46 protein-coding genes are annotated in these 50904 nt (G+C 57.2%); 43 read left to right on the forward strand and 3 right to left on the reverse strand.

Annotated elements, in window-relative coordinates:
- The first annotated feature begins 55 nt into the window (after nt 1-55).
- The 10 genes from yabN to hydG all read left to right on the forward strand — a co-directional run bounded on the left by yabN (nt 56) and on the right by hydG (nt 13059).
- Nucleotides 56-1552: a bifunctional methyltransferase/pyrophosphohydrolase YabN gene (yabN, locus tag MJ257_RS16510; protein ID WP_240270308.1), complete on the forward strand. Its 1497-nt coding sequence runs from the start codon at nt 56-58 to the stop codon at nt 1550-1552.
- Nucleotides 1553-1737: 185 nt separating this feature from the next.
- Entirely contained in the window at nt 1738-2010 is a 273-nt protein-coding gene (locus tag MJ257_RS16515) for an HU family DNA-binding protein (RefSeq protein WP_068784357.1), read from the forward strand.
- Entirely contained in the window at nt 2010-2291 is a 282-nt protein-coding gene (locus MJ257_RS16520) for an RNA-binding S4 domain-containing protein (protein ID WP_059040394.1), read from the forward strand. Before MJ257_RS16515 ends, MJ257_RS16520 begins: the two co-directional genes overlap by 1 nt.
- 517 nt (nt 2292-2808) lie before the next feature.
- Nucleotides 2809-3867 (forward strand): [FeFe] hydrogenase H-cluster radical SAM maturase HydE, encoded by a 1059-nt coding sequence (gene hydE / locus MJ257_RS16525; RefSeq protein WP_240270274.1) that lies wholly within the window; start codon nt 2809-2811, stop codon nt 3865-3867.
- 99 nt (nt 3868-3966) lie between these two features.
- Nucleotides 3967-4959: a 2-oxoacid:acceptor oxidoreductase family protein gene (locus MJ257_RS16530; protein WP_178020544.1), complete on the forward strand. Its 993-nt coding sequence runs from the start codon at nt 3967-3969 to the stop codon at nt 4957-4959.
- Between the two features lie 59 nt (nt 4960-5018).
- The gene (locus MJ257_RS16535) at nt 5019-7310 is read left to right on the forward strand and encodes a thiamine pyrophosphate-dependent enzyme (protein WP_240270275.1); all 2292 of its coding nucleotides are present in this window, start codon (nt 5019-5021) and stop codon (nt 7308-7310) included.
- Nucleotides 7311-7347: 37 nt separating this feature from the next.
- Entirely contained in the window at nt 7348-7851 is a 504-nt protein-coding gene (nuoE, locus tag MJ257_RS16540) for an NADH-quinone oxidoreductase subunit NuoE (protein ID WP_178020540.1), read from the forward strand.
- A gap of 16 nt (nt 7852-7867) precedes the next feature.
- Nucleotides 7868-9754: an NADH-quinone oxidoreductase subunit NuoF gene (gene nuoF, locus MJ257_RS16545; protein WP_240270276.1), complete on the forward strand. Its 1887-nt coding sequence runs from the start codon at nt 7868-7870 to the stop codon at nt 9752-9754.
- Nucleotides 9755-9769: 15 nt separating this feature from the next.
- On the forward strand, nt 9770-11509 hold the full coding sequence (locus MJ257_RS16550; protein ID WP_240270277.1) for an NADH-dependent [FeFe] hydrogenase, group A6: 1740 nt from the start codon (nt 9770-9772) through the stop codon (nt 11507-11509).
- A 113-nt stretch (nt 11510-11622) separates the two neighbouring features.
- The gene (gene hydG, locus MJ257_RS16555; protein ID WP_240270278.1) at nt 11623-13059 is read left to right on the forward strand and encodes a [FeFe] hydrogenase H-cluster radical SAM maturase HydG; all 1437 of its coding nucleotides are present in this window, start codon (nt 11623-11625) and stop codon (nt 13057-13059) included.
- 374 nt (nt 13060-13433) lie between these two features.
- On the opposite strand, the gene hydF is transcribed toward hydG, so the two are convergent.
- Nucleotides 13434-14690: a [FeFe] hydrogenase H-cluster maturation GTPase HydF gene (hydF, locus tag MJ257_RS16560; RefSeq protein WP_240270279.1), complete on the reverse strand. Its 1257-nt coding sequence runs from the start codon at nt 14688-14690 to the stop codon at nt 13434-13436.
- A gap of 15 nt (nt 14691-14705) precedes the next feature.
- Nucleotides 14706-16139, reverse strand: a complete 1434-nt coding sequence (locus MJ257_RS16565; RefSeq protein ID WP_240270280.1) for an aspartate ammonia-lyase — start codon at nt 16137-16139, stop codon at nt 14706-14708.
- Between the two features lie 162 nt (nt 16140-16301).
- Here MJ257_RS16565 and yabP point away from each other — a divergent pair, with 162 nt between their 5' ends.
- The 33 genes from yabP (at nt 16302) to lysS (ending at nt 50670) form a co-directional block, all read left to right on the forward strand.
- Entirely contained in the window at nt 16302-16583 is a 282-nt protein-coding gene (gene yabP, locus MJ257_RS16570; RefSeq protein ID WP_059040382.1) for a sporulation protein YabP, read from the forward strand.
- A complete protein-coding gene (yabQ, locus tag MJ257_RS16575; RefSeq protein WP_240270281.1) occupies nt 16580-17167 on the forward strand; it encodes a spore cortex biosynthesis protein YabQ in 588 nt (195 codons plus the stop codon). The genes yabP and yabQ overlap by 4 nt, the downstream gene beginning before the upstream one ends.
- Before the next feature lie 17 nt (nt 17168-17184).
- A complete protein-coding gene (locus MJ257_RS16580; RefSeq protein WP_240270282.1) occupies nt 17185-17541 on the forward strand; it encodes an FtsB family cell division protein in 357 nt (118 codons plus the stop codon).
- A gap of 124 nt (nt 17542-17665) precedes the next feature.
- On the forward strand, nt 17666-18142 hold the full coding sequence (locus MJ257_RS16585) for a S1 domain-containing RNA-binding protein (RefSeq protein ID WP_059040379.1): 477 nt from the start codon (nt 17666-17668) through the stop codon (nt 18140-18142).
- A 550-nt stretch (nt 18143-18692) separates the two neighbouring features.
- Nucleotides 18693-21200: a stage II sporulation protein E gene (gene spoIIE / locus MJ257_RS16590; RefSeq protein WP_240270283.1), complete on the forward strand. Its 2508-nt coding sequence runs from the start codon at nt 18693-18695 to the stop codon at nt 21198-21200.
- 124 nt (nt 21201-21324) lie between these two features.
- The gene (locus tag MJ257_RS16595; protein ID WP_240270284.1) at nt 21325-22221 is read left to right on the forward strand and encodes an ArsR/SmtB family transcription factor; all 897 of its coding nucleotides are present in this window, start codon (nt 21325-21327) and stop codon (nt 22219-22221) included.
- A 236-nt stretch (nt 22222-22457) separates the two neighbouring features.
- Nucleotides 22458-24218, forward strand: coding sequence for an ABC transporter substrate-binding protein (locus tag MJ257_RS16600; protein ID WP_372489834.1), 1761 nt, complete (start codon nt 22458-22460; stop codon nt 24216-24218).
- Nucleotides 24219-24313: 95 nt separating this feature from the next.
- Nucleotides 24314-25270 carry an ABC transporter permease gene (locus MJ257_RS16605; RefSeq protein ID WP_240270286.1) on the forward strand — a complete coding sequence of 319 codons (957 nt, stop codon included), beginning with the start codon at nt 24314-24316 and terminating at the stop codon, nt 25268-25270.
- A gap of 15 nt (nt 25271-25285) precedes the next feature.
- Nucleotides 25286-26221: an oligopeptide ABC transporter permease gene (gene opp4C, locus MJ257_RS16610; protein WP_240270287.1), complete on the forward strand. Its 936-nt coding sequence runs from the start codon at nt 25286-25288 to the stop codon at nt 26219-26221.
- 11 nt (nt 26222-26232) lie between these two features.
- On the forward strand, nt 26233-27216 hold the full coding sequence (locus tag MJ257_RS16615) for an ABC transporter ATP-binding protein (protein ID WP_240270288.1): 984 nt from the start codon (nt 26233-26235) through the stop codon (nt 27214-27216).
- The gene (locus MJ257_RS16620; protein WP_240270289.1) at nt 27209-28174 is read left to right on the forward strand and encodes an ABC transporter ATP-binding protein; all 966 of its coding nucleotides are present in this window, start codon (nt 27209-27211) and stop codon (nt 28172-28174) included. Before MJ257_RS16615 ends, MJ257_RS16620 begins: the two co-directional genes overlap by 8 nt.
- Before the next feature lie 30 nt (nt 28175-28204).
- Nucleotides 28205-28669, forward strand: a complete 465-nt coding sequence (locus tag MJ257_RS16625) for a hypothetical protein (RefSeq protein WP_240270290.1) — start codon at nt 28205-28207, stop codon at nt 28667-28669.
- Between the two features lie 181 nt (nt 28670-28850).
- On the forward strand, nt 28851-29594 hold the full coding sequence (locus MJ257_RS16630) for a VWA domain-containing protein (protein ID WP_240270291.1): 744 nt from the start codon (nt 28851-28853) through the stop codon (nt 29592-29594).
- Nucleotides 29566-30519, forward strand: coding sequence for a serine/threonine protein kinase (locus tag MJ257_RS16635; RefSeq protein WP_240270309.1), 954 nt, complete (start codon nt 29566-29568; stop codon nt 30517-30519). Before MJ257_RS16630 ends, MJ257_RS16635 begins: the two co-directional genes overlap by 29 nt.
- A 157-nt stretch (nt 30520-30676) precedes the next feature.
- Entirely contained in the window at nt 30677-32116 is a 1440-nt protein-coding gene (gene tilS / locus MJ257_RS16640) for a tRNA lysidine(34) synthetase TilS (protein WP_240270292.1), read from the forward strand.
- A 70-nt stretch (nt 32117-32186) separates the two neighbouring features.
- Nucleotides 32187-32726, forward strand: a complete 540-nt coding sequence (gene hpt / locus MJ257_RS16645) for a hypoxanthine phosphoribosyltransferase (protein ID WP_240270293.1) — start codon at nt 32187-32189, stop codon at nt 32724-32726.
- Between the two features lie 100 nt (nt 32727-32826).
- On the forward strand, nt 32827-34956 hold the full coding sequence (ftsH, locus tag MJ257_RS16650) for an ATP-dependent zinc metalloprotease FtsH (RefSeq protein WP_240270294.1): 2130 nt from the start codon (nt 32827-32829) through the stop codon (nt 34954-34956).
- A 641-nt stretch (nt 34957-35597) separates the two neighbouring features.
- Nucleotides 35598-36536 carry a quinolinate synthase NadA gene (gene nadA, locus MJ257_RS16655; protein WP_240270295.1) on the forward strand — a complete coding sequence of 313 codons (939 nt, stop codon included), beginning with the start codon at nt 35598-35600 and terminating at the stop codon, nt 36534-36536.
- A gap of 36 nt (nt 36537-36572) precedes the next feature.
- Nucleotides 36573-38189, forward strand: a complete 1617-nt coding sequence (nadB, locus tag MJ257_RS16660) for an L-aspartate oxidase (RefSeq protein WP_240270296.1) — start codon at nt 36573-36575, stop codon at nt 38187-38189.
- A complete protein-coding gene (nadC, locus tag MJ257_RS16665; protein ID WP_240270297.1) occupies nt 38179-39045 on the forward strand; it encodes a carboxylating nicotinate-nucleotide diphosphorylase in 867 nt (288 codons plus the stop codon). The genes nadB and nadC overlap by 11 nt, the downstream gene beginning before the upstream one ends.
- 7 nt (nt 39046-39052) lie before the next feature.
- Entirely contained in the window at nt 39053-39817 is a 765-nt protein-coding gene (locus tag MJ257_RS16670; protein WP_240270298.1) for a type III pantothenate kinase, read from the forward strand.
- 74 nt (nt 39818-39891) lie between these two features.
- Complete coding sequence (gene hslO / locus MJ257_RS16675) at nt 39892-40782, forward strand: Hsp33 family molecular chaperone HslO (protein ID WP_240270299.1); 891 nt, start codon at nt 39892-39894, stop codon at nt 40780-40782.
- 266 nt (nt 40783-41048) lie between these two features.
- The gene (cysK, locus tag MJ257_RS16680) at nt 41049-41987 is read left to right on the forward strand and encodes a cysteine synthase A (RefSeq protein ID WP_178020496.1); all 939 of its coding nucleotides are present in this window, start codon (nt 41049-41051) and stop codon (nt 41985-41987) included.
- Nucleotides 41988-42134: 147 nt separating this feature from the next.
- Nucleotides 42135-43670: an anthranilate synthase component I family protein gene (locus MJ257_RS16685; RefSeq protein ID WP_240270300.1), complete on the forward strand. Its 1536-nt coding sequence runs from the start codon at nt 42135-42137 to the stop codon at nt 43668-43670.
- 18 nt (nt 43671-43688) lie between these two features.
- Nucleotides 43689-44270 (forward strand): aminodeoxychorismate/anthranilate synthase component II, encoded by a 582-nt coding sequence (pabA, locus tag MJ257_RS16690; RefSeq protein WP_178020492.1) that lies wholly within the window; start codon nt 43689-43691, stop codon nt 44268-44270.
- Nucleotides 44267-45244, forward strand: a complete 978-nt coding sequence (locus tag MJ257_RS16695) for an aminotransferase class IV (RefSeq protein WP_240270301.1) — start codon at nt 44267-44269, stop codon at nt 45242-45244. Before pabA ends, MJ257_RS16695 begins: the two co-directional genes overlap by 4 nt.
- Complete coding sequence (gene folP, locus MJ257_RS16700) at nt 45225-46061, forward strand: dihydropteroate synthase (RefSeq protein WP_240270310.1); 837 nt, start codon at nt 45225-45227, stop codon at nt 46059-46061. The genes MJ257_RS16695 and folP overlap by 20 nt, the downstream gene beginning before the upstream one ends.
- Nucleotides 46062-46088: 27 nt before the next feature.
- Complete coding sequence (gene folB / locus MJ257_RS16705; protein ID WP_240270302.1) at nt 46089-46451, forward strand: dihydroneopterin aldolase; 363 nt, start codon at nt 46089-46091, stop codon at nt 46449-46451.
- 11 nt (nt 46452-46462) lie between these two features.
- Nucleotides 46463-47011 (forward strand): 2-amino-4-hydroxy-6-hydroxymethyldihydropteridine diphosphokinase, encoded by a 549-nt coding sequence (folK, locus tag MJ257_RS16710; protein ID WP_240270303.1) that lies wholly within the window; start codon nt 46463-46465, stop codon nt 47009-47011.
- On the forward strand, nt 46963-47169 hold the full coding sequence (locus MJ257_RS16715; protein WP_240270304.1) for a helix-turn-helix domain-containing protein: 207 nt from the start codon (nt 46963-46965) through the stop codon (nt 47167-47169). The genes folK and MJ257_RS16715 overlap by 49 nt, the downstream gene beginning before the upstream one ends.
- A gap of 45 nt (nt 47170-47214) precedes the next feature.
- On the forward strand, nt 47215-48216 hold the full coding sequence (dusB, locus tag MJ257_RS16720; protein ID WP_240270305.1) for a tRNA dihydrouridine synthase DusB: 1002 nt from the start codon (nt 47215-47217) through the stop codon (nt 48214-48216).
- Between the two features lie 367 nt (nt 48217-48583).
- Complete coding sequence (gene greA / locus MJ257_RS16725; RefSeq protein WP_009226297.1) at nt 48584-49060, forward strand: transcription elongation factor GreA; 477 nt, start codon at nt 48584-48586, stop codon at nt 49058-49060.
- 101 nt (nt 49061-49161) lie between these two features.
- On the forward strand, nt 49162-50670 hold the full coding sequence (lysS, locus tag MJ257_RS16730) for a lysine--tRNA ligase (RefSeq protein ID WP_240270306.1): 1509 nt from the start codon (nt 49162-49164) through the stop codon (nt 50668-50670).
- A gap of 17 nt (nt 50671-50687) precedes the next feature.
- Here lysS and MJ257_RS16735 read toward each other — a convergent pair.
- On the reverse strand, nt 50688-50904 hold a 217-nt coding region (locus MJ257_RS16735; RefSeq protein ID WP_240270307.1), incomplete at its 5' end, for a hypothetical protein.

Below are 50904 nucleotides of genomic sequence, written 5' to 3' on the forward strand. Positions count from 1 at the left end.
CCTACAAGGGAGCGGATCGATCGACAAGTTGGACAGACAGGGAGTGAGCATGACCATGAGCGCAACCATTACGGTGGTCGGACTGGGCTCGGGGGACCCCGACCGGCTGACCTTAGGCAGCCTGAAACGGCTGCAGGAAGCGGGAGAACGTTACGTCCGAACGAAGGACCATCCGGTCGTGGACTGGCTGGAGCAAACGGGCGTCCGTTTTGCTTCGTTCGATGAAGTGTATGAAGCGAAAGACGATTTTCCCTCCGTATACGAGGAGATTGTCACCCGACTGTTGGCACGGGCCGAGGCTGACGGAGATGGGGGGAATATCGTTTACGCCGTCCCCGGACATCCGCTGGTCGCCGAAACGACGGTCAAGCTTTTGCGGGAGCGCTGCCCAGAGAGAGGCATCGAGCTCGACATCATTGGCGGAGAGAGCTTCCTGGACGAGGCGTTTGTGCGGCTTGGCTTTGACCCGATCGAAGGTTTTCTGCTGCTGGACGCATCGGAGGTCAGTGGGGCGTCGATCGATCCGAGACGGCATACGTTGATCGGACAAGTTTATGACCAACTGACTGCCTCGGAAGTGAAGCTAGGGCTGATGGAGTTGTTGCCTGACGATTATCCGGTTGTCGTGGGACATGCCCTTGGTGTCGCAGGCCAGGAGCAAATTGAGCGGGTACCGCTGTTTGAACTGGATCGAATTGACGGCTACGGGAACCTGTCACTCGTCTATGTGCCGGCAAGTAGGGACGAAACCCTGCGGATTCGCAGCTTCCAGCGTCTCCATGAGATCGTGTCGATTCTGCGCAGTCCCGGCGGATGCCCGTGGGATCGCGAGCAGACGCATGAATCGATCCGCAAAAATCTGATCGAGGAAACCTACGAGGTCCTGGAGACGATCGATGACGACGATCCCGACCACATGCGTGAGGAGCTCGGCGATCTGCTGCTGCAAATCATGCTCCACTCCCAGATGGAGGAGGAGACCGGCGCTTTCACGGTGTATGACGTCATCCAGGAGCTGAATGAGAAGCTGATTTACCGTCATCCGCACGTTTTCGGCAATTTGAGCGCGGAGGACGCCGAGGCGGCGCTGAACAACTGGGAGGCGATGAAAGCCGAGGAGAAGAAGCGCAAAGGAATCGAGCCCGAGCGCCAATCGGCGATCAGCGGGGTACCGCGCGATTTGCCGGCTTTGATGAAGGCGTACAAGCTCCAGAAAAAGGCGGCCAAGGCCGGATTCGACTGGGAAGAGATCGGCGGGGTCTGGTCTAAGCTGGAGGAGGAGATCCGCGAGCTGAAGGAAGCCGTAGCGCATAAGCAAGATCCCGAGTCGCAGGAGCTGGAGCTGGGCGACGTGCTGTTTTCGGTGGTGAATGCCGCCCGCTTTATCGGGGCCGATCCGGAGCAAGCCCTAACGCGGACGATCCGCAAATTCACCCAGCGATTCCACTATGTCGAGGAGCGGCTTCGCGAACAAGGGAAAACTCCTGGCGACAGCACGTTAGAAGAGATGGACGTTTTGTGGAACGAAGCTAAGTCGAAAGAACGGGAATAATGGGAGAAAAGGCCTAAATTTCGGTTTTTTTGCGAAAAAAACAAAAAAAAAGTTCCTGGCAGTGCAGGATTTTTCATTTCAAGCAAGAATACTCATACAAAGATAACCCACTGGCGCTGGGGCAGGCCTAGAGCCTGTAGTGCCAAGGTATCACCTATTTCTTTTATTATTGGGAGGCATTATTAATGAACAAAACAGACCTGATCAACAACATTTCCAGCAAAAGCGGTTTGACAAAAAAAGACGTTGAATCCGTATTGAACGGTTTCCTCGGCGAAATTACCGATGCCCTTGCTGGCGGCGACAAAGTACAATTGATCGGCTTCGGTACGTTCGAAACTCGCAAGCGCTCCGGTCGTACGGGCCGCAACCCGCAAACCGGCAAAACGATCGAAATCCCGGCTTCCAATGTTCCGGCATTCAAAGCGGGCAACAAACTTAAAGAAGCTGTAAAATAATGCGTCTTGATAAATTCCTGAAGGTATCGCGGTTGATCAAGCGGCGCACGGTGGCCAAGGACGTCTCCGAACAAGGCAGAGTTCTGATCAATGGGCGCGAATCCAAACCGAGCAGTACCGTCAAGGTTGGCGACGAGATCACGGTTCAATTCGGCCAAAAGCTGGTGACCGTTCGCGTCGAGCGCCTGGTCGAAACGACTCGCAAGGATGAAGCAGCGACCATGTATACCTTAATCAAGGAAGAGCCGATCGCGAAGGATACCGGTTTGGACTGGTCCTGAATAGTGAAGCTCAGAGCATGTTCCGTTCCATCGGGACATGCTCTTTTTTTGGCCCCGGAAGGGTGTAAAAAATTTCCTAGCCAAACTGTGAAATCGTGGTAATATATTAAATACACATTTACTAACGTTTTCGATAAGCGCACCTGCTTCTTAGAAAACACCTCTGAATCAACCTCATGTCGAAATCCATCGACGCTGCACATGCGGCACACATCTACGAACCGAAATCACGCCCATCGAACAGCCAGCATTCTAACCAACGATCCAACAAACGAACGAAGCAACAAACGAAGCAACGGACGAAGCAACAAACGAAGCAATGGACAAACTCAACAACGTACCATTCTGTCGCTCGGACAGCAGCTCTATTCGGGAACCGGGGTGATCTTATTAGCGGACTTTAATTAAAACGCTTACAAAGTGAAAATATTCACAATTACTTCATTCATCATTTTCTACGACAGCCATAGGGTATACCAAGGTCATAGTCCAGTTTATCCAAAGGGATGATCGCCTGATGAAACAGCTCGTGCACAAGCTCTATGCCCGGAGAGAGCTCTCCAAAGATGAGCTCGTCTATTTGCTGGGGCATATGGATGCCGAAACCCGCGGGGAGCTCTTCCGATTTGCCCGTCTGAGACGGGAACAGGCTTACGGGGACAAAGTGTATATGCGCGGCTTGATCGAATTTTCGAGCTACTGCCGGCAGAACTGCCTTTATTGCGGGCTGCGGGCCGGTAATCGGGATGCGGAGCGGTACCGGCTCAGCCCCGAGGAAATACTCGAATGCTGCCGGGAAGGGTATGGGCTGGGCTTCCGCACATTTGTGCTCCAAAGCGGCGAGGATCCCTGGTATACGGCCGATCTGCTGGCTGCCTTGATCCGGGACATCAAAGCCGAGTTCCCGGATACGGCCATCACCTTATCCATCGGCGAACGGGAGGAGGAAACCTACCGTTTGCTGTATGAAGCGGGGGCGGATCGCTTTTTGATGCGTCATGAAACCGCTTCCCGAAGGCTATATCAATCTCTGCATCCTTCCATGTCTTTTGATCACCGGCGCAAATGTCTGGAGACGCTCCAGTCGATCGGTTATCAGGTGGGCGCAGGGTTCATGGTCGGGCTGCCCGGCCAAACGACGGAGGATTTAGCGGAGGACTTGAACTATCTCAAAACGCTAAACCCGGACATGATCGGCATCGGCCCGTTTATTCCCCACGACCGGACCCCGCTGGGTGATGCGAATGCCGGATCGCTGGAGGATACGCTGGTTATGGTGGCGCTGGCCCGTCTGTTCCTCCCGGATGCCTTAATTCCCGCAACGACCGCCCTCGGGACGCTAAACCCCGAAGGTAGGGAATTGGCGCTGAAGGTCGGAGCCAATGTGGTCATGCCTAACCTGTCACCCGTCCTTGTCCGTAAGAAATATGCCCTATACAACGACAAAATCTGTACGGGTGACGAATCCGCTCAATGCAGGCACTGCCTGGAGCTCCGGATTGGAGCTGCGGGCTTTTCCGTAGATATGGGAAGGGGGGACAGCTTGAAGGCGGCAGGAACGCGCCGTCATGCTTAATCGAAGTTATGCAGCTGCGGCTGCTTAAACGAAGAAGAGTTTTCTTTTCGCTATTATTCGTGAAATATTTCACAACTAAACGTAGAGGAGACATGGCGAATGAGCATATTGACCAAAACGAACGAGCTTGGCTTTTTTGAAATTCGGCTGGAATCCATCGGCGGGCTCGGTGCCAATCTGGCCGGGAAGATGCTGGCGGAATCCGGGGTACTCGGACTCGGGTTAAACGGTGCAAATTTCTCGTCCTATGGTTCGGAGAAGAAGGGCTCTCCGGTAAAGAGCTTCGTCCGCTTTTGCGAGCCAGGCGTGGAAATTCATGATCACAGCCCGATCGAGGAACCCGACGTCATCGGCGTATTCCATGAAGCGCTGCACAAGACGGTGAATGTCTTGAGCGGTCTGAAGCCTGACGGAATCTTGCTGGTGAACTCGACCCGCGATTTCGAGGAGATCCGGCGCGACCTGAAGTTCCCGTACGGGACGTTGGCCGTCGTCGACGCGATGGGCATCGCCATCGACGAGCACACGAAGGTGAATACCTCGATGCTGGGGGCGTTGTTCCGGATATGTGATTTCCTCGATCCGGATTCCATGCGCGAAGTCATTCGGCATACGTTCCAGAAGAAATACCCGCACCTGGTGGAGCCCAATCTGCGTACGTTCGACCGAGGTTATCAAGAGGTGCGTTTCCAGACGACCCCGCCTCCTGAAGGAGCGCAGGGAATCCGATTCGAGCGTCCGCAGCCGCTGCTCGGCTATGAGACGCAAGCGCCCGGCGGCGTGATCCGCGCGCAAGGGAACAGCCTCTTGAAGGATTTGAGCGGCTCCCGCCAGGGTTTCCTGCCGGAGCTGAACCTGGAGAGCTGCATTCATTGCGCCAACTGTGACACGGTTTGCCCCGATCTGTGCTTCGTGTGGGAATCCGGGGAGGACAAGAAGGGCCGGCCGCAGATGTTTTTGCGCGGGATCGACTACCAGTACTGCAAAGGCTGTCTGAAATGCGTGGAAATCTGTCCGACGGGTTCGCTCAGCGTGCGCCGGGAGGAAGCCGGGTACGCCGACAGCCACCGCGTCGCCCATGTATTCCAATAGAGGTAGTTCAAACCTTTATTCAAAGAACTCGCAGAAGAGCCTAAAGGAGGACTTTATCGATGTCTATAACCGAAGAGAATATCACGAAAATGACGCTGGCGGAACAAACGACGGCGTTCGAATCGGGCAATGAAGCGGCGGCGATGGCGGCAGCCCAGATCAACTACCATGTGATGGGGTACTTTCCGATTACGCCGTCCACGGAGATCGCGCAGATCCTGGACCAGAAGAAAGCGCAAGGCCTGCATGACATCAAGCTGATCGCGGCGGACGGGGAGCATGGCTCTGCGGGGATCTGCTACGGGGCGGCGCTCAGCGGAGCCCGGGTCGTCAACGCCACCAGCGCCAACGGGTTCATGTACATGATCGAACAGCTGCCGGTGCAGTCCGGGACGCGGTTTCCGATGGTGCTGAACCTGGTCACGCGCGCGATCAGCGGTCCGCTGGATATTCGCGGCGACCACTCCGATTTGTATTACGCGCTGAATACCGGGTGGCTGATCCTGACGGCGAGTACGCCGCAAGCGGCATACGACATGAACATCATGGCGCTGAAATGGTCGGAGCATTCGGAGGTGCGGCTCCCCGTCATCGTCGCTTACGACGGGTTTTTCACGTCCCATCAGAAACGGAAGCTGAGTTATTTCAAAGATGCTAAGGCCGTCCGGGCATTCGTGGGCGAAACGCCGCCGGCCGGATTCGATAACGTGGCCGACCCGTCGGAGCCGATTACGGTTGGCGCGCATATGAACGGCGACGACTTGTTGAACAACCACTACCAACTGCATCTGGCACACGAACGGGCGGCTGAAGTGTATCAGCAAATCGCCGAAGAGTTTAAAACGCTTTCGGGACGCGATTACAAGGTGTTGGAGCTGTATCGGATGGAGGATGCGGAGGTTGCATTGTTCCTGCTGAATTCCGCGGCGGAAACGGCCAAGGCGATCGTCGATAAGCTGCGGGCGCAGGGGATTAAGGCGGGGATCATCCGGCCGAACGTCATCCGGCCATTCCCGGCGGAGGAGATCCGTGCCGCGCTGCGGGGCGTAAAAGCGCTGGTGGTGGGGGAACGCGCCGATTCCTACGGCGGCAAAGGCGGCAATATGACGCATGAAATCCGCTCCGCGCTGAAGCTGGATCCGGACAATCGAACGATCGTCCTGTCTCGCGTATTTGGCCTGGGCGGCAAGGACTTCTATCCGGACGAAGCGGAAGCGTTCTTTGATTTGGCCATCGAGGCGATGAACCAGGGCAAGGCCGCGGTGCCCTTCGATTATTTCGGTCAGGTGCCCGGCGATCCGGTGCATCAGCTGAGACCGATTTTGACGCCGCAGCAAGGGGACGCCTTTAACAGCGGGTTGATTCAGGTCGCGCCGGACGAGGCGACCGGCAAGCTGAAGGTGAAGCTGCCGCCGCTGCGCAGCCTGACGGCCAAGCCGAAGCGGTTGGCGCCGGGACACGGCGCTTGTCCGGGCTGCAGCGCGATCTCTTCGCTGGAGTTGTTTTACAAGGGCATTGAAGGCGATGTCGTCACGTTGTTCCAGACCGGCTGCTCGTACGTCGTTACGGCCGGCTACCCCTACACCTCGCATAAGCAAACGTTCATCCACAATCTGTTCCAAAACGGGGCTGCGACCGTAGCCGGCGTCGTCGAGGCGTTCTGGGAACGGAAGCGCCGCGGCGAGATCGACGTCTCGGACAACGTCACCTTTATCATGGTGACCGGTGACGGCGGGATGGACATCGGGATGGGGCCGGCGATCGGATCGGCGCTGCGGAACCACAAGATGATCATTTTGGAATACGACAACGAAGGGTATATGAACACCGGCTCCCAGCTCTCCTACTCCACGCCGCTGGGCCATCAGACCAGCACGTCCGGCGTAGGGAAGGCGCAGAAAGGGAAAGCGTTCCACCACAAGGATACGCCGCAGATTATGGCGGCGACGAACATCCCGTACGTGTTCACCGGGGCGGAAGCCTTCCCGCAGGACCTGATCACGAAGGCGGCCAAGGCGCAGTGGTACGCGCAGCATGAAGGTCTGGTGTACGGGAAGGTGCTCAGCACTTGTCCACTGAACTGGCGATCCGAGGACCAGCTCGGTACGAAAATTCTCAAAACGGCCGTGGATTCCTGCTTCTTCCCGCTGTATGAAATCGAGCATGGGGTGACGAACATCACCTACAATCCGGAAGCGAAGAACAACCGGATTTCGCCGCAGGAATGGCTGAAGCTGATGGGCAAGACGAAGCACATGCTGCATGACCCGGAACTGCTGGATGCGTTTGAGGAAGAAGTCAACCGGCGCTGGGATCGGCTGAAGCTGAAGCATGAAAGTCCGCTGCTCTAGGGAATATGGCCGGACGATGAAGGGAGAGGATGCAAAGATGGAAGAGACTTGCCGTTGTGCGGGGGACCAGGAACGGCTGACCCGGGTTGGGGAAATAATCGATCAGTTTCGCTTGCTGCCGGGCGCGTTGATCCCGGTGCTGCACGAAATTCAGGATTTGTACGGCTATCTGCCGGAAGAAGCGCTGCAAATCGTTTCCCGGGAGCTGGAAATGCCGATGGCCGAAATTTACGGGGTAGCCACGTTTTATTCGTTTTTCTCGCTGGAGCCGAAGGGAGAGCACGTCATCCGCGTCTGCATGGGCACCGCTTGTTACATTAAGGGCGCCCAAGGTGTGTTGGACCGCTTGAGCCAGGAGTTGAACGTTCCGGTCCAGGGGACGACGGCCGACGGAAAATTCACGTTGGACGCCACCCGCTGCTTGGGAGCATGCGGTTTGGCGCCGGTCATGACGATCGGGGAGAAAGTGCATGGCCGGCTGACGCCAAACGAAATACCGAAAATTCTGAAGCCGATGCGCACGCCTGCGGAGACGCATTAGAAGGGAGGGTGGAACGATGAAAACGATGTTGGATCTTGAGAGCATCCGTACGGCGCAGTTAAGCCGGCTGGTTCGCCGTAAACTCGGCCAAACCGGGCCTGACGATGGCGGCGTGGCCCTTCGATCCGTCATGATCTGCGGCGGCACGGGCTGTACCTCCTCGGACTCCATGCTGATCGCGGAGGCCTTTGAGAAAGAAGTAGCCAGTCAAGGGATACAGGACAAAATCGATGTCGTGCGCACCGGCTGCTTTGGTCTATGCGAGCTGGGGCCGGTCGTGATCATTTACCCGGAGGAGGTGTTCTACAGCCGGGTGAAGGTGAAAGACGTGGCGGAGATCGTCGACGAGCACCTGCTTCAGGGTAAAATCGTCGAGCGGCTCGTCTATCAGCAGTCGCTGGAGGAGGATGGGCGGATCAAGCCGCTGCATGAAGTCGACTTCTTCCGCAAGCAGCAGCGGATCGCCCTGCGGAACTGCGGCACGATCGATCCGGAGGATATCGACGAGTATATCGCCATGAACGGGTATAAGGCGCTGCATAAAGTCCTTACGACCATGGAGCCGGCGCAGGTCGTAACCGAGGTGAAGGAAGCGGGCTTGCGCGGGCGCGGCGGCGGCGGGTTCCCGACCGGGATCAAGTGGGAGACGGCCGCGAAGCAGCGGACGGGGCAAAAGTACATGATCTGCAACGCCGACGAAGGCGACCCGGGCGCGTTCATGGACCGTTCGATCCTCGAGGGCGACCCGCACTCCGTGCTGGAAGGCATGGCGATCGCCGGCTACGCCATCGGGGCGAATCACGGCTTCATCTACGTCCGGGCGGAGTATCCGATCGCCGTGAAGCGCGTGCAGGCGGCGATTCGGCAGGCCCGCGATTACGGGCTGCTGGGCGAGGATTTGTTCGGCAGTGGTTTCTCCTTCGACATCAGCGTCCGCCTGGGAGCGGGGGCGTTCGTCTGCGGCGAAGAGACGGCGCTCATGAACTCCGTCGAAGGCAAGCGCGGCATGCCGAACCCGAAACCGCCGTTCCCGGCCGTCAGCGGGTTATGGGGTCAGCCGACGGTGATCAATAACGTGGAGACGCTGGCTAATGTGCCAATTATTTTGCTGGAAGGCGCTTCGTGGTATGCAGGCATCGGGACGGAAAAAAGCAAAGGTACCAAGGTCTTCGCCTTGGGCGGCAAGGTGGTTAACACCGGGCTGGTGGAAGTGCCGATGGGCATTACGCTGCGCGAGGTCATTTACGAGATCGGCGGCGGGATTCCCGGCGGCAAGGCGTTCAAAGCGGTGCAGACCGGCGGTCCTTCAGGGGGCTGCCTGACGAGCGAGCATCTCGATCGCCCGATTGATTACGATACGCTGCTGAGCTTGGGTTCGATGATGGGCTCGGGCGGCATGCTGGTGATGGACGAAGAGACGTGCATGGTTGACGTAGCTCGATATTACCTCGACTTTACGCGCGACGAATCGTGCGGCAAATGCGCGCCATGCCGGATCGGCACGAAACGCCTGCTGGAGATTTTGGAGAAAATCACGGAAGGCAAAGGCACGATGGAGGACTTGGATGCGCTGGAGGAGTTGTCCGAGCAAATCAAGGCGGCTTCGCTTTGCGGACTCGGCCAAACGGCGCCGAATCCGGTGTTGTCCACGCTGAAGTATTTTCGCGACGAGTATATCGCCCATGTGGTCGACAAGAAATGTCCGTCCGGCGTTTGCCGCTCGCTGATTACGTATACGATCGATGCGGAGAAATGCAAGGGCTGCAGCCTCTGCGCCCGGAAATGCCCGACGGGAGCGATCACGGGTAAGGTGAAGGAGCCGCATATGATCGATCCGCTTGTGTGCATTAAGTGTGGAATCTGCTTCGACAGCTGCAAATTCGCGGCGATCTATAAGAGCTAAAGGGGGGAGAACTCTATGTTGGATACCGTGAAACTATGGATTGATGAGATGGAAACGGAGGTGCCGAAGGGAACGACGGTGCTTCAGGCGGCCCGTGGATTAGGCATTCACATTCCTACCCTTTGCCATCTGCAGGGGATGAACCACCCGTCCAGCTGCCGCGTTTGTCTGGTGGAGTCGGGCCCCCGCCTGATCGCTTCCTGTACGCTGGTGGCCGAAGACGGCATGCGGATTCGGACGAATTCGCCGCGGGTGCGGAAAGCCCGCAAAACGACGGTCGAGCTGATCCTGTCGGACCATAACCGGGAATGCACCTCTTGCCTGCGCAGCGGGACCTGCGAGCTGCAGGAGGTGGCGAATCAGATCGGCGTGCGCGACGTGCGGTATGCGGGGAGCAAAGCGCGGTCGACGGTCGACCTCTCGTCGCCGTCTATCGTGCGCGACACCTCCAAATGCCTGCTGTGCGGCCGCTGCGTTGCCGTTTGCGGAGAGGTGCAAACCGTGGGGGCGATCGGGTTCATGAACCGGGGATTCGACACGGTCATCGGCCCGGCTTTGGGTCGCCCGATCGGCGAATCGGTCTGCGTCAACTGCGGGCAATGCATCATGGCATGTCCGGTCGGCGCGCTTCAAGAGCGGGAGAATATCAACGACGTGTGGCAGGCGATCGCCGATCCGCATAAATTCGTCGTTGTCCAAACCGCCCCGGCGGTCCGCGTTGCCTTGGGCGAAGAGTTCGGGATGCCGGTCGGCACGCGCGTGACGGGCAAGATGGTGGCCGCGCTGCGACGGCTTGGCTTTAACAAGGTGTTCGACACCGATTTTGCCGCCGACTTAACGATCATGGAGGAAGGGACCGAGCTGGTACATCGTTTGGCGACCGGAAAGAACCTGCCGCTGATGACATCCTGTTGTCCGGGTTGGGTGAAGTTCGTGGAGCATTACTTCCCGGATATGCTGGATAACCTGTCGAGCTGCAAGTCGCCGCATGAGATGGAAGGGGCGATGATTAAGAGCTACTTCGCCCAAACGATGGGGATCGATCCGGGGAACATCGTCGTCGTGTCGATCATGCCGTGCACGGCGAAGAAGTTCGAAGGGCAGCGCGAGGAGCTGGCCAGCGAGTCGATGCAGGACGTCGATTACGTGCTGACGACAAGGGAGATCGCCCGGATGATCAAGGAAGCGGGCATTGACTTCGCCGGCTTGCGCGGCGAGACGTTCGACAATCCATTTGGCGAAGCGTCGGGGGCCGGCGTGATCTTCGGGGCGACCGGCGGGGTGGCCGAGGCCGCGCTGCGAACGGTGTTCGAGCTGGTGGCCGGCGAGGAGCTAGAGACGGTGGAATATACCTCCGTGCGGGGGATGGACGGCATCAAGGAGACGGCGGTGGAGCTGCCGGACGGCCGCGTGATCCGCACCGCCGTCGTGCATGGGCTGGCCAACGCGCGGAAGCTGATGTCGATGATTCAATCGGGCCAGCGCCAATACGAGTTTATCGAGGTTATGGCGTGCCCGGGCGGCTGCATCTGCGGCGGCGGGCAGCCGATCGTGGGAGCGAGCCTGCGGGACACGCTCGACGTGAAGGCGGAACGGGCCAAAGCGATTTACGACGAGGACGAGGCGTCCGCGATCCGCAAATCGCATAAGAACCCGAATATCCAGCAGATTTACCGCGAGTTTTTGGAGGAGCCGAACAGCCACAAGAGCCATATGTACTTGCATACGCACTATTTGGTGCGCTCCCGCTATTAGCTGTTAGTCGCTGTGCGAAATGCGTGATGCGCTGCGTGTTGAACGTTGCGTTGTCCAAACAGTCTCGAAGGGGCTTAAGAAGTGACGAGGGCATCTTACAGGGAGGGATTGGGATGAGCAGGTCAGATCAATGGGAGGCGGCGGATTTCATCCGGGATGAAACCATCGTATCGGCGCTCGCTTACGGGTCGCAGCTGGCCCGCGACCGCAAGAAGGTGCTGGCTATTCTGGAGCGTGCCCGGACCGCCAAAGGCATTACCGCGGCGGAAGCCGCCGTCCTGTTGAACGTGGAGGACGATGTGCTGTTGGAAGAGATTTACCATGCGGCACGCGAGGTGAAGGAACGAATTTACGGGAATCGGATCGTGCTGTTTGCCCCTTTGTACGTTAGCAACTTCTGCGTAAACAACTGCGAGTACTGCGGCTATAAGCAGTCCAACGAGAGCATGGTTCGGCGGCGTTTAAACCGGGAGGAGCTGATCCGGGAAGTCGAGGTGCTGCAGCAAATGGGGCACAAGCGGCTGGCGCTGGAGGCCGGGGAAGATCCGGAGCATTGCCCGATCGATTACATTCTCGAATGTATCGAAACCATCTACTCCGTGAAAGTCGATAACGGAAGCATCCGCCGCATTAACGTCAACATCGCCGCGACGACGGTGGAGGATTACCGCAAGCTGGCGAACGTCGGGATCGGTACGTACATCCTGTTCCAGGAGACGTACCACCGTCCGACCTATAGCCGCATGCACCAAAAAGGGCCGAAACGCGATTACGACTGGCATACGACGGCGATGGACCGGGCGATGCGGGCCGGCATCGACGACGTCGGCGTTGGGGTATTGTACGGATTATATGATCACAAATACGAAACGATCGCCATGCTGATGCATGCCGAGCACCTGGAAGCAACGTTCGGCTGCGGGCCGCACACGGTTTCCGTCCCGCGCCTGCGGGCGGCGGACGGCGTCGACCTGAACAGCTTCCCGTATCTTGTGAACGATCACGAGTTCAAGAAAATCGTGGCCGTGCTGCGGTTGGCGGTCCCTTATGCGGGCATGATCCTGTCCACCCGCGAAGACTCGGAATTCCGCGACGAAGTGATCAAGCTGGGGATCTCTCAGATCAGCGCGGGTTCATGCACCGGCGTCGGCGGATATATGGACACGTACGGAGGCGAGGGCAGAGCGAACCCGGGCGGTGATACCGCGCAGTTCGAGGTCGGCGATCACCGCTCGCCGCTGGAGATGATCAAGTCGCTGTGCCGGGACGGCTATATTCCGAGCTACTGCACCGCTTGTTACCGCGAAGGCCGAACGGGCGACCGTTTTATGCGCCTGGCCAAATCGGGCCAAATCCACAACGTCTGCCATCCGAACGCCCTGCTCACCCTGCAGGAGTATTTGCTGGACTACGGGGATGACGAATCCCGGGAAATGGGGGCGACGCTGATCAAAAACAACCTCCGCCGCATCCCCAAAGCGTCCGCCCGCGATGCGACGATCAACCGCCTGCAGCGTATCCAGGAAGGCGAGCGGGATTTGCGGTTCTAGGATTACGCGGCAGGGTTCGTAAGATAAAAAGCCTTCAACACCGCCTTTATTGGCGGACATTGAAGGCTTTTTTGGCGTCGATAGGATGACCCATCTTCCGTCACCCCGTCCGTTAGCTAACCACATCCATCAGGAACCCAGGCTAACGCTTGCCAGAATGCTTATTGGGGCTAAACGAGGGGAGTTTTATTTCTAACGCTTATCAGCGAGCTTATTTGGACAGAATGGCCTCGTTTCCGAGGTAAATCAGGCAAATAAGCTCTCCCATAAGCGTTACATTTTGAAATCCCCCATTTTGGAGCAAATAGCGTTGTTGACAAGCGTTAGAGTTTCGGTTCGGGTCGCCTCCTAGCTAGCTCATTCCCTGGATTCCCTCAATGTGGCTCCCGGTCCGCTTCCTCCCACGCCATCACGGCGGAAGGGAAGAGCTCGATGGCGCGAGGGAACACGCCGTGAAGGTAGGCGATCAGCACGCCGTAGTTGACGATCGGGACGCCGGCCGCTTGGGCTTCGCCGAGGCGGTGCAGCATGGCGCGGCGGTTAAGCATGCAGGCGCCGCAGTGCACGATTAGCGCGTAACGGGCCAGGTCCGGCGGGTAGGAGTAACCGGAGACATGCTCGATCTGCAACTGCTTGCCCGTGGACTGGCGTAACCAGCGCGGGATTTTGACGGTGCCGATGTCGTCGGACTGCTGATGGTGCGTGCAGGCCTCTGCGATCAGGACGCGGTCCCCGTCCTTGAGCCGATCAATGGCCCGTGCGCCCCGGACCAGCTCATTTAAGTCGCCTTTATGCCGGGCGAACAGGATGGAGAACGAGGTCAGGGGCACGTCCCTCGGCGTGTCGGCGGCAACCTTGAGGAAGACCTGCGAGTCAGTGACGACGAGCCGCGGCTTAGTACCGAGCCGCTCCAGCGTCGCCCTGAGCTCGTGCTCCTTCGTCACGACGGCGATGGCGTCGCTCTCGAGCAGGTCGCGGATCGTTTGCTGCTGCGGTAGGATCAGCCGGCCCTTGGGCGCGGCTTTGTCGATCGGTACGACCAGCACGACGAGATCGCCCGGCGCGACAAGGTCGCCGACGAGCCGGAAGCGCTCCTCCTCGTGCGGAAGGGCCGCCACGATCGCCCGCTTCAGCTCGGGCACGCCGCGGCCGTCAAAAGAGCTGAACGCCACGCATTCCAGGCCCAGCTGCGCTTTCGCTTCGGCAAGCGCGGCCGCCTCCGCACCGGCATCCAAGAGCGTATCGACCTTGTTCAGCACGCCTACGACCGGGATGTTCCGCTGCCTCAGCTCGCCGAGCAGCTCCCGGTAAAAGTCGTCGGCTCCCGCCAAGGCGTCGATCACCAGCAAGGCGAGGTCGGCGCGGTGGATCAACTCCCGCGTTTTTTGCTTGCGCAACTCGCCAAGCATCCCTTCGTCATCCAGACCGGCGGTGTCGATCAGCACCACCGGCCCCAGCGGCAGCAGCTCCATCGCTTTGTACACCGGATCGGTGGTCGTTCCCCGTACCGGCGAGACCACGGCGGTCTCTTGCCCGGTCAAAGCGTTGACCACGCTCGATTTCCCCACGTTCGTGCGGCCGAAGACGGCAATATGCGTCCGCTCCCCGCGCGGCGTCGCGTTCAGGCTCATCTCGCGCTCCCCCTTTTATTCGCCGGGGATGCCCGGCTTCGTCACTTGCAGCGGATTCAGGATGGCGGCGGCGCGCTCGGCGGTGAGCCAGCCGCCTTCCACGGCGACGTGCTCCACCGTCAGCCCTTCGCGCCGGGCGATCCCGGCAATCTCGGCGGCCGCCTCGTAGCCGAGATGCGGGACCAGCGCGGTGGCCAGCACGGTGGAGCGCCGCAGATGCTCGCGGCATACGCTCTCGTTGACGGCGATGCCGCGAATGCAGCGCTGCTCGAACAGCGGGACGGCCCGCCCCAGGATCTCGAGCGATTCCAACAGGGAATCGGCGATCAGCGGGCCAAACGCGTTCAGTTCGAGCTGGCCGCCGGCGGCGGCCCAAGTGATCGCGGCGTCGTTCGCGATCACCCGCATGGCCGTCTGGCCGGCCATCTCCGCCATGACGGGGTTCACCTTCCCCGGCATGATCGACGAGCCGGCCTGGACGGCGGGCAGCGCGTATTCGCCGATGCCCCCGGCGGGGCCGGACGCCAGCAGCCGCAGGTCGCCGGCGATCTTAACCAACGTCACGGCTGCCGCTTTCAGCAGCCCGGACACTTCGACGAAGACGTCCATGTTCTGCGTCCCGTCCATGGGGAATTCGCTGCGCGCCAGGCCGAGCCCGGTCAACTCCTGCAGCGTGTTGGTTACCTGGAAGACGTAGGCCTTGGGCGCGTCCAACCCGGTACCGATCGCCGTGCCGCCGAGATGAATCTCGCGCAGCCGCTCTTCGGCCTTGTACAACCGCCACCGGTCGCGGGCGACCGCTTTGGCGTAAGCGCCGAACCCCTGGCCGGCCATCATCGGCAGGGCATCCATGAGCTGCGTGCGCCCTAGCTTCAGCACGTCCGCGAATTCCTGCTCCTTCTCCTGCAGCGCTTCCTGCAGGGAAGCGTAAGCCTCGCTGAGCGGGCGCAGCAGCCGGATGGCCGCGATTCGCAGCGCGGTGGGATACACGTCGTTGGTCGATTGGCAGCGGTTGACGTGGTCCAGCGGATGGACGAGCCGATAGTCGCCTTTGGATCCGCCCAGCCGTTCGATCGCCAAATTGGCGACCACCTCGTTGACGTTCATATGCGTGGACGTCCCCGCGCCGCCCTGCAGGGCATCGACGACGAACTGATCCGCCAAGGCGCCGCGGGCGATCTCGTCGCACGCCCGCTCAATCGCTCCCGCCACTTCTGCCGGGATCAGGCCCAGCTTGCCGTTGACCCGCGCCGCCGCTTTCTTGACGACGGCGATCGCTTCGATCAGCCGGGGATGGGCCGGACGCCCGCTGACCGGAAAATTCTCCATCGCCCGCGCCGTATGAATGCCGTAATATACCTCTGCCGGGATGGCCATAGGCCCTAGCGCGTCGGTCTCCCGGCGATATTTTTGATCGGGATCGGATCCATTCGAAAATTCCTGACGCATCTTGCTTCGCCTCCAATAACGAATGTAAATCTCTTCCTTTTCATCGTAGTTGAAAGCGATTTCCTGGGGCAGTAAAGAAGATCACGTTATGGGCCGAAAGGAACTTGTTCTAAAGCCGATTTTTCGTCCATAAGCTAGGGATAAGAAGGAGGGGTACATGCCATGGTCGAACCCAATAAAGCTAAGCATCAGGAGCTGCATCTGCTAAACCGCAAGCTGCTGGACATTTCGGGGGTCCTCAATGTGGAAAGCTTCGACAGCGAGGAGTTCCTGCTTCAGACCGAGCTAGGGCATCTGACGATCCGAGGGCAGAATTTACATATCAAAAACCTGAACCTGGAGCAGGGACTGGTCAGCATCGAGGGTACGGTGAACTCGCTGTCGTATTTGGATCCGGGCTCGAATTCGTCCGGTAAGGGCCTGCTCGGCAAGCTGTTCCGATGAATTTAGAGACGCAATGGGCGACCCTGCTCTGGATGCTGGCCTCCGGGGGGATCATGGGCATCGCCTTTGACAGTTATCGCGTCATCTCGGGACAACTCCGGTTTCCCCGCTGGAGCGTCCACGCCCTCGACTTGCTCTACTGGTTGGCTGCCGCCTTGTTCGTATTCCGCACGTTGTACCACAGCAACCACGGGGAACTAAGGTTCTATGTTTTCTTAGGCCTATTTCTAGGCATTTGGATTTATTTTTTGTTCCTCAGTGTTATCACGGAGCGTTTTGTGTTAATGTTAATGAGGATAGTTAACTCCATTTATCGTTTTATCGTACGAATGATCGAGATTTTCATCATCGCTCCGTTACAATGGCTGGTCAAAATGATCCGCGTCCTGCTCGGATTCGTTTGGATCGTGCTGCTTTTCCTGGGCCGGGTGACCTTATTGCCGATCTGGAAGCTGCTCGTATGGGCATTTAGGCCTATATGGACAAGGCTTCGGATTCCGCAAGGATGGGACAAGATCCGGCGCTGGGCGGCTGTGTGGCGGGAGCGCGTTTTGCGTCTATTACGCTGGTTCAACAAGGAATAATGCCGGGAGGTGCCCTGATGCGCGAAGTGCCGACAAATCCGAATACATCGAACAAAAGTCAGTCCTCCGGAAACGGATCTGCTTTCGCAAAGCGCAGGCTGCGGCTCTGGATGGGATTCATGGTCCTGTTCATGGGCTGGGCCGGGTACACGTTTATCTCCCAAGCTGGGGATATCGGCGGCAAATCGCAGCAGTTGGCCGAACGGCAAGCCGCCAAAACGGCCAGCGAGCAGGATTTGAACCAGCTCAAATATGAAATAAACCGACTAAACGACCCCGAGTACATCGGACAAATTGCCATGAAGAAATATGGTCTTTACAAACCGGGCGAAATCCCGGTCCGGGTATCCGAGTCCGAAGCCGGAAATGACTGACCCCATGCGGGTTGAAGGGACATCCGTCTGTTGACCTTGTATCCGTCATTCGGTATAATCAAATCACCGCAGTCATGATTTCGAGGCCTGGCTGTATATTTTTAAGGGAGGATCATTTTATTTTATGGCAATTGAAGTGGGCACCAAGTTAGAAGGAAAAGTGACAGGCATCACGCATTTCGGAGCATTTGTGGATCTGTCAGGAGGTGTCACGGGTCTCGTTCACATTTCGGAGATCGCCGACAATTACGTGAAAGACGTCAACGATCATCTGAAGATCGGCGATACGGTTACCGTCAAGGTGATCAATGTCGATAAGGACGGCAAGATCGGACTTTCCATCAAGCAGGCTGTTGACAAACCGGCCGAAGCCAGACCGCCTCGCGCACCGAGACCGGACCGGCCAAGCGGAAGAGACGGAGACCGTCCGGGCGGCGGATTTAACCGAGACCGGGGAGGACGTTCTTTCAAGCCCCCAGCCAACAAAGCTTCTTTCGAAGATAAAGTTTCCCGTTTCCTGAAGGATAGCGAGGAGCGCATCTCTTCGTTGAAGAAGAATACGGAAGGCAAACGCGGAGGACGCGGAGCCAAACGAATGTAATCCCTGAAAATTCAACTGATCAAACCCACCGTAGGCGGTTCGCTCGCCTGCGGTTTTTTGTTTTGTTGTGCGGCGGAATTCAAGATTCGAAGTCGAATTAACTTCTTGGTCCGCTTCGTGATAAGAAAAACTTGATCGATGAACATTCACAGAAGACAGACCGCCGTAGGATGAAGTTTTTCTTGCGATTTCATGATGTTTTATCTTGCGTTGCCTATTCACAATGAAATCTTCAAAAGATGATTTTTGAATCTCCTCTAAAGCATCTTTTGTCGCCTCTGGGCTTTTTGCCGACAGGTTCTTACGGTTTTTTACGAGGAGCGCGCCGGAACTGCCGCCTTTCGCTAACAAAGCCCGTGATCTCCGATGCGAACATAGAAACCCCTAAGGCGGTCCATCGCTATGGGGGGCATGCATTCGCGCCGTGTCGGCGCCCGCTCTCAATTTGTCGGAAATTTCTTTGGCCTGTACTCCGGTATCTGACAAACTTTCACGTTCTAGCCTCCTATAATGGGACATACCTTACTAATTTGGAAAAGGCGGTGCCAGGATGTTGAACAAGTGGAATGTCACCCTGTTTCCAGGGATGAGAAAGGCGAAGGCATGGGACAAGGGAGCGTGGCGGAGCATACTGCTGGACCAGCCGGTCATTCGGCGTGCCGGGCGGCTGTTCGCGGTTAACAAGTGGAACGGACTGCTCCTCGTGATGAGCTTCCTGCTGGGCCGTGCGACGATATTGGACGAGCTGGCTCCATTTGCCGTCGCGTTTTTTGCGGTGATCCTGTTTATGCGGCGGGACATCGCCTGGATCGCGGGGGCAGCGATGGTCGGAGGGGCGCTGCTGACGCCGGATGCGCATCTCCATGCCGTGGAAATCGCCGTGGAGCTGCTGATCTTCTACCTGTTGCAAAAGGGCTTGGAGACGTTTGAACGGGCGGATCTCTCCTATGCTCCGATCATGGTGTTCACGAGCACGTTTTTCGTCGGCATGTTTGGGGCGGTGATCGGCCCTTCGCTGACCTGGTACGCGCTGGCCATGACCGTGATGGACGCGTTGCTGAGCTTCGTCCTGACGCTCGTCTTCATCCAGGCCGTCCCGGTGTTTACGTACCGGAAGAAGCATTACCAGCTGCGGGGCGAGGAAATCCTCTGTCTGGTCATCCTGTTGGCCTCGGTCATGACCGGAACGGTCGGGTGGGAAATTCAAGGGTTATCGGCCGAGCACGTGCTGTCGAGATACTTAATCCTTCTGTTCGCATTAGCGGGCGGTGCGCCATTGGGGGCTTCGGTCGGCGTGATTACCGGACTGATCCTAAGCCTGGCGGACACGTCAGCCTTGTACCAGATGAGCTTGCTGGCGTTCTCCGGGATGCTAGCCGGGATGCTGCGGGAAGGGCGCAAATGGGCCGTCGGGTTCGGCATGCTGCTCGGCTCGTCGATCCTGTCGATCTACATCGCCGGTCCGGCGGACGTAATGTCCTCCACTTGGGAGAGCTGCGCTGCAGTTCTGCTCTTTCTGTTGACCCCCAAAAAAACGGTCCAAATCATTGCCAAATACGTGCCCGGCACGCAGGAGCATGCCAAAACGCAGCATGAATACGCCAAACGGGTACGCGACATTACGGCCGGTCGGGTGGCGCAGTTCTCCCAAGTCTTCAAGCAGCTGGCGCGCAGCTTCGGACAGGTGTCCAGCACCGGGGAAATCGCCAAACGCGGCGAGGAGATCGACCATTTCATGAACGCAGTGACCGAGGGGGCTTGCGCCACTTGCTTCCGCAAGAATACGTGCTGGGACGGGCGATTCTATCAAACGTACAAGCTGATGACGGAGATGATGACGGCGATCGAGGAGAAGCCGGACATCCAAGTCGCCGAGCTTCCGCCAAGATGGGGCAAGCTGTGCGCGAAAACCGACCAAGTGCTGGACATTATGAAGCACGAATACGATTTGTATCAGCATGATCTGCATTGGAAACGGCAAATTTACGACAGCCGCCAGCTGGTGGCCGAGCAGCTCTCGGGCGTCTCGCAGGTCATGGAGGACCTGGCCCGGGAAATCCAGCGCGAAGGACAAGCTATGTATAAGCAGGAGGAACAAATCCGCGAGGCGCTCGAAAAAATGGGCCTGTCCATTCACAGCATCGACATCGTCAGTCTGGACCATGGCAACGTGGAGATTGAGATCGTACATGCGTACACCCGCGGTTTCGATGAATGCCGGAAGATCATCGCACCGCTTCTGTCGGATATATTGGGCGAGCATATCGCGGTGATGAACGAAACGCTGCATGGCGGCAAAGAAGGCCTATCGACCGTGACCTTCGGCTCGGCCAAAGCTTTCGAGATCACGACGGGGGTCGCCGGCACCGCAAAAGGCGGCGACATGCTCTCGGGCGACAGCTTCAGCGCCAAGGAGCTCGGCAACGGCACGTTCGCCGTGGCGATCAGCGACGGCATGGGCAACGGGGAGCGCGCGCGGCTGGAGAGCAGCACGGCGCTGAACATTCTCGAGCAGCTGCTGCAGTCCGGCATGGAGGAGACGCTGGCGATCAAATCGGTGAACTCGATTCTGATGCTGCGCTCGCCGGACGAGGTGTATGCGACGGTCGACATGGCGTTGATCGACCAGTACACGGCCCGAACGACGTTTATGAAGATCGGCTCGTCGCCAAGCTTCATCAAGCGAGGCCAGGAGGTGATCCCGGTCACGGCCAGCAATTTGCCGATCGGCATTATCCAGGATATCGAAGTCGATCTGGTGTCCGTCCAGCTGTATCCGGGAGATACGCTGATCATGATGACCGACGGCATTTACGATGCGCCGGGACCGGCAGTTAACAAGGAGCTGTGGATCAAGCGGCTGATCCAGGAGATCCAGGCCGAGGAGCCGCAAGAGATCGCCGATTGCCTGCTGGAGTCCGTCATCCGGTACCAGAAGAACGTCATCCACGACGATATGACCGTGGTCGTCGCCAACGTCGACCATCTGCGGCCGGAGTGGTCCACGCTGCACATTCCCGGCATCAGCCGGCTGGAGCGGCCGCGTACGGTGAGTTAGTAGAGAGCTTGAGGTGAGAACCTCAGGTTCTTTTTTTTGCGCCCGAAATCTTGTTTTGCCTGAACCGGGGGGGAGCAAGTTATAATAGGGGGAGAGAAAGGGGCGTGAGAGATTGGATTACCGCGTGGATGTCGCATTTGAACCCCGGTACGAGCTGCTCAGCAGTCTACATACGATGATATGCCGCAAATCGCATAAGAAGATCGACCTGACCCCGGCATGGGTGAAGGATACCTTAAAGCGGATCACGCCGGAGTTCGCCTCCATTCTTGGAGACATGGAAGTGGACGGCGATTGGAAAATCACGTATTTGCTTGCCTATCTGTGCCCGGACGGGGCGTCGCCCGAGGAGTTTCTGGCCTGGCTGGAGGCGAAGACGCCGGGGGATTTGTATGAGTTGATCGCGGAGTACAGCCAGCAGTTCCCGAAGGACATGGGGCAATTCCGCTCCCGTACCTTGACGGTGTTATCCGGCTGGCACGAGCAGTATTTCCGCAAGCTGGAGCCGGAGGTGATCGGCGCGCTGCGTTCCGAAGCCAATGAACGGACGGCCGAGCTGGCATATGCCGAGCCGTTGGCGTTTATCGAACGGACGACCAACGGTTTGACGTTTATGCCGAAGGAAGGGTTGGAGAAGTTGGTCCTTGTGCCGCAATACCATTTTCAACCAATGAACGTCATCTATCACTTTGGCAAAATCACGCTGTGCCACTATTCGGCACGGATCTATTTGGGCGGCGAAACGGATTTTCCTCCCCACGAATACCGAATGATTCGGGCGCTGGCCGAGCAGAGCCGGCTGAAAATCCTGCGTTATTTGAGCGGCGGTCCCCGAACGTTCACGGAAATCGTTCGTCATTTGAAGCTGTCCAAAGGGATAACGCACGATCATGTGTCCAAGCTGCGCAGCGGCGGTTTTATCCGAGCCCATTTCGATGGGGAAGCGGTGTCCGAATACAGCTTGCGTCCGGAAATGCTGGACGTGATGCATCGGAAACTGGTCGATTATATCGTAAACTAAATCACGCCAGAAATGGCGGTCATAACGATTCCGCACCGTGCGAACGGCGGCGGGGTCGTTTTTTTATGCTGTCATGAATATTCATTTCTCTGAATAAAGAAAGAATAACAAGTTCTCTATTTACAGAACCGATACCCTTTCGTATAATAGGAGCATTAAAACACCACTTAACTTATCGGAATTAACGTCTATTGTAAAGTTTCACCTAAAAAAAGGCAAATCGGAGGGAAAGAACCATGCAAATGAAGAAAAAACGAATCACCGCACTGATGACCTCATTCTTGTCCGTGGCACTGCTGTTGGCGGCTTGCGGGGGGAACGGAGGCAACAATGCCGCGCAGGGAGCGGAACCGGCATCGGCTCAGTCCGGGAACAGCCAGAGCGAGGCCGGCGGAAACAACGCGGGTACGGCGGCCGGAGGCGAGCTGCAGTTCATTCCGGCTGGCGATATGTCCAAATTGCCGGCGGTTGCCAAAGGGCGTACCGATACGATCATCGTCGGATTGACCGACCCGAGCGGCGCGTTTACGCCGTATTTCCAGCAGAGCGGGTATGACGGCAACGTCTCGTCACTGCTGTACACGCCTCTGGTGACGGTGGAAGACAAAGGGCTGCCGGCACCGGGCCTCGCCGAGAGCTGGGAGGTCTCCGAGGATCAGCTGACGTATACGTACCATCTGCGTAAGGATTTGAAGTTCAGCGACGGTTCGCCAATGACCGCGGACGACGTGGTTTTTACCTGGACGTTGCTCCACGATAAGGCTTACGACGGGGATTCCCAAATCCCAACGCTACATATCGTTGGCGGCGAAGCTTATAAGGAAGGGAAAGCCAACAGCATTTCCGGCATCGCCGTCAAAGATCCGCAGACCGTGTCGGTAACGCTCGAGCAGCCGAATGCGACGGCGCTGGTGCTGCTTGGCAGCGACGTGTTGTCCAAGGCTTACTACGGTAAGGACTACAAGTTCGGGCAGTTGGATTACATCAAGAAGCTGCACGAGAAGCCGGTCGGCAACGGGCCGTACGTGCTGGAGAAGTTCATTCCGGGACAAGAGGTGCGTTATGTCGCCAACCCTTACTACTATGCGGGTAAGCCAAAAACCGAGAAGTTTATCTATAAAACATCCGAAGGCGACGTATGGCAGTATCTGGAGACGGGCGAAGTGGATTATGCATCCTTCAGCGCGACGACCGAAAACATCGATAAGCTGAAAAGCATGGGCTTCGTCAACATCCTGCCGTATACGCCAAGCACTTACGGTTATCTGCAATTGAATTTGGAGCATGAAGCGCTTAATGATAAGAGCGTCCGCCAGGCGTTAACTTACGGTTTGGACCGTCAAAGCATCTATGTCGAAGCGAACCAAGGCGCCGGGGAAGTCGCTAACATTCCGGCTTCGCCGATCTCCTGGGCTTACACGGAAGAAGGAATCAACGCATATGCCTATGATCCGGACAAAGCCAATCAACTGCTGGACGAAGCCGGTTGGGCCAAAGGCGCGGACGGGATCCGCGAGAAAGACGGCAAGAAGCTGACCCTTCATTACCTCGGGTCCAAGAGTGCCCAGACCGACGTCTTTATCGCTGTTGCCACGGAGAATTTCGCCGCGATCGGCGTCGACTTCCAACCGGAGGTGTTCGCGGACTTCAACGCGTTGGTTTCGAAAGTGGAAGGCGGCGACTACGATATGGCATCCTTCTCTACGCCGATGTTGGCCGACCCTTCGGACGGCGTACTGCAGTTCGTCGACGGGGAAATCAAGGGTTACGACAATCCGAAGGTGAAAGAGCTGTACGAAAAAGCGCTAAGCACCAGCGACATCGAGCAGCGCAAGGCGACCTATAAGGAGCTGTTCCAGCTGCTGAACGACGAGCTCCCGATCATCTTCACCAACTATAAGAAGACGGTATATGCCTATAACGGCCGCATCCAAAACCTGTCCGTCAGCCCGTTCACCGGCCTGTCTTCCAGCTTGCCGAACTGGACGCTGCAATAAACGGTAAACAGTAAACCCTTCGTCTTCGAAAAATCAGCCGCTCCCCTCGCGTGCCTTGCATGCGAGGGGATGGCTTGTCTAAGGAGTGCGACGAGATGAGCGCATATATCACCAAACGATTGATTTATATGGCGGCGATCCTGCTGGCTGCCTCGCTGTTGATCTTCTGCCTGTACGCGCTGACGCCCGGCGATTTCATCAGCGGCAACATCAAGCTGACGCCGGAGCGCAAGGCCGAGCTGCGGGAGATCTACGGTTTGAATAAGCCGGTGCTGGAACGGTACGCCATTTGGATGAAAAATGCTTTTCACGGCGACTTCGGCTATTCGTTGGCCCAGCAGAAGCCGGTGCTGTCGTTGTTCAATGATTATATCTGGAACTCGTTCCTGCTGGCGGCGGTATCGACGTTCCTCACCTGGTTCATTGCCGTGATCGTTGGCGTCGTTTCGGCCTACAAGCAGTATTCCTGGTTCGACACGGTCGTGCTGGTACTGATCTTTGCCGCCATGTCGCTGCCGTCTTTTTTCATCGGCTTGTTCCTCATCAAGATCCTGGCCGTCGATTTCAAATGGCTGCCGCCGGGCGGGATGATAACGACCGGGAGCAATGCCACCGGGTTGGCCTACGTGAAGGAAGTCATTCACCATATGACCCTGCCGGTGATCGTCATGACGATTCTGGGCGTCGGCTCCTTGACCCGTTATTTCCGCACCAACATGATCGACGTGATCAAGCAGGATTATATCCGAACGGCCCGCGCCAAAGGGCTGAAGGAGAGCAAGGTGCTGTACCGCCATGCGCTGCGCAACGCGCTGCTTCCGGCCATCACGCTGGTGGGCTTCGAGCTGCCCGCTTTGTTCGGCGGTTCGTTGATCATTGAGAAGATCTTTAACTGGCCGGGGATCGGGCAGCTGTACATGTCCTCTTTTTCCGTCCGGGATTACCCGTTGTTGATGGGTTTTACGATGCTGATTGCGATCTTGACCGTGATTGGAACGCTGTTGTCGGACCTGCTGTACCAAATCGCCGACCCGCGCGTCCGGTTGCAATAGGGGGTGTAGACAACCATGAACTCGATTCCAGGAAATCTGTCGCAGCCGGGCCAAGCGGCCGTCCATGCCGCCGCGGCAAAGAAGCCGTCGCTTTGGCGTCAGTCGCTGCGCCGGCTGCTTCGCAATAAACTCGCCGTGTCGGGATTCGTTGTCGTTGTTTTCATGTTTTTGGCCTGCTTCTTGGGGCCGCTGTTCTCGCCGTATACGGATAACAAAATCCAAATGTCGCTGATGAACAAGCCGCCGAGCTGGCAGCATTGGCTAGGCACTGACAAGCTGGGAAGGGACGTGTTGACCCGGGTGCTGCAGGCGGGTCGCATTTCGCTGACCGTCGGCTTGGCTTCGATGGTGTTGTCCGTCTTCCTGGGCACGCTGCTTGGCGCGATCGCCGGGTATTACCGCGGGATCGTGGATCAAATCATCATGCGGCTCGCCGATTTGCTGTTAACGATCCCCGGCTTGCCGCTGCTGTTCATCTCCGGGGCGCTGTTATCGGAGTGGAAGGTGCCGACCAACTATCGCATGTACATCGTTATGCTCATGCTTAGCTTGGTGAACTGGCCGGGACTGGCGCGAATGATCCGCGGGCAGATGCTGAGCCTGCGGGAGCGGGAGTTCATGCAGGCGGCCGTGGTGCTGGGGCTGCGCGACCGGCGCAAGCTGGTCCATCACCTGTTGCCGAATCTCGTGCCGTTGATTATCGTGATGGCCACGCTGAACATCGGCGGGGCGATTTTGAGCGAATCGGTGCTCAGCTTCTTCGGGCTGGGCGTGATGCCGCCGACGCCGACCTGGGGCAATATGATCGATGCCGCTAACAACATGATCGACTTCCAGCAGCATCCTTGGCTATGGATTCCGCCGGGGTTGTCCATTTTCGCCACCGTGATCGCCATCAATGTGTTCGGCGACGGTCTGCGTGACGTGCTGGACCCCAAAATGAACAGGTAGGTGAAGAAACGATGTCGACTTTGCTGGAGATAGACCGGCTGAGCACGCATTTTAAAACGGAAGAGGGACGGATCAAAGCGGTTGATGAAGTGAGCTTGCGGATCAAGCCGGGGGAAACCGTCTGTATCGTCGGGGAGTCGGGTTGCGGCAAAAGCGTGACGGCGATGTCGGTGATGGGCTTATTGCAGGGCGGTGCCGGCGTCGAAATCGGCGGCCGGATCCGGTTTGGGGAAACCGAGCTGCTGTCGCTCGACAAAAACCATCTGCGCGCCATCCGCGGCCATGAAATCGCGATGATTTTTCAGGAGCCAATGTCTTCGCTGAACCCGGTGCTGACGATCGGGGAGCAATTGATCGAGCCGATGGTGCTTCACTTGAAGCTGCACAAAAAAGAGGCCCGCCAGCGAGCCTTAGCATTGATCGAGCAGGTTGGGATCTCCCGGCCGGAGCAGATCATGAAGAGTTATCCGCATGAGCTGAGCGGCGGGATGCTGCAGCGGATCATGATCGCCATCGCGATCTCCTGCCAGCCGAAGCTGCTGATCGCGGACGAGCCGACGACGGCGCTCGACGTGACGATTCAAGCGCAAATCCTCGATATGCTGCGGCAAATCAAGGCGGAATCGGACATGTCGATTCTGCTGATCACCCATGACCTTGGCGTCGTCGCCGAAATGGCCGATTACGTCGTGGTGATGTATGCCGGCAAAGTCGTGGAGGAGGGGGAGGTGACCGCGCTGTTCGAATCGCCGAAGCACCCATACACGCAAGGGCTGCTGAAGTCGAAGCCGGTGCTCGGCCAGCGTCAGGATGAGCTGTTTTCCATCCCGGGCCAAGTGCCGAATCTGCTGGAGCTGAAGCCTTCGTGTTATTTCCAAGACCGCTGCACGTCTTGCATGGAGATTTGCCGGACGAAGGAGCCGGCTTTGAAATCGGTCGGAGGCGGCCAGAAAGCAGCCTGCTGGTTGTACGAGGAGGAGAAACGCCATGGGTGAGCCGCTCCTTACGGTACGGCATTTGAAGAAGTATTTTCCGGTCAAAACGGGGCTCTTGCAGCGGACGACCGGACAGGTGAAGGCCGTGGACGACATCAGTATTACGATTCAGCCCGGGGAAACCTTTGGCCTGGTCGGGGAATCGGGCAGCGGTAAAAGCACGGTCGGCCGCAGCATCGTCCGCTTGACGGAGAAAACGGATGGCGACATTCTCTTCAAGGGCACGGATCTGTACGCGTTGCCGGATGAGGAGCTGCGCCGGTTGAGACCCAAGCTGCAGATGATTTTTCAGGATCCGTACGGGTCCTTGAATCCCCGGATTCGGGTTGGCGACGCGATCGGCGAGGCTTTGCTCGATCATGGGTTGCTGCCAAAGGGGGAGATTCGCGACCGGGTGCTGGAGGTGTTGGCTTCGTGCGGGTTGTCCTCCTATCATATCGATCGGTATCCGCACGAGTTCTCCGGCGGGCAGCGCCAACGGATCGGAATTGCCCGGGCGTTGATCCTGAACCCCGAGCTGATGATTGCCGACGAACCGGTGTCCGCGCTGGACGTCTCCATCCAGGCGCAGATCATCAACCTGTTCCGCAAGCTGCAGGAGACTCGCGGGCTGACGTATCTGTTTATCTCGCATGATTTGAGCGTCGTGGAGCATCTTTGCACGCAGGTTGGGGTCATGTATTTGGGCGGGATGGTCGAAATGGCCTCGCGGGACGAATTGTTCCTCCATCCGCTTCATCCTTATACCAAAGCGCTGCTGTCTGCCGTTCCGCTGCCGATTCCGCGCTTGAAGCGGGAGCGGATCATTTTGAAGGGGGATATGCCGAGTCCGGCCAACCCGCCTTCCGGCTGCAAATTCCACACCCGATGTCCGTTCGCCACGGCCGAGTGCAAGCAGCGGGTACCGGAATTCCGCGACGTGGGCGGAGGGCATTTCGTCGCATGCCATTTGGTATAGAATGTAGAGAGACGAGAGGAGGTTATCGCGATGGTGACGGCACCCCATGCCAGCTTGCCCCAGCCTTATGCGCTGCGTCTGGAGATGATTCGGGCGAAGGGGATCGAAGTGGCTGCGGTCTTGGAACTGCTGGAGCGGAACAATGCGGCCGAATGGCAGCAGAGGGTTAACTCGGAGCTGCAGTGGGACGGATTTGCGGAGTATGTCCGGGAGCATGCGGACGAGGTCAAACAGGCTTATCTTGAAGGTTACCGGTTTAAGTTCATGACGGTCGGCGGTTTGCGGAACTTGCTGCAGATTAAGTTTGGGCTGCAGGCCGGACAGGATTACGGGTTTGACGAGAGCGGCAACCGTTTCTCCGGCGTGAAGCTGAAGACGGAAGACTATCAAAACCTGCGAGTGCTGGCCCCTGATTACTGGGAAATCCTTATTGATCTGAAGGACTCGGATCGCGGAATGCTGGAGCTGCGCATCGAGCATAAATATGCGGATTGATTCTTCATTCTATCGAACTTAAGGCGCGAGTCTTAGGTTCCTTTTTTTATAGAAGTGATTTGCTTGCCCGTGCCGTCACTAGGAGGTCTTCTTCGCTATGCCGGTTTGAATTCGATCCTCGCTGGAAATGATAGATACGAGAATGTTGAACTCGATCTATATAGAAGGGCGGGATAACGAGATGAAACAGATCATGTTGATTACGGACGGGTGCTCCAATGTCGGGGAGAGTCCGGTGATGGCCGCGGCGCTGGCGAGACAGGAAGGGATCACCGTGAATGTGGTGGGAATCGTCGATTACGGCACGATTGGAGAGCTGGGGAGCCTGGAGATCTCCGAAATCGCCAAGGCCGGCGGCGGGATGAGCCGGATTGCCGGAACCGAGAACCTGGCGCAAACGATGCAAATGCTGACGCGGAAAACGGTCGTACAGACGATCCAACAGGCGGTTCATAAGGAAATCCGGCAGATCCTGGGCGATCAGACGGTTGGCGACTTGCCGCCGGAGACCCGCTCACAGGTCGTGGAGGTCATCGATGAGCTGAGCGAGAGCAGCCCGCTGCAAGTGGCGCTCCTGATCGATGCCAGCGCCAGCATGAAGCCGAAGCTTCGGGCCGTCGAGGAAGCGATCCGCGACATGATGCTGAGCCTGGGGTCGCGGAAAGGAGAGAGCCGGCTGGCCGTATTCCATTTTCCCGGCTCGCACAGCGGAGAGGATGCCGTCCTGGACGTGGACTGGACCCGCGATTTGGGATCGGCGCGTTCGATCTTCCAGCGTCTCGTCATGAGAGGGGCAACGCCAACGGGACCGGCGCTCTTGAAGGTGATGGATTTTATGCGATATGGTACACTGAATGAACATGGTAAGTCTTGGCGTGAGAAGACGGAGGGACAAGATGGAATCCTCGGCGACTACGTCGTCTAAAATCAACCTGCCGCAGGGAACGCGGATTACCGGACGCTGGAACGGCGGCCGGTATGTGATCCAGCGTTTGCTGGGGCAAGGGGCCAATGGCGTCGTATTCCTGGTGAAACGGGAGAAAAATGGAAAATTATACGCCCTGAAGCTGGGCTTTGATACGCTGGACATCCAATCGGAGATCAACGTGCTGAAAGCGCTGCAGCGTCAAGGGCGGCGCCGGGGCGCGGCGGAACGGGATCTCAATTACCTGGTGGAGGTGGACGACTTCACTTTCCAGGGGAGGGAGATTCCATTTTACGTTATGCGCTATGTGCAGGGGGAGCCGCTGCGCGCCTTCTTGGCGCGGCGGGGTCCGCGCTGGCTGGACGTGGTCGGTCTCCAGCTGCTGCAGCAGCTTGGACGGCTGCACGGCTCCGGCTGGGTGTTCGGCGACCTCAAGCCGGAGAACGTGCTCGCCGGATCCTATGGCGAAGTCGAACTGATCGACTATGGCGGGGTGACCGGCGAAGGGCGCAGCGTGAAGCAGTTCACGGAGTGGTACGACCGCGGCTTTTGGGGAGCCGGGAGCCGTACGGCAGACCCGGCTTATGACTGGTTTTCCTTTGCGGTCGTTTGCATTCATTTGCTCGCCGAAGCCCCGCTGAAGAAAGCCGCAACCCAGCTGCCGCAGACGCGCAGCCGCAACGATCTCGTGGCCATCGTCGACGGGCACGAGGCGCTCGCTCCTTACCGCGCCTGGTTGAAACGGGCCTTGAACGGGGAGTTCCGCGATACGGCGGAGGCCTGCCGCTTGTGGAAGGAGCTGGTGGCCGACCGGTTCGCTCCGCGGCGCCGGACCCGGCCCGCCACGCCGGGCTGGATCGTCGGCGCGTTTGCGGTATCGCTGACGCTGCTCGCCTGCGCGCTCTATTTGACACTAAGGTTCTAGCGCCCCGCCTTCCGCAGCTAACGGCCACCAGAGACGCTATTGGCTTGTGATAATGCCTCTTCCGAGTAAATAAGGTCATTACGGTCCGTTACGTTTACGAAGGGAACTCGCATGGCTCCAAGAGGCACGCTCAATTTCGAGGGAAGGGGGATGCCCGATGAAAGAATCCATGCTGTACCGATTGACGGAGCAGGTCCGTCGCACCGGCCGGCAAGAGCGATTGTGGTCGCCCGGGGACGTCATCGTCGTGGCGGTGTCCGGCGGGGTCGATTCAACGGCGCTTCTGCATATAATGAAGGAAATCGCCGCAGACGAGGGGTTGGGTCTGCATTTGGTTTGCGCGCATCTTCATCACGGCTTGCGCGGGATCGAGGCCGACCGGGATGCGGAGTTTGTACGGGAACTGGCCGAGCGGCTGGGCATCCCCTTCGACTTGGGACACGCCGATGTGCGTGCTTATATGAAGGAGACGGGAAAAGGACTGGAGTTGGCGGCCCGGGAGAAACGGTATGAATATCTGCATCAGGTGGCAGAGCGTTACGGGGCTTCTTCCATCGCGCTCGCCCATCATGCCGACGACCAAGCCGAAACGGTGTTGATGCGGCTGCTGCGAGGGAGCGGCCCGTCCGGGTTATCCGGAATGAGGCCCAAACGCCGGGAAAAAAATGTGGAACTTATCCGCCCCCTGCTCCGTATATACAAGACGGATTTGCTCCAGGCGTGCCGCGAGTCGGGGCTTGCCTTCGTGGAAGACAGCAGCAACCTGGATAAAGAGCTGACGCGAAATTCGGTTCGGTTGGATGTGTTGCCTTTTTTGGGGCAATATAATGGTCAGTTGCCGGAATCGCTGAACCGGCTGGCGGAGTTGGCTGCAGCGGAGGACGATTACCTGCAGCTGGAGACGTCGAAGGCGTACGCCGATGTTGTGCGGACCGAAGAAGGAATTCTTTCGTTTTCGGCCTCGCTTTTCGCCACTTTACATGTCGCTTTACAACGGAGGTTGATTAAACTAATATTAAATTATCTGCCTTTAAGCACGGAGGATCGCGATTTTGTCAAGATTGAGGCCATTCGCCAAGGGACGATTCAGGATCGGCCCACGACGTGGAGCCTGGATCTCGGCGGCGGCGTCAAGTGCGTGCGCGAGTATGACATGATCCGCATGATCCCCCCAGCTGTGGAAAGTCGGATTCCTCATTATACATATTTGGTGGAACAATTTCCGGCGGAAGTGCCGATCGAGGGCACGGGCCAGAGCTTGCGAATGATGCGGCTAGGCGCCGGCAGGGAGGGCGTTCTCGCGAAGGCAGAGGGCAATAACGAAGCGATATTTGATGCGGATGAGATGGTCTATCCGCTTACCGTGCGTTCCCGGCTTCCGGGAGATGCCATGAAAGTTTTGGGATTAAACGGCAGCAAAAAGGTAAAAGATATTTTCATCGATGCGAAAATACCTCCATCCCTCCGCTCCCGCATCCCGATCGTGACGGATGCCACAGGCCGGATCCTGTGGATTCCCGGCCTTCGCCGTTCCGCGGTCGCCGCGGTGAACCCGCGTACGACTTCCGTCGTACATATGGTTCTGACGCCGCGCTAAGATCCGTTCGCACCTTAAAGGATTAGCGAAAGACCGGCATTCATAGTATAACGTAGGAGGTTCACTCATTTTGCTAAACGATATCCAGGAAGTTTTGATTACGCGAGAACAAATTCAGGAAAAGGTCGTCGAGCTGGGCAAGCAGCTTAGCGCGGAATACGAAGGACGCAACCCGCTCGTGATTTGCATTTTGAAGGGCGCCTTTATTTTCATGGCGGACCTGGTCAAGGAAATTACCGTGCCGATCGAGCTGGATTTCATGGCCGTCTCCAGTTATGGGGCGGGAACTCGCTCCTCCGGGGAAGTCAAGATCATCAAGGACTTGGACACCTCCGTGGAAGGCCGCGATATCCTAATCGTGGAAGACATTATCGATAGCGGACTGACGCTCAGCTACTTGATCGATGTCCTTGAACGGCGCAAGGTGAAATCCGTAAAAATCGTAACGCTGTTCGACAAGCCTGCACGGCGTACGGTGAAATTGGAAGCGGACCTGTCGGGGTTCGTTCTACCGGACGCTTTCGTTGTCGGATACGGGCTGGATTATGCCGAGAAATACCGTAACCTCCCATTCATCGGAGTACTAAAGCCGGAGATTTACACCAGTTGATTTCGTCGTCCGCATGGACGAAGGACCACCCTTGCCGGAATTTTGAAATGGCGAGATTGGCTATGGTAAAATAACTTAAGGTCTTGAGAGGAGGTAGGGGATGAATCGGTTCATCCGGAATTCTGGTTTTTATTTAATACTTTTCTTAGTCGTGGTGGGCATCGTCCAATTCCTCAATGGCGGACAAGAAGCAACCGTCACCCCTAAGTATTCGGACTTACGTCAGGAACTGAAGGATAACAATGTTGCTGATCTAACCGTTAAATTTGACGGTTACGCATATCTGGTAACCGGTAAGTATAAGGAAGCTGTCGGGAACGACAAGACGAAAAATTTCTCTCTATATGTGCCTTTTGACGAGAACGTCGTTAAGGAGATCATCTCTTACAGCGACCAGAACGGCTTTAGCGTGGAATGGAAGAAGATGCAGGGCGAAAGCATCTGGCTCACCTTCCTGACCTCGATCGTTCCGCTTGCGATCATGTTCATCCTATTCTTCTTCCTGTTCAATCAGGCGCAGGGCGGCGGCGGCAAAGTGATGAACTTCGGCAAAAGCCGGGCGCGCCTCTATAATGAAGAGAAGAAGAAAGTCACGTTCGAAGACGTTGCAGGTGCCGACGAAGAGAAGCAAGAGCTTGTCGAAGTCGTTGAGTTTCTGAAAGATCCGCGGAAATTCTCCGCCGTTGGCGCAAGAATTCCGAAGGGCGTTCTGCTCGTGGGCCCTCCGGGTACCGGTAAAACCTTGCTCGCTCGGGCGGTTGCCGGTGAAGCAGGAGTTCCGTTCTTCAGCATTTCCGGTTCTGACTTCGTGGAAATGTTCGTTGGGGTCGGGGCATCCCGCGTCCGGGATTTGTTTGAAAATGCGAAGAAAAATGCGCCATGTATTATCTTTATCGACGAAATCGACGCCGTGGGTCGTCAGCGGGGCGCTGGACTCGGCGGCGGGCATGACGAACGCGAACAAACGCTGAACCAATTGCTCGTAGAAATGGACGGCTTCGGCGGCAACGAGGGCATCATTATCGTAGCCGCAACGAACCGTGCGGATATTCTGGACCCGGCCTTGCTCCGTCCGGGACGTTTTGACCGTCAAATCACGGTGGATCGTCCGGATGTGAAGGGCCGCGAAGCCGTATTGAGAGTGCATGCGCGTAACAAGCCGCTCACCAAGGACGTCAAGCTGGATGTTATCGCGAAGCGTACAACCGGCTTTACCGGTGCTGATCTGGAGAACCTGCTGAATGAAGCGGCGCTCCTCGCCGCACGTCGGAACCGCAAAGATATCTCCATGCCGGAAGTGGATGATGCGATCGACCGCGTCATTGTCGGGACTGAGAAACGCAGCCGCGTTATCAGCGACCGCGAGAAGCGCATCGTGGCTTACCACGAAGCAGGCCATACGATCGTGGGTTACTTCCTGGAACACGCCGACATGGTGCATAAAGTAACGATCATTCCGCGCGGCCGCGCCGGCGGGTATGTCATTATGCTGCCGAAGGAAGACCGCATGCTGGCTACGAAGAACGAGCTGCTGGACCGGGTGACCGGCCTGCTCGGGGGCCGCGTATCCGAGGAGCTGTTCATCGGCGAAATCGGGACCGGCGCCTACAGCGACTTCCAACAGGCAACCAATATCGTACGCAGCATGATCATCGAATACGGGATGAGCGAGAAGCTCGGACCGATGCAGTTCGGCACATCGCAAGGCCAAGTGTTCCTGGGCCGCGATATCGGCCACGAACAGAACTACAGCGATCAAATCGCTTACGAGATCGATCAGGAAATGCACCGGTTTATCAGCGAATCGTATGAACGTTGTAAACAGCTGTTGACCGAGCATGCCAAGGAAGTCCACCTCATCGCGGAAACGCTGCTTGAAGTGGAGACGTTGGAGCTGGAGCAAATCAAGTCGCTGATCGAAACCGGCACGCTGGACGGCTTGAAGAAAGACGGCCAAGACGGCGGCAACGGTTCTTCGGAACCGGGGGAAGCGGCGATCGATAACATCGGCGACGTTCGCGTCCGCATCCAAGGCAAAGCCGAGGAACCGGCGCCTGCCGCTCCGGTCGGGGATATCCCGAATGACGTTCCGGGCGGCACCGCCAGCGATCGGACGAATGATCCGGTCGTCGACGCACCGCAAGGCACCGTCAGCGATACGCCGGGTCAAGCCGATTCGGCTGACGAAGGCAAAGATCCAAACAACGGTGGCGGCACGCCAACCGTGTAAACTATATCAACAAAGACCTGATCCGGGAAACGTGACGTTTCCCGGATTTTTTTGAGCTGTGGGGGCCTCATGATTGTATTCGAAAAATCGAATAGAATTCGGCGGATTTGGTGATATGAACGGAATTTATATGAAATTTCACATACATTTGCACAATTGAAAGAGAGTGAGCTAGAATCTGTATGAAAAACCGAATAGAATCCGGATTTATCGCCATAAATCCTATTTTTTATACGAAAAATCATATATAATTCGCTACTTTCACGGCGCAGGAGCCTGGACCATTTCGAACGTTTGCCCCACACCGCCAAATGCTTCTTACAATAAGAGAGACGCGACGCCCAGCCCTTTATCAAAAATTTTAGATAATCACGAACGCTCGAATCTCCCCGTTAATCCTGATTTTCCCTGCAAAATCAAGGGCAATTGCCGCAATACGCAAGCGGACGGCGCATTGACAGTGCCTTTCACCTTGTGTAAATTAGTTGATAAACACCGTGTGAAATTTAATACGTTCTTGCCGTTTCACGCAGGATTGCCATACAAAGCAGCGAGGAGCCCGGCCGACGTGAAGAGATAGAGGGCCAGGTCAGGGTTAAGCAGCAACAGAAGATACATGAGCTTATGGGGGAGGAATTCTAGTGGAGGCTCTAGCGCTTGAGCGTAAAGCCGAGATGAACCGCGAGTTGCGGGAAAGGCTGGTTCAGCTCAAGAAGGAACGCAACGCCATCATACTGGCGCACTATTATCAGCGGGATGAGATCCAAGAAGTGGCGGATTTCCGGGGCGATTCTTTTTTGCTGGCCCAGAAAGCCGCTTCGACCGACGCGGAAACGATCGTGTTCTGCGGCGTGCATTTCATGGGCGAGAGCGCCAAAATTTTGGCGCCGAACAAGACGGTGCTCATTCCCGACGAACGCGCGGGCTGCCCGATGGCCGACATGGTGAACGTCGACGGTTTGCGCAAGCTGAAGGCCCAGCACCCGAACGCCAAAGTGGTGACGTACATCAATTCTTCCGCGGAAATCAAGGCGGAAACGGACATCTGCTGCACTTCGTCGAATGCGGTCAAGGTGATCAATTCCGTCGATGCGGACGAAATCATTTGGGTGCCGGACAAGAACCTTGGCCATTACGTACAGCAGCATACCGACAAGAAGCTGATCATTTGGGAAGGCTACTGTAACACGCATGACATGTTGACGGTGAAAGACGTCGTTGAGATGAAAGCGAAATATCCAAACGCCGAGTTCGTCGTGCATCCGGAGTGCCGTCCGGAAGTGGTGGCGATGGGCGATTTTGTGGGCAGCACCACAGCCATCCTGGACTATTGCAAAAATTCCTCCGCCAAGGAGTTTATCGTTGGCACGGAAGATGGAACGGGGTATCAGCTGCGTAATGACAGCCCGGACAAAACGTTCCATTTCGCCACTAAGTTTCTGGTTTGCCCGAACATGAAAGTCAATAACCTGAAGAAACTGGTCAAATGCCTGGAAACGATGCAGCCGCAAATCTACGTGCCACCCGTCGTTGCCGACAAAGCCAGATTATCCTTAGAGCGCATGTTACAAGTTAAGTAGCATGCGCTACTCTCTTGTCCAAGATAGGTGACGATCGTGATTCCACAATATTTGGTTGATTTCGAGGCAGGCCGGCTGCCGATCGTTGATACGGATGTGATCGTAATCGGTTCGGGGATTGCGGGTCTTTTTACCGCTATTAAAGCAAGTGAAAAAGATCGCGTAATCCTGATTACGAAAAAATCGATGCTGGAAAGCAATACCCGCTACGCGCAAGGCGGCATCGCCGCCGTGATCTCCGAGGACGATTCCCCTGCCTATCATCGTCAGGATACGCTGCTGGCCGGAGCGGGCTTATGCTCCTCCGAAGCGGTCGACATTCTGGTCAATGAAGGGCCGGAAGGCGTTAAAGAGTTGATGATGCTGGGCACGGCCTTTGATTTGGAGAACGGCGAGCTCGCATTAACGAAAGAGGGAGCGCATAGCCATCGCCGGATTCTGCACGCCCATGGGGATGCAACGGGGTATGAGATCGTGCGGGCCTTGTCCGAACAGGCGGGGGCTCATCCCAATATCGAGATTTGGGACAATCATTACGTGATCGATTTGATCACGGAGGAGAACGAATGCCTGGGCGCGCTTGTACAGCGGCCTGATGGGCAGCGCGTGTTCCTGCGCGGGAATGCGACGATTCTGTGCTCCGGGGGAGCCGGGCAGCTGTATCGCTATACGACCAACCCCGAAGTGGCTACGGGCGATGGTATGGCCATCGCTTACCGGGCAGGCGCGGTCCTTCGCGATATGGAGTTTATTCAATTTCACCCCACTTCGCTCTGTTACCCGGGCGCTCCGCGGTTTCTCATCTCTGAGGCGGTTCGCGGCGAAGGGGCCGTGTTGCGGAATATTAAAGGCAAGCGGTTCATGAGCAAATACCATGAGCTGCTGGAGCTGGCCCCCCGGGATATCGTGGCCCGGGCCATCGTGAGCGAAATGGAAGCGACGGGCGCGAGCATCGTTTACCTCGATATCACGCATGAAGATCCGGAGAAAGTCAGATCCCGGTTTCCGACGATTTACGAAACCTGCCTCAGCTACGGTCTCGATCTGACGGCCGACTGGATTCCGGTCGCACCGGCTGCGCATTATATGATGGGAGGCGTTCGCGTCAGCCATCACGGCGAGACGAGCGTGCACCGGCTGTTCGCCTGCGGCGAGGTTTCGTCGACCGGCGTGCATGGCGCCAATCGGCTCGCCAGCAACTCGTTATCGGAGGCGATCGTTTTCGGTCGACGGATTATCCAGCGGATCCGGGAGTTGCCGCCGCGTACCCGCACCGGTGAGGCCGTCTCTTACCAGGCCGACCGCCAGGCACCGGCTCCGTTCTCGCTGGTGGAACGCCGTCTGGACCTGCAGAAAACGATGGTGCGCCGCGCCGGCCTGCGCCGAACGGCGGAGGGGCTTGCCAAAGGCATCGAGGAGCTGGAACGGCATCAGGCGATTTTTAGCCAGGCACTGCATACCCGCGACCAATGGGAGTACGCCAATATGCTAACCTGCGCGCTGTTGCTGGCCAAATCGGCGTTGGCGCGCGAAGAGAGCCGGGGCGGGCATTACCGCGAGGACTTCCCGGAGCGCAGCGACGAGAGATGGCGCAAACATCTTCTGTGGCAGCGGGATAAAGGAATGTTGGAGGAAATTAGCGATGATGTTTAATGGATATAATGAAGGGCTTGTGGAGGCCATCCGCGGCTGGCTGAAGGAAGATGTGGGTTCCGGGGACGTGTCGACCGCCGTCACGATTCCTGCGGGCCATGAATCCAAAGGGATCATTCACGCCAAGCAGGGCGGAATCGTAGCCGGAATGCCGGTGGCTCAGCTGGTATTCGAGATCGTGGATCCGAACCTGACGTTTACGCCGCGCGTGAAGGACGGCGAACGCATCGAGAAAGGCACGATTTTGGCCGAGGTTGAAGGAAGCACGCATAGCATTTTGACCGGGGAGCGGTTAGCGTTGAATTTGCTGCAACGCCTGTCGGGTATCGCCACGCGAACCCAGACGTTCGTGGAGGCGCTTGGCGGATTGCCGACCCGGTTGGTGGATACGCGCAAGACGACGCCGGGCCACCGGATGCTGGAAAAGTATGCCGTCCGTACCGGCGGGGGCTCGAATCACCGCTTCGGGTTGTACGACGCCGTCATGATCAAGGATAATCATATTAAAGGGGCTGGAGGTATCGCTCAGGCAGTGAGCCGCGCCCGTGCCCATATTCCGCATACGATGACCATCGAGGTGGAGACGGAAAGCCTGGAGCAGGTCGAGGAAGCGCTGCAAGCCGGAGCCGATATCATTATGCTCGACAACATGGCGCCCGATCTGATGAAGGAAGCGGTGCGCCGAATCAAGGCGAAAGCGCCGCATGTGACGGTGGAGGCGTCGGGCAACGTATCGCTGGAAACGATCCGCGGCATCGCCGAGAGCGGCGTGGACGTCATTTCCGTGGGACGGTTGACGTATTCTTTTGAAAGCCTGGATATCAGTTTGGACCTGAACGGCAAAAAGGAGGCTTAACAAGCGCATGTTCCTTGTAGTCGATGTAGGCAATACGAATATCGTGCTGGGGATTTACCGGGGGAAGGAGCTGCTCCATCATTTCCGCATTAGCACGAACCGCCAGGCCACGGTGGACGAGTACGGCGTATTGATCCATAATCTGTTCCATATGGTGGGCATCCGGGAAAGCGAGATGGAAGGCGTCATCATTTCCTCGGTTGTTCCGCCGTTGATGCACGTGCTTGAGGAGCTGTGCGAAAAATATTTGCGGCATAAGCCGCTGGTCGTCGGCCCGGGCATCAAAACCGGGTTGAACCTGCGCTACGAAAATCCGCGCGAGGTTGGGGCGGACCGGATCGTCAATGCGGTGGCCGCTATCGAGCAGTATGGCGGGCCGCTGGTGGTCGTCGATTTCGGCACAGCCACGACGTTTGACTGTATCGATGCCGCAGGCAATTACCTCGGCGGCGCGATCGTGCCGGGGATCGGCATCTCGACCGAAGCGCTGTACCAGCGTGCCTCCAAGCTGCCGCGCATCGAGCTGGAGAAGCCGAAGAAAGTCATCGGCCGCAATACGGTGCATGCGATGCAGGCGGGGATTATTTTTGGCTATGCCGGCCAGGTTGACGGCATTGTCGAGCGGATTGCCCAGGAGATGGGCGCGAAACCGAAGGTCATCGCAACCGGTGGATTAGCCGAGCTGATCGCCAGCGAAACGCGGACGATCGAGGAGGTCCATTCGCAGTTGACCTTGGAGGGACTTCGGATTATTTACGAACGCAATCAATAAAGCGGGCGTTGGTTATACTGGTAGAAGTTATAGTTCAAGTTTACATGAAGAAATGAAAGGGGGTCCTTCGCATCATGGACCAAAACAACAAGCAAGACCGCTTGATCCGCGGGATCGCCATGGACGGGAAAGTGCGCGCCTTCGCCGTGCGGACGACCCGGCTGGTGGAGGAGCTTCGCCGCCGGCATGATACTTATCCGACCGCGACGGCCGCCATGGGGCGTACGGTGACCGCCGCCGCCATGATGGGCGCGATGCTCAAGGGCGAGGAGAAACTGACCGTACAGGTCAAGGGCGACGGACCGATCGGACAAATCATCGCGGATGCGAACGCCAAGGGCGAAGTGCGCGGCTACGTCAAGAACCCGCATGTTCATTTGCCGAGCAACAGCCAGGGGAAACTGGACGTTCGCGGCGTTGTCGGCACGGACGGATTTATCCACGTGACCAAGGATTTGGGGCTCAAGGAGCCTTATCGCGGCAGCGTGCCGTTGATTTCCGGAGAACTAGGCGAGGATTTTACCTATTATTTTGCCGTATCGGAGCAGACGCCTTCCGCCGTCGGACTGGGCGTCCTGGTTGATGTGGACAACACGGTGATCGTGGCGGGCGGCTTCATTATTCAGCTGCTGCCGGGCTTAAGCGATTCGGACATCGACTCGATCGAAAAGGCCGTTGGCCAGTTGCCGCCGGTGACGACGCTGCTCGATCAGGGATTGGAGCTGGAGGATATGCTGCGGCGGATCGTGCCGGACGTGCAGGTGCTGGAGGAAATGGACATCGTGTTCGCCTGCAACTGTTCCCGAGAGCGGGTGGAGCGTACCCTGATCAGCTTGGGCAGGAAAGAGCTGGAGGAGCTGCGGAACGAAGGGAAAGAGACGGAGGTCGTCTGCGATTTCTGCAACGAACCGTATTCGTTTACGCCCGAGGACCTCGACCGGCTGATAGCGCAGACGGGAAAATAGGTTGGGAAGGCCGGAAGGCCTTAACCTAGCAAATGGGACGGAAGATACTTTGCGGAGGAGGTCAGGGGGACCTTTGAAGCAAAGTATTTTTTGTGACTTTTCTTGACAACTCCGATCGGGGTTGTTAAGATAATAATCAGAAAACCAACTTAAATACTCGGAAATAAATGAAAGCCGATAAATCGCACATCCTATATTGTCTAAGCTTTCATTTTTGGGCAGCCAGATCGACTAGGTTATTTTTATCCAAAGGGAGGATATTTGATATGGCAAAAGTCGTGAACAATGTAACGGAATTGATCGGAGATACGCCGCTGGTCCGGTTGAACCGGGTCGTGCCGGAGGATAGCGCTGAAATCTATGTGAAGCTGGAATACCAAAACCCGGGTTCCAGCGTGAAGGACCGGATTGCGATCAGCATTGTCGAAGAAGCGGAGAAAGCCGGCAAGCTGAAACCGGGCGGCACGATTATCGAAGCCACGAGCGGGAACACGGGGATCGGCTTGGCGATGGTCGCTGCAGCGAAAGGCTACAAGGCCGTAATCGTGATGCCGGAGACGATGAGCTTGGAACGCCGCAACCTGCTGCGCGCCTATGGAGCGGAGCTTGTCCTGACACCGGGAGCCGAAGGCATGAACGGCGCGGTGAAGAAAGCCGAGGAGCTGCTGGCAGCGAATCCGGATTATTTCTTGGCGGACCAGTTCAGAACGCAAGCGAACGTGAAGATCCACCGCGAAACGACCGGACCGGAAATCGTTGAAGCGATCGAATCGCTGGACGGACGCCTGGACGCATTCGTTGCAGGGATCGGTACGGGCGGCACGATTTCCGGCGCCGGCGAAGTGTTGAAGAAACGGTTCCCGGACCTGAAAATCTACGCGGTTGAACCGGCGGCATCGCCGATTTTGGCTGGCGGCAAACCCGGCCCGCATAAAATTCAAGGCCTTGGCGCGAACTTCATTCCGGAAATTCTGAACCGCGAAATTTATGATGAAATCATTCATGTTGAGAACGATGAAGCGTTCGAGCAAGCGCGCACGGTGGCGAAAGAGGAAGGCATCCTGTCGGGCATTTCCTCCGGCGCTGCAGTGTTCGCGGCATTGAAGGTGGCTAAGGAGCTGGGCAAAGGCAAACGCGTCGTTGCCATCATTCCAAGTAACGGCGAACGTTACCTCAGCACGCCGCTGTACAATTTCGAAGCGTAAATCGTTGCGCCCAGAGGGCGTTGAAGCCCCCAGCCGTTCCAACCGAACGGTTCGGGGGCTTTTATTTTGAGGCGGTCTTCTAGTATACTAGCTTCCAATAAGAAAAGTGCTTCTTCAGGATGAAGATTTGGAGGATCGGCGCGGGTAATGGAGAAAATGACGACATGGGAGCAATGGAGAGATTGGGCGCAGACGGGAACTTGGACGGTGCTGCCGTTTGCGGTTAAATGCCCGCTGGCGGCCTCCGGTTTGCCCGCGGATTGGTCCCGGGCCTGGGAGGAAGCCGGGCCGTACGCCTGCGTGCTGGAGAGCGGCAAGGGAGGGCGGTACACCTTCTTGGGCCTGGAACCGGTCTCGGTCATCCGCGGCAAAGGCGGCGAAGCCGTCGTGCACGATTTGATCGCCGGAGGCGTGTCGGTGAAATCGGGCAAGCCGCTGGAGCTGCTGCGGGATTGGATGGCCCCGTACCGATCGCCCGCGGTACCTGAGCTGCCCAAGTTCAGCGGTGGTGCCGTCGGTTACCTCGCCTATGATGTGGCGCGATCGCTGGAGCGGCTGCCGAGCCTGGCGCAGGATGATCTTGGCCTGGACGACTATGTCTGGATGCAGCTGGAGGAGCTTTGGGCCATCGATCAGGTCGAAGGCGACGTGTATTGCGTCGTCCATGTCCCCATCAGCTCGCTGACCCCGGAGGAGCTGCGCGAAAGCTACCGCCGCGCCGAGATGCGGGCTTTGCGCATGGCGCAGCGTTGGGCGGGTTTTTGCGCGGCGACCGATACCGTCGCAGCGGGAGGCTCGGCGGCACTTACTCCGATTGGCGACGAGGAGCTGGAACGCCGCCGCTTATCCGTCTCGATGACGCAGGAGGCGTTTGAAGCGGCGGTGCGGCGGGTACAGGAATATATCGCCGCCGGCGACGTGTTCCAGGTGAACCTCTCGCTGCGTCAGGCCTTTCCTTTGGCGGCGGCACCCGAGCGGGTGTACGAGCAGCTTCGCCGGTTGAACCCCTCGCCGTACATGGGCATGCTCCGTTTTCCCAACTTCCGGCTCGTGTCCGCTTCGCCGGAGCTGCTGGTGAAGGTGGAGCAAGGGAAGATCAGCACCCGGCCGATCGCGGGCACGCGTCGGCGGGGACATACGCCGGAAGAGGACCGGCGGATGGAGGAGGAGCTGCGCGCAAGCGATAAGGAGCAGGCCGAGCATATCATGCTGGTCGATCTCCTGCGGAACGATATCGGACGCGTGGCCGAGTACGGGACAGTGCGGGTTAGCGAGCTGTTCGCTGTGGAGCGGTACTCGCACGTCATGCATTTGGTATCCGAAGTCGAAGGGCTGCTGGGGGCGGAGTACACGATTTACGATGCGATCGCCGCCGTTTTTCCAGGGGGAACGATCACCGGGGCGCCTAAGGTGCGGACGATGGAAATCATCGAGGAGCTGGAGCCTGTCACAAGAGGGCCCTACACCGGTGCGATGGGATGGATTGACTATGCCGGGAATATGGAATTAAATATTATTATACGTACGCTGGTCGCGAAGGACGGCGTCGGCTACTTGCAGACGGGAGCCGGCATCGTGATCGATTCGGACCCGTACCGTGAGTATAGGGAATGTTTTAACAAGGCCAGGGCTGTTGCTTTGGCGATCCAACAGAGTGAGCAGAGCCAGCTGGACAAAGTCTAGGACAGGAGATGAGACGAGATGATTTTGGTGATCGACAACTATGATTCTTTTACGTACAATCTGGTGCAGTATTTAGGCGAGTTAGGCGAGGAAGTAACTGTCCGCCGCAACGATGAGATCGATCTTGCGGGAATCGAGGCTTTGCAGCCGGATCATATCTTAATCTCTCCCGGCCCGTGTACGCCCAATGAGGCTGGGATTACGCTGGATTTGATCGAGCGTTTCAAGGGAGTGATCCCGATCTTCGGCGTTTGCCTGGGGCATCAGGCCATCGGCCAGGCCTTCGGCGGCAACGTAATTCGCGCCGAGCGGTTGATGCACGGCAAGACGTCGCCGATCCATCATCAGGGGGAATCGGTGTTTGCCGGCCTGCCGTCGCCATTTACGGCCACGCGGTATCATTCGCTGATCGTGGAACGCGAGAGCCTGCCGGATTGCCTGGAGATTACCGCCGAGACGGCGGAAGGGGAAATCATGGGGCTGCGCCATAAAGAGTATGCCGTCGAGGGCGTGCAGTTCCACCCGGAATCAATCATTACTCAGCATGGCCACCAGATTCTCCGCAACTTCCTGAACCGAAAGGCGGAAGCGAAAGCATGAATTACATCGGGGTGGATGGCATTCCGACCCCGGCCGATCAAGCCGTGATCTCCGTAATGGATCACGGCTTTATGTACGGGATCGGCTTGTTCGAGACGTTCCGCACCTACGGAGGGCGGCCGTTCTTGTTGGAGCGCCATCTGGAGCGGTTGATGGCGGGCTGCAGGGCGCTCGGGATCGATTTCAAGGTTGACCTTGGCCAGGTTGAGGCGGAAATCGCCGAGCTGCTCAAGCGGAACGGATTGGCCGAAGGCTACATCCGGTATACGGTGACGGCCGGCGAGGGGCCGTTGGGGCTGCCGGCAGGCGACTATGTCAAGCCGAGGGTCGTGATTTATGTGAAGCCGCTGCCGGAGCCGGGGGCAGCGTTGTACATGGACGGGAAGCCGTTGTGGCGGCTGGAGACGCCCCGGAACACGCCGGAGGGCGAAGTTCGGTACAAATCGCTGCACTATATGAACAACGTGCTGGCGAAGCGCGAGCTGGCCCGATTGGAACGCGAGGCGCAGCAGCAGGCATCAGCCGCATTCACGGCGCACGGACCGCGCCCCGCTGCCGCCCCGCCCGAAGGGCTGCAGCTGACAGCCCAGGGCTGGCTGGCGGAGGGGATCGTCAGCAATGTATTTTTTGTGCGGAATGGCAAAATCTATACGCCGGATACGGAAACCGGCATTCTTCCCGGCATCACCCGCGCCATGGTATTGGAGCTGGCCGCCGAACAGGGCATTCCGACGGAAGAAGGCCGTTACACCTGGGACGAGCTGTTGGCGGCCGATGAGGTCTTCCTGACGAATTCGATCCAGGAGCTCGTGCCGGTGACGGAATTGGCGGAGCCCGGCAAGCCGGGCAATCCGGGCGGACGGAGGATGCGGCGGCGCACGGTCGGCACCGGGCAAATTGGGCCGATGACGAAGCGATTGCTGGGGAAATATAGGGAGAAAGCGAGGAATGGCGATGCAGCCGATTATTTATAAACGCAGTTACCGGCTGGGTGAAGCGTCCTTTACGCTCGGCGAACGTACTTTGGTGATGGGAATTCTGAACGTGACGCCGGACTCTTTTTCCGACGGAGGTCGTTTCAATAACGTGGAGAGCGCCCTTCAGCACGCCCGCGAGATGCTTGCGGAAGGCGCGGATCTGATTGATATCGGCGGGGAATCGACGCGTCCGGGCCATGAGCCCGTGAGCGAACAGGAAGAATTGGAGCGAGTCATTCCCGTCGTGGAGGCGCTCCATCGCGAGCTTCCTCAAGTTCCGTTGTCGGTGGACACGTACAAGGCACAGGTGGCTAGGGAAGCGTTGAAGGCCGGTGCCCACATCATCAATGACGTTTGGGGCTTTAAAGCGGAGGCGCCGATGGCGGAGGTGGCGGCGGAGTTCGGTTGTCCGGTGATTTTGATGCATAACCGCCATGATCGGAATTACGGCGATTTGCTTGCCGATGTGGCGGCGGATCTCGGCGAATGTGTGGAGATTGCCCGCCAAGCCGGCGTGCGCGACGAGAACATCATTTTGGACCCCGGCATCGGCTTTGCCAAGGATTATACGGAGAATCTGCGGGTGATGCGCGCATTGGACGAACTGGCGGGACTTGGCTTCCCGCTGCTGCTTGGCACATCCCGCAAAAGATTTATCCGCACCGCCTTGGATTTGCCGGTCGATGCGGTGGTGTTCGGCACGGCGGCGACCGTGGCGCTGGGGATTGCACAGGGCTGCCAGATCGTCCGCGTCCATGACGTGAAGGAAATCAAACAAACCGTCCGGATGTGCGATGCGATCGTGTACGCTTGATAAATTGTTGGAAAAGGAGCCGGAATCATGGATAAAATGGTGCTGCGGCGCATGGAATATTACGGATACCACGGCGTATTTGAGGAGGAGCGAAAGCTGGGTCAGCGCTTCTACGTGGATCTGGAACTGGAGCTTGATCTGCGTCAGGCGGGGATCCGCGACGACTTGACCCAAACGGTGAATTATGCCGAAGTCCATGGGCTGGTCAAAACCATCGTTGAGCAAAAAAGCTTCCAATTAATCGAAGCGCTGGCGGAGCATATTGCATCCGCGGTTTTGGACACTTATACTAGGGTAGATGCGTTAACGGTTCGGGTCACGAAGCCGCACCCTCCGTTTGATATTCATTTCGACGGCGTGACGGTGGAGATGTACCGTTCCAGAAAGTGAGCCTATCGTTTATGAACACGACTCCTCCCTCTGAGCTTTCAGAGGCTTATATTGCTTTAGGCGCCAATCTGGGGGACCGCGAGGCCACCCTGATGCAGGCGATCACGGCGCTGCAGGAGCATCCGGCGATCGAGGTGCTGCGTTGCTCCAATTTGTATGAGACCGATCCGGTAGGTTATCTGGATCAGCCTTGTTTCGTAAATATGGCACTTGCGATGCGTACCTCGCTGGATCCCGAGGCGTTGCTTACCGTGATGCTGGACATCGAGCTGCGACTGGGGCGCGAGCGCACCATCCGGTTCGGGCCGCGTACGGTGGACCTTGATTTGTTATGGGCCGGCGGCAGGGAGATGAACACGCCGCTCCTCACATTGCCGCACCCCCGGATGATGGAGCGGGCCTTCGTGCTCGTCCCCTTGTCCGACATCGTGCCGGAAGGAGAGCCCTCCGGGCTGTATGAACGCATTCACGGTGCCTTGGACACCCTAGATGGAAAGGAAGGCGTCCGGTTTTGGAAAACATGCACCTGGCACAGCGCATCCGCGCTTTCCGAAAACTAAAAGGTTATACCCAGCAAGAGCTGGCTGAGAAGTCCGGCGTATCCCTGGCGTTACTGGGAGCGGTGGAGCGGGGGAACCGCCGAGCAGATGATCAAATTTTAAGTAAAATTGCAGATTGTTTGGGCATCACGCTAGCTGATTTGAAACCCGAATCTTAAGCAGAGCCGCATATATATTAAACTTATCGATGGGAGGGAACCATCTTGCTGAAGATAGGCGATATTGAATTAAAAAACCAGGTCGTGCTTGCCCCGATGGCAGGCGTTTGCAATCCGGCCTTCCGCCTGATTGCCAAAGAATTTGGGACAGGGCTTGTCTGCGCAGAGATGGTTAGCGATAAAGCGATCCTTCACGGCAACAAGCGCACCAGGGAAATGCTCTTTGTGGACGAGCGGGAAAAGCCGCTCAGCCTGCAGATTTTCGGCGGGGACCGCGCGTCGCTCGTGGAGGCGGCCAAAGTCGTCGATCAGGAAACGAATGCCGATATCATCGATATCAATATGGGCTGCCCGGTACCGAAGGTCACGAAATGCGATGCCGGCGCACGTTGGCTGCTGGATCCGAATAAGATTTACGAGATGGTCTCGGCCGTCGTGGATGCGGTAAGCAAGCCGGTAACGGTCAAAATGCGGATCGGTTGGGATGCCGAGCATATCTACGTTGTGGACAACGCCAAAGCGGTGGAACAAGCCGGCGGCAAAGCCGTCAGCGTGCATGGCCGGACGCGTGAGCAGCAGTATACGGGTAAAGCGGACTGGAGTTATATCCGTCAGGTGAAGGAAGCCGTGTCGATTCCCGTCATCGGTAACGGAGACGTGGCGACGCCGGAGGATGCCCGTCGGATGCTGGATGAGACCGGATGCGACGGCGTGATGATCGGACGCGGGGCGCTGGGCAACCCTTGGATGCTGTACCGGACGGTCGAGTACCTGAAGACGGGCAAATTGCTTCCGGAGCCGGAGGCCGAGGAGAAAATCCGTATTGCCATCCTGCATATGGACCGCTTGGCCGCAATTAAGGGCGAGCCTGTGGCCGTCCGCGAAATGCGTAAGCATTTGGCCTGGTATTTGAAAAACCTGAAAGGCGCAGCGCGCATTAAAGACCTCATTATGGAAGAAACCCGTCGTGACGAGATGGTGCGCATTCTTGAGGAATTTGTCGCCGGCTTATCGGCGGAAACGGTCCGTGACGAGGTATCCGCATAAGTTTGAATCGGATCGGGGGACCCTTTTTTCGGGTGCCTCCTTCTTCATGAAACGTTTACATTTGTAAATTCGGGTGTCATTGACATTTGACAATCGTTCACCTATAATTTCACAATATAAATTCGCCTCAAGCGTGAGTCTTTCCCTTCGGGAAGGTCTGACCCTTATCACATAATGCATATGATATACACAATGAGCAGGGAATTTAGTGACCATTGCTGACGGAAGCGAGCGCTTCCAAGCACCTAAGCGGCAGTGGAACGGCAAAAGAACCTTTCCTTTCGGGAAGCGTTCATTTTCCAGGAGGGTTTTCGGGTGCCGCACGCACCGTGCGAAAATTTTTTCCATGACAGGAGAATCGGTTGAGATGAGCGATAAAGAAGTTATCCTTACGCAGGACGGTCTGAAAAGACTGGAAGAGGAATTGGAAAACCTGAAATCCGTGAAACGCCGCGAGGTGGCGGAACGGATCAAGGTAGCCATCGGATACGGGGATATCAGCGAGAACTCGGAATACGAGGACGCGAAGAACGAGCAAGCCTTTATCGAAGGGCGGATCATCACGCTGGAGAAAATGCTGCGCAACGCACGGATCATCAACAACGACGAAATCGACACGGATACGGTAAGCATCGGTTCGATCGTGACGGTGGAAGATCTGGAATTCGGCGATACGATGGAATATGCCATCGTCGGGACGGCGGAATCCGATCCGATGCAGAACAAAATTTCGAATGAAAGTCCTGTCGGCAAAGCCATTCTCGGGAAGAAAAAAGGCGCCATCGTGGACGTCAACGTTCCGGCCGGCGTGATTCAATATAAAATCGTAGACATTAAGAAGTAAGGCGGAATGAGCGACGAAAGAAGCTTCCCCAGCGGAAGCTTCTTTCACTGTTTCTTTTGTCGGCGAGCAAATTCATCGGGATTAAGGAGTGGAGTAGGGCAATGAGCGAAGAGATCAATAACCAGGAAGCCATGGAGGTCAGCGAGCTGCTGCAAATTCGCCGCGATAAATTGGACGAGCTGCGCGGGCTTGGGGTCGACCCTTTCGGCAAAAAATACGAACGCAACCATATGGCAGGTGACATTCTCCGGCAGTATGACGAGCTTTCCAAGGAAGAATTGGAGGAGAAGCACGTCGAGGTATCCATCGCCGGCAGAATCATGGCTAAACGGGGTATGGGGAAAGCCAGCTTTGCGCATCTCCAGGATTTGTCGGGCAAAATCCAGATTTATGTCCGCCAAGACAGCGTGCCGGAAGTTAAATACGAAGCGTTCAGCATTCTGGACCTTGGGGACATCGTAGGCGTAACCGGCGAGGTGTTCAAGACCAAAACCGGCGAAACGACGATCAAGGTCAAGGATTTAGAGGTGCTGTCCAAATCCCTGTATCCGTTGCCGGACAAATATCACGGGTTGAAGGACGTTGAGCTGCGTTATCGCCAACGTTACGTCGATTTGATCGTCAATCCGGAGGTGCAGCAGACGTTCATCAAGCGTTCCCGGATCATCCAATCGATGCGCCGTTATCTGGACTCCCTCGGGTATTTGGAAGTGGAAACGCCAACCCTGCACGGCATTGCCGGCGGCGCGGCGGCTCGTCCGTTCATTACGCACCACAATGCGCTGGATATGCAGTTGTACATGCGGATCGCGATCGAGCTTCACTTGAAGCGCCTGATCGTCGGCGGCCTGGAGAAAGTGTATGAGATCGGCCGGGTTTACCGGAACGAAGGGATCTCTACGCGCCATAACCCGGAATTCACGATGATTGAGTTATACGAGGCTTATGCCGACTATAAAGATATTATGGCTTTGACGGAAAATATGATTGCGCACATCGCTCAAGAAGTGCTGGGCACCCAAGTGGTGAATTACCAGGGGCATGAGGTTAACCTGACTCCTCAGTGGCGTCGCGTTTCGATGGTCGATGCGGTGAAAGAAGTAACCGGCGTCGATTTCGGCGTCCAAATGAGCAACGAAGAAGCGCATCGTCTGGCTAAGGAACATAAGGTTCCTGTGGAGCCGCATATGACGTTTGGTCATATCCTGAACGCGTTCTTCGAGCAGTTCGTCGAGGAAACGCTCATTCAACCGACCTTTGTGTACGGGCATCCGGTGGAGATTTCGCCGCTGGCCAAGAAGAACGAAGAGGATCCGCGCTTTACGGACCGCTTCGAATTGTTTATCGTCGCGCGGGAGCATGCGAATGCCTTTACGGAGCTGAACGATCCGATCGACCAGCGCCAGCGTTTCGAGGCACAACTGCTGGAGCGTGAACAAGGCAATGACGAGGCGCATGAAATGGACGAAGATTTCATCCGTTCTTTGGAGTATGGGATGCCGCCTACCGGTGGTTTGGGCATCGGGGTGGACCGCCTCGTGATGCTGTTGACCGACTCGGCTTCCATCCGCGACGTTCTGCTGTTCCCGCATATGCGCTCGGCGGAATAACCAATAGGATATCGAATCTAGCGAGCCCGGCTTATTGCCGGGCTTTCTTTATAAATGATGGATATGAGGGGTTCGTTTTCGAGTGGGTGAATTTGGATGGTTAAAAAGCCGGCATGCGGGTTGCGCCCGGGTTGAAAAGATGATATATTATAAATCCGGTCGTTATTCGTAGGCATTGTGAACTTCAGCTCAGAATCGCAGATAAAAATAATGCTTGCAACATAACGCCGGACA

It is taken from the genome of Paenibacillus timonensis (assembly GCF_022427145.1).
GTDB classification, from domain to species: domain Bacteria; phylum Bacillota; class Bacilli; order Paenibacillales; family Paenibacillaceae; genus Fontibacillus; species Fontibacillus timonensis.

What these genes read in the sequence shown, in the direction of transcription:
- spoIIE (WP_240270283.1), top strand. Translation starts at nt 18,693, where the DNA reads ATGTTGAACAAGTGGAATGTCACCCTGTTTCCAGGGATGAGAAAGGCG.
- folP (WP_240270310.1), top strand. Translation starts at nt 45,225, where the DNA reads ATGCAGCCGATTATTTATAAACGCAGTTACCGGCTGGGTGAAGCGTCC.
- MJ257_RS16630 (WP_240270291.1), top strand. Translation starts at nt 28,851, where the DNA reads ATGAAACAGATCATGTTGATTACGGACGGGTGCTCCAATGTCGGGGAG.
- nadC (WP_240270297.1), top strand. Translation starts at nt 38,179, where the DNA reads ATGATGTTTAATGGATATAATGAAGGGCTTGTGGAGGCCATCCGCGGC.
- yabP (WP_059040382.1), top strand. Translation starts at nt 16,302, where the DNA reads ATGGTCGAACCCAATAAAGCTAAGCATCAGGAGCTGCATCTGCTAAAC.
- MJ257_RS16535 (WP_240270275.1), top strand. Translation starts at nt 5,019, where the DNA reads ATGTCTATAACCGAAGAGAATATCACGAAAATGACGCTGGCGGAACAA.
- MJ257_RS16580 (WP_240270282.1), top strand. Translation starts at nt 17,185, where the DNA reads ATGCGCGAAGTGCCGACAAATCCGAATACATCGAACAAAAGTCAGTCC.
- MJ257_RS16530 (WP_178020544.1), top strand. Translation starts at nt 3,967, where the DNA reads ATGAGCATATTGACCAAAACGAACGAGCTTGGCTTTTTTGAAATTCGG.
- greA (WP_009226297.1), top strand. Translation starts at nt 48,584, where the DNA reads ATGAGCGATAAAGAAGTTATCCTTACGCAGGACGGTCTGAAAAGACTG.
- MJ257_RS16695 (WP_240270301.1), top strand. Translation starts at nt 44,267, where the DNA reads ATGAATTACATCGGGGTGGATGGCATTCCGACCCCGGCCGATCAAGCC.
- MJ257_RS16635 (WP_240270309.1), top strand. Translation starts at nt 29,566, where the DNA reads ATGGAATCCTCGGCGACTACGTCGTCTAAAATCAACCTGCCGCAGGGA.
- folB (WP_240270302.1), top strand. Translation starts at nt 46,089, where the DNA reads ATGGATAAAATGGTGCTGCGGCGCATGGAATATTACGGATACCACGGC.
- yabQ (WP_240270281.1), top strand. Translation starts at nt 16,580, where the DNA reads ATGAATTTAGAGACGCAATGGGCGACCCTGCTCTGGATGCTGGCCTCC.
- MJ257_RS16615 (WP_240270288.1), top strand. Translation starts at nt 26,233, where the DNA reads ATGTCGACTTTGCTGGAGATAGACCGGCTGAGCACGCATTTTAAAACG.
- pabA (WP_178020492.1), top strand. Translation starts at nt 43,689, where the DNA reads ATGATTTTGGTGATCGACAACTATGATTCTTTTACGTACAATCTGGTG.
- MJ257_RS16670 (WP_240270298.1), top strand. Translation starts at nt 39,053, where the DNA reads ATGTTCCTTGTAGTCGATGTAGGCAATACGAATATCGTGCTGGGGATT.
- opp4C (WP_240270287.1), top strand. Translation starts at nt 25,286, where the DNA reads ATGAACTCGATTCCAGGAAATCTGTCGCAGCCGGGCCAAGCGGCCGTC.
- hydF (WP_240270279.1), bottom strand. Translation starts at nt 14,690, where the DNA reads ATGAGCCTGAACGCGACGCCGCGCGGGGAGCGGACGCATATTGCCGTC.
- MJ257_RS16515 (WP_068784357.1), top strand. Translation starts at nt 1,738, where the DNA reads ATGAACAAAACAGACCTGATCAACAACATTTCCAGCAAAAGCGGTTTG.
- nuoE (WP_178020540.1), top strand. Translation starts at nt 7,348, where the DNA reads ATGGAAGAGACTTGCCGTTGTGCGGGGGACCAGGAACGGCTGACCCGG.
- folK (WP_240270303.1), top strand. Translation starts at nt 46,463, where the DNA reads ATGAACACGACTCCTCCCTCTGAGCTTTCAGAGGCTTATATTGCTTTA.
- MJ257_RS16550 (WP_240270277.1), top strand. Translation starts at nt 9,770, where the DNA reads ATGTTGGATACCGTGAAACTATGGATTGATGAGATGGAAACGGAGGTG.
- hydE (WP_240270274.1), top strand. Translation starts at nt 2,809, where the DNA reads ATGAAACAGCTCGTGCACAAGCTCTATGCCCGGAGAGAGCTCTCCAAA.
- MJ257_RS16605 (WP_240270286.1), top strand. Translation starts at nt 24,314, where the DNA reads ATGAGCGCATATATCACCAAACGATTGATTTATATGGCGGCGATCCTG.
- MJ257_RS16620 (WP_240270289.1), top strand. Translation starts at nt 27,209, where the DNA reads ATGGGTGAGCCGCTCCTTACGGTACGGCATTTGAAGAAGTATTTTCCG.
- ftsH (WP_240270294.1), top strand. Translation starts at nt 32,827, where the DNA reads ATGAATCGGTTCATCCGGAATTCTGGTTTTTATTTAATACTTTTCTTA.
- MJ257_RS16585 (WP_059040379.1), top strand. Translation starts at nt 17,666, where the DNA reads ATGGCAATTGAAGTGGGCACCAAGTTAGAAGGAAAAGTGACAGGCATC.
- MJ257_RS16625 (WP_240270290.1), top strand. Translation starts at nt 28,205, where the DNA reads ATGGTGACGGCACCCCATGCCAGCTTGCCCCAGCCTTATGCGCTGCGT.
- hslO (WP_240270299.1), top strand. Translation starts at nt 39,892, where the DNA reads ATGGACCAAAACAACAAGCAAGACCGCTTGATCCGCGGGATCGCCATG.
- cysK (WP_178020496.1), top strand. Translation starts at nt 41,049, where the DNA reads ATGGCAAAAGTCGTGAACAATGTAACGGAATTGATCGGAGATACGCCG.
- lysS (WP_240270306.1), top strand. Translation starts at nt 49,162, where the DNA reads ATGAGCGAAGAGATCAATAACCAGGAAGCCATGGAGGTCAGCGAGCTG.
- hydG (WP_240270278.1), top strand. Translation starts at nt 11,623, where the DNA reads ATGAGCAGGTCAGATCAATGGGAGGCGGCGGATTTCATCCGGGATGAA.
- nuoF (WP_240270276.1), top strand. Translation starts at nt 7,868, where the DNA reads ATGAAAACGATGTTGGATCTTGAGAGCATCCGTACGGCGCAGTTAAGC.
- MJ257_RS16685 (WP_240270300.1), top strand. Translation starts at nt 42,135, where the DNA reads ATGGAGAAAATGACGACATGGGAGCAATGGAGAGATTGGGCGCAGACG.
- MJ257_RS16520 (WP_059040394.1), top strand. Translation starts at nt 2,010, where the DNA reads ATGCGTCTTGATAAATTCCTGAAGGTATCGCGGTTGATCAAGCGGCGC.
- MJ257_RS16600 (WP_372489834.1), top strand. Translation starts at nt 22,458, where the DNA reads ATGCAAATGAAGAAAAAACGAATCACCGCACTGATGACCTCATTCTTG.
- tilS (WP_240270292.1), top strand. Translation starts at nt 30,677, where the DNA reads ATGAAAGAATCCATGCTGTACCGATTGACGGAGCAGGTCCGTCGCACC.
- MJ257_RS16565 (WP_240270280.1), bottom strand. Translation starts at nt 16,139, where the DNA reads ATGCGTCAGGAATTTTCGAATGGATCCGATCCCGATCAAAAATATCGC.
- yabN (WP_240270308.1), top strand. Translation starts at nt 56, where the DNA reads ATGAGCGCAACCATTACGGTGGTCGGACTGGGCTCGGGGGACCCCGAC.